Here is a 57,021-nt window from a genome sequence, read left to right as displayed (position 1 = left end):
CGATGATCGCCATCCGCGGCGAAGTCGACAAGGTGATCTCGGGCGAATTCGACCGCGAAGACAACCCGCTCAAGCACGCGCCGCACACCGCAGCCGTGGTGATGGCCGATGACTGGTCGCACAAGTACACGCGTGAGCAGGCCGCCTACCCGGTGGCATCGTTGCGCGCACGCAAGTACTGGCCGCCGGTTGGCCGCGCCGACAACGTCTACGGCGATCGCAACCTGTTCTGCGCCTGCGTGCCGATGAGCGAGTACGCGCAGGACTAAGCCGGCGACCCGGTGCGCGATTGCCATCGCGCTACGCCACAGGCGGCCGCCTCGCACCACGGGGCGGCCGTTTGCATCTGAACAACCCGTGCGCGGGCGGCCACAAGCCGACTCGCCCCTTTTGCAAAACGCCCCCGGAGCCTTACCCATGGCTGTTTCTGTTTTCGACCTCTTCAAGATCGGCATCGGTCCGTCCAGCTCGCACACCGTCGGGCCGATGCGCGCCGCGCTGATGTTCGCCTCCGGCCTCGAAGCCGATGGGCTGATGCCGCAAGTCGCCAGTGTCCGCGTCGAGCTGTACGGTTCGCTCGGCGCCACCGGCAAGGGCCACGGCACGGACCGCGGCGTCATCCTTGGCCTGATGGGCGAGGCGCCGGACACCATCGACCCCGACTCCATCGATGCCAAGCTGGCGGAGCTGCGCGCCTCGCAATCGCTGTCGCTGCTGGGCCGCCATGCGGTGCGCTTTACCGAGAAGGAGCACATCGCCTTCTATCGCCGCGAGGCGATGGCAGAGCACCCGAACGGCATGAAGTTCCACGCCTTCGATGCAGCAGGCGAGCGGCTGCGCGAGGCGCGCTACCTGTCGGTGGGCGGTGGCTTTGTCGTCACGGCCGGCGCACCGAACACGCAGGTGCTTGCCGCGCATGACCAGTTGCCGCACCCGTTCCGCAGCGGCAAGGAACTGCTGGCGATGTGCGAATCGACGGGCAAATCCATCGCCCGGCTGATGCTCGAAAACGAACTGACGTGGCGCAGCGAAGCCGAAGTGCGCGCCGGCCTGCTCAACATCTGGCACGTGATGCAGGCGTGCGTCGCGCGCGGCTGCCGCACGGAAGGCGAACTGCCGGGCCCGTTCCACGTGCGTCGCCGCGCAGCCGAGTTGTATTCAACGCTCACGGTGCAGGCCGAACGTACGCTGTCCGATCCGCTGTCGGTCATCGATTGGGTGAACCTGTATGCGATTGCAGTTAACGAAGAGAACGCCGCGGGCGGGCGCGTCGTCACGGCACCGACCAACGGCGCAGCCGGGATCATCCCGGCCGTGATGCATTACTACGACCGCTTCGTTCCCGGCGCGAACGACAACGGCATCGTGGATTTTCTGCTCACCGCTGGCGCGATCGGCATGCTTTACAAGATGAACGCGTCGATCTCGGGCGCGGAAGTCGGCTGCCAGGGCGAAGTCGGCGTGGCGTGTTCGATGGCTGCCGGAGCGCTGGCAGCGGTACTGGGCGGCACGCCTGCGCAGGTCGAGAACGCAGCGGAGATCGGCATGGAGCACAACCTGGGGCTGACATGCGACCCGGTTGGCGGGCTGGTGCAGATTCCGTGCATCGAGCGCAATGCGATGGCGTCTGTGAAGGCGGTGAATGCGGCGCGCATGGCGTTGCGGGGGGATGGCACGCATTATGTTTCGCTCGACTCCGTGATCAAGACGATGCGGGAGACGGGGGCGGATATGAAGACGAAGTACAAGGAGACGGCGCGGGGTGGGTTGGCGGTGAATATTGTGGAGTGTTGATTTTGGTTTTTGCGTTGGTGGTCCATCTCCCTTTCGTTCCCGGCAGGGGATGAAACAAGGGGTGCACCAAAAACAAAAAATCTAGAGGACACCCCAAAAAAATCCACCGCGCCCCCGCCCCCGTCCACTCCTATAATCCGCGCCACAAGAACCTTCTTTGGAGACCCGCAGGATGCAATCCCTCCATCCTCCCCAGCACATTCGGGCAGCGACCCTGCCAGAGCTGACGCTGCGCGGCATGATCCTTGGCGCGATCATCACCGTGATCTTTACCGCTTCAAACGTGTACCTGGGCCTGAAAGTCGGCCTGACGTTCTCATCGGCGATTCCCGCAGCGGTGATTTCGATGGCGGTGCTGCGCATGCTCGGCGGCACGAACATCCTCGAGAACAACATGGTGCAGACGCAGGCGTCTGCGGCCGGGACGCTGTCTTCGATCATCTTCATCCTGCCCGGCCTGGTGATGATCGGGCACTGGCAAGGCTTCCCGTTTTGGCAAACGTTTGGAGTCTGCATGGCGGGCGGCATGCTGGGCGTGGTGTTCACGATTCCGCTGCGCCACGCGATGGTGGTGCAGAGCGACCTGCCTTACCCCGAAGGCGTCGCAGCAGCAGAAATCCTGCGCGTGGGCAGCGGCCAGTCGGCGGACGGTGAAGATGCGGCCGATGGCGATGCGGTGCCCGCCGCCACCGGCATGCGCGATCTGGCCGCGGGCGGCGTCGTCGCGGCCATCGTGGCGTTTGCCACCAGCGGCCTGCGCCTGCTGGGCGAAGGCGCGAGCTGGTGGTTCGCAGCCGGTGCTGCGGTGGTGCGTTTGCCGCTGGGCTTTTCAACCGCGCTGCTGGGCGCGGGCTACCTGATTGGCCTGGTGGCCGGGCTGGCCATGCTGGTGGGCCTGGTGATCGCCTGGGGCATCGCCGTGCCGTATCTGACCTCCATCACGCCGATGCCGGCCGGCAAGGCGCTCTCTGCGTTCGGCACGGATGTGTGGCGCACGCAGGTGCGCTTTATCGGCGCAGGCGTGATTGCGGTGGCGGCCGTGTGGACGCTGGGCACGCTGATCGGCCCGGTGGTGCAAGGCGTGAAGCGCTCGTTTGGCAGCCTGCGCCCGAAGGCTGATGGCGCGCTGCGCACCGAGCAGGACATGGCGCCGCGCTGGATTCTGCTGGTCACGCTGGCCATGGTCGTGGTGCTGGTGATCACCTTTGCCGCATTCCTGGCGCCGACCATGCTGTCGGTCGGCTCGCGCTGGACGCTGATCACCTGCGCGGTGATCTTTGCAGTGGTGTTCGGCTTTCTGGTGGCGGCGGCGTGCGGCTACATGGCCGGGCTGATCGGTTCGTCGTCGAGCCCGATCTCGGGCATCGGCATCATCGCCATCACCTTGGTGTCGCTGCTGCTGTTGGCCATCGGCGCGGACAACGGCATCGTGGGTTCGCCCGAAGCGAGCAAGCTGGGCATTGCGCTGGCGATCTTCACAACGTCGGCCGTGGTGGCCGTGGCGACCATCTCCAACGACAACCTGCAGGATCTGAAGACCGGCTGGCTGGTCGGGGCTACGCCGTGGCGCCAGCAGGTGGCGCTGCTGATCGGCTGCGTGGCGGGCGCGGCAGTCATCTCGCCGGTGCTGGAGCTGCTGTACAACGCGTATGGCTTCCCGGGCGCGTTGCCGCGTGCCGGCATGGACGCCGCGCAGGCGCTGTCCGCACCGCAGGCCACGCTCATGACGGCCATCGCCACCGGCATCTTCACGCATCAGTTGGAATGGAACATGGTGATTGCAGGCGTCGTCATCGGCGTGTTGCTGATCGCTGTGGACTGGGCGCTCAAGCAGCGTGGCGGTGTCGCCCGGCTGCCCGTGCTGGCAGTCGGTATTGGCATCTACCTGCCGCCGACGATCAGCACGGTGCTGGTGGCCGGCGCGGTGCTGGCGTGGGTCATCGAGAAAATTCTTGCCAGGCGTGCACAGGCCGCCGGCGTGCCATATGCGCGCTATGCCGAGGTGCCGAACCGCCACGGCGTGCTGCTGGCGTCGGGCCTGATCGTGGGTGAAAGCCTGGTGGGTGTGCTGATGGCGGCAGTGATCGGCGCCACGGGCAAGGATGCGCCGCTGGCGATCGTGGGCGCGTCGTTTGAAGGCACGGCGCAATGGCTTGGGCTGATCGTGTTCGCCTTGGTATGCTGGGCCTTCGCGCGCCGCGTTCTCGCGGTGCGTCCGACTCACTGAACCCATCCCGCAACATGCTGCTCCGCGACGCAACGCAGGCCGACCTGCCGGCCATCCTCGCCATCTACAACGACGTGATCGCCACCTCCAATGCGATCTACACCGAAACACCCGTCACGCTGGAAGACCGCACCGCGTGGCTGGCCTTGCGTGCCACGCAGGGGTATCCGGTGCTGGTGGCCGACGATGACGGGCAGGTGGCAGGCGTTGCATCGTTTGGGGATTTCCGGCCCTACCCGGGCTTTCGCACCACCGTCGAGCACTCGGTGCACATTCACCGCGACTGGCGCGGCAAGGGGCTGGGCAGCCTGCTGGTCGAAGCGCTCTGCGAACGTGCCGCTGCCCTGGGCAAACACCTGATGGTGGGCGCCATCGACGGTGCCAATGCAGGCTCGATCCGCCTGCATGAAAAGCTCGGCTTCAAGGAAGTGGGCCGCATGCCCGAGGCCGCCATCAAGCATGGCCAGTGGCTCGACCTCGTGTTCATGCAGCGCTGGCTGGAAGCGCCGGGAACGGTCCGCAGCGCCTGACCGTTCTTCGATGCGTCAGGCGGGCTGCGTTGCCGCCTGTGTCCAGCGCCCGCAACCGCGTCGCACGGTCTCATGCAGGTTGCGGGTTTCACGTTGCGCCGCGCGGATCCATTCCGCATCGGCGTCGCGCGCCTCCACCACCTCCCGCACCATGTCGAGCGCGCCTTCGGACGACAGCGCCTCGGCATGCGCCGACAGCAGCTTGCTTGTTTCCAGGATGTGATCGGCGAGCGCGCCACGGTTGCCCGTGGCCGGGTCGACGTATTCGCCGGCCAGTCCAAAACGGCATGCCTGGAAGCGGTTGAAGGTGTAGACGAGGTAATCGTCTTCCACGGGCATGAACGGGCGATCGAGCAGCAGCCAGCGGCCCAGCGCCTGGATATAGGCGGCGATGGCGGCGGCGCGTTCAACGGTCAGCGGGGTGTCCATCACGCGGACTTCGATCGTGCCGAATTCAGGCTTGGGGCGGATGTCCCAATAGAAGTCTTTCATGCTTTCGATGACGCCGGTGGCGTGCATCTTATCGAAGTACGCGATGAAGGCGTCCCACGTCAGCACGAACGGCGCGCGGCCCGACATCGGGAAGGCGCTGACCGAGTTCATGCGCGCGGAAGCAAACCCCGTATCCACGCCCTGCACGAACGGCGACGACGCGGCCAGCGCAATGAAGTGCGGCACGTAGCGCGACATGGCGTGCAGCAGGTACAGCGCATCGTCCGGATTCGGGCAGCCAATATGCACGTGCTGCCCGAACACGGTGAACTGCTTGGCGAGGTAACCGTACAGATCCGAGATGTACTGATAGCGCGGCGATTGTGAAATCTGGCGCTGGCTCCACTGCTGGAACGGATGGGTGCCGCCGCCGCAGATGCCGATGTTCAGCGCCGTGGCGGCTTCAGCCATGCGGTCGCGCATCTCGCGCAACTGCCAGAGTGCCTCGTCATGGCTGTGGCAGATGCCGGTGGAGATTTCGATCATCGAATCGGTGATCTCCGGCTTGATGTCGCCGGGGTATTCCTTGCCCTTGAGCATGCGCAGCAGGTCGGGCGACGCCGAGGCAAGGTCGTAGTCATGACGATTGACGAGCTGCAATTCCAGCTCGACGCCAAACGTCAGGGCTTCGGATTTCGAGAATGGTTCGAGGGACATGGGGCTCAGTGCCTCCCTTCGTCTTGTCGCACCTCACCTGCCCAGCGCAGCGAACGCGCGGTCAGGATCGGCGCAGCAATCTGCTGGATCGCCAGCGTGCACAGGATGATGGCCGCCAGCGGACCACCGGTTTGCGGATACAAAGCCGCCGTATCGTGCATCAGCAACCATGACAGTCCGGACATGGGCCCAAGGGCCAGGCCCAGCGCGATGCTCTGCCGCATCGACAGGCCCGTGAACGAGCCCAGCGCCGTCGTGGCCGCCAGTTTGGCGATAAAGCGCGACAGCACCAACGCCACCGCCGCCACACCGCCAATCACCCAGTCCGACGCCTTGAGCGGCAAGCCGAGCGACACGATCATCACCACGATCAGGATGCTGCCCGCGCTACCGAAGTGCGACGGCCACACGCGCGGGTGATCGTCCTGATGCTTGAACACAACGCCTGCCAACAGCAGCGTGAGCGGTACCGACAGCTTGAGCAGCTTGGCCATCGCCAGTGCAAACAGCACCAGGCCGACGAGCACCAGGAATGCATAGTGATCGTCACCCGCCATGCGGTGATACAGCGCATGGCCCACCTTGCCGACCACCCAGGCCAGAAGCACGGAACCTGCCAGCAGGTAGAGCGGGTGGATCAGCGCCGCCGCCCAGTGGCCGTATTCACTGTGCAGCCAGCCGGCGGTCAGCGGCACCAGCACGCTTGCGTAGATGCTGTTGAGCGCGCCCAGCGAGAGCAATCGCTCCGTCACCTGGCCTTCGGCGCGCAGTTCGTTCTTGAGTTGCAGGAGCACCGTCGGGGACGTGGCCACCGCGATGGCGCCTGCGGCCACCGCCACCGACGCCGTCACGCCAAACAGCTGCAACACCCAGGTGACCAGGCCCCAAGTCAGCAGGCTCTCGAAGCCACTGGTGAGCAACAGCCAACGGTTGGCACGCAGCCACTCGAACGACAGCCGGTGCCCCAGCTCGAACAGCGCCAACGCCAGCGCCATCTCGATCAGGATGTGGGTCTGGTCGAGCATGTCGGTGTCGATGAGCGGGCGGCCGAGCACGCCGGCCACCAGCCCCGCCGCCGCATAGCCGACGATACGGGGCAGCTTGAGCGCCGCACGCGCAAACTCGCCACACAGCGCCGCGCCGACCAGCGCCAGGCCGATCCAGAAAAGACCGCCAGGCGCGGGCGGCCACGAAGGGAAGAGATCGTGAAGTCCTGTCATGGGCGACATGGTACCCGAAGCACCCCTTCGGGAAAGTCAGCCAAGCACTGACACGCGTTAGGCCCTTGTTACACGATATTTAATAATAGATCGATGATTTTGGATGCAGATGGCGACAACTCTATGTTCTGCGCCTCTGGCCGCCGGAAAAGAAAAACCGCCCCGGAGGGCGGTTTTCATACTGCGAATGGCTGAGAGCCGGTCGGATTACTTGCCGCCCACGCTCTCCAGCGGCGTCCACTTGCCGCCGGTGACCTTGTAGACGGTGATGCCGCCGTCCTTCAGGTCGCCCTTGTCGTCGTAGGCGTAGTGCTTGGCGGTCACGCCTTGCGTGTTGGTGGCAGCCAGGATCGGCAGGTACTTGGCCGGGTCGGACGAACCCGCAGCCACCATCGCCTTCATCAGGGCCATCGCGCCGTCGTAGGCGTACGGCGAGTACGTCTGCACCGGCGTGCCGAAACGCTTCTCATAGCGGGCCTTGTAGCCAGCGCCGCCCGGCATCTGCTCCAGCGGCAGACCGGCCAGCGATGCCACCATGCCTTCCGCCGCTTGCGGGCCGGCCAGCTTGATGAAGTCGTCGGTCTTGGACATTTCGCCCGACATGAGCGTGGACTTCATGCCCAGCTCGCGCATCTGCTTGAGCAGCGGCGCCGATTGGCCTTCGGCGCCGCCGTAGAACACGGCGTCCGGGTTCTTGCTCTTGATCTGCGTGAGGATGGCCTTGAAGTCGCTGGCCTTGTCGTTGGTGAATTCGCGACGCACGATGGTGGCGCCGGCAGCCTTGGCAGCCTTCTCGAACTCGTCGGCCAGACCCTGGCCGTAGGCCGTGCGGTCATCCACGATGGCGATGTTCTTGTAGCCCAGCTTCTTGACGGCGAACGTGCCGACCACCGAACCCTGCTGGGTATCGGAAGTCATCATGCGGAACGTCGTCTTGTAGCCTTGCTTGGTGTATTCCGGCGCGGTTGCCATGGCGATCTGCGCGATGCCGGCCTGGTTGTACACGCGCGACGCCGGGATGCTGGTACCCGAATTGAAGTGGCCGAGCATGCCCTTGATGCCGCTGTCCACCAGCTTCTGGGCGACTGCCGTACCGGTCTTCGGGTCAGCCTGGTCATCTTCCGCCATGAGCTGGAACTTGACGTCCTTGCCGGCGATCTTCGGCTTGGTGGCGTTGAACTCTTCAACGGCCAGCGTCGCGCCGTTCTTCATGTCCGTGCCGTATTGCGCTTGCGGACCCGACATCGGGGCAGCAAAGCCCAGCTTGATGACTTCCTGGGCCGATGCCGCCGTCATTGCACCACCCGCCAGCGTGCACAGTGCTGCCGCCAGACACAGTTGCTTCAATTTCATTTGTGCGTCTCCTAGTTCAAACGCAATTTGGATCAATAGCGCGACGGGATCACCGTCGCCCTCCTCCCGCTTCGCATCCCATCCGCACCCGTCGTGCGAATGGAACCGCGAATCCTGCTCGTGCTCCCCGTCAGCCGATGGTCATCAGGCTGGCGTTGCCACCCGCGGCGGCCGTATTGACCGACAGCGAACGCTCGATCAGCAGGCGCTCCAGCGCCAGCCCTTCCCCGCCGTGCGGCAGGCCTTGCACCCCCACGATCGGGCCGGCACGTCGTGCCAGTCCTTCGCAGATGGCGCGCAGATGGTCCGAATCGCCGTGATGCAGCACCGCATCAAACGCCGCTTCGTCGGTCGAGCCGACCACGCGGACGCGCGATTGTACTGCCGCCGGCAAGCCCCGAAGTACTGCTTCGATGGCAGGGTTTTCCTGCACAACGGCCACGCTGCCGACAGCCAGCACGGCCGCCAGTTGGCGCAGCCAATCCGCCGGATCGGCCGCCACGCACAGCACGGCTTCGCGCGGCAACAGCGTGTAGGTGTTGCGCTCGCCGGTCGGGCCGGGCAGCGTGGCGGTGGCGCCCGTGGCCGAGGCTGCAGCCAGGCGCTCGCACAGCGCCGCCAGTTCCGGCGATTGCTGGCGTGCCCATTCCGTCAGCGCATCGAACGGCGCCAGCAGCGCGCGGCGCGCGTCGGTATCGACCTCCGTACCGGCACCAGCGGTGAGTTGCATTGCGGTGCGCATGGCGTCCTGCGGGCAGGTCGACAGCAGACGCAGCAGATACAGCGGGCCGCCGGCCTTCGGGCCCGTACCCGACAGCCCTTCGCCGCCGAACGGCTGCACGCCCACCACGGCGCCGACGATATTGCGGTTCACATACAGGTTGCCGACGTGCGCGCGGTCGACCACGTGTGCGATGGTCTCGTCGATGCGCGTGTGGATGCCCAGCGTCAGGCCGTAGCCCGTGCCGTTGATCTGTTCGACCAGCTTGGTCAGGCCAGCGTTGTCCGCCGTACGCTTCCAGCGCACCACGTGCAGCACGGGGCCGAAGATCTCGCGCGTCAGGTCCGACAGGCTGTCGAGTTCGATCACCGTCGGCGGCACGAACGTGCCGTGCGCGCATGCGGCCGGCACCGGTGCCTGATGCACACGGCGGCCCTTGGCGCGCATCGCTTCGATGTGGCCGACGATGTTGTCGCGCGCTTCGGCGTCGATCACCGGGCCGACATCGGTGGCGAGACGATCCGGATTGCCCATCGCCAGCTCGGCCATGCCACCCTTGAGCATCGCGAGCACGCGGTCGGCGACGTCATCCTGCAGGCACAGCACGCGCAGCGCCGAACAACGCTGGCCTGCCGAATCAAACGCAGACGACAGCACATCGGCCACCACCTGCTCAGCCAGCGCCGACGAATCGACAATCATCGCGTTCTGACCGCCGGTCTCGGCAATCAGCGGAATCGGCGCGCCGTTGGCATCCAGGCGGCCGGCAAGCGTGCGCTGCAGGATGCGCGCGACTTCAGTCGAGCCGGTGAACATCACGCCCTTGGTGCGCCCGTCCTTCACCAGCGCCGCGCCGACAGTCTCACCGCGGCCCGGCAGCAGTTGCACGGCACCGGCCGGCACGCCGGCTTCGCGCAGGATGCGCACGGCTTGCGCCGCAATCAGCGGGGTCTGTTCAGCGGGCTTGGCCAGCACCGGGTTGCCCGCAGCCAGCGCGGCGCTGACCTGGCCGGTGAAGATCGCCAGCGGGAAGTTCCACGGGCTGATGCAGACCACCGGGCCCAGCGGACGGTGCGTGTCGTTGGAGAACCCACCGCGCACCTGCGCCGCGTAATAGCGCAGGAAGTCGACGGCTTCGCGCACCTCGGCGATGGCGTTGGACAGCGTCTTGCCGGCCTCGCGGATGATCAGGCCCATCAGGTGCTGCATCTCGCCTTCCATCAAGTCGGCGGCGCGATCGAGCAGCGCAGCGCGCGCTTCCGGCGGCGTGGCTTGCCAGATCGGGGCGGCGGCGGTGGCGGCCGACAGCGCGGCATCCACATCGGCTTCGGTGGCTTCCGTCACATGGCCGACGATGTCGCGCAGGTCCGCCGGATTGCGCACCGGCTGCGGCGCGCCACCCACGTACGATGCGTCGCCGATCGTCGGCTCGGCGGTCCAGACCGTGCTGGTGCCGGCAAGAAGGGCGGACGACAACGACGCCAGGCGCTGCTCGTTCGCCAGGTCGATGCCCGACGAGTTTGCGCGAACGTCACCGTAAAGGGCGCGCGGCAGCGGAATCTTCGGATGCGGCAGGCCGAGCGTCCCTTCATCGGCGTGCATCTTTTCCACCACCGCCACCGGGTCGGCGACGAGGTCGTCCAGCGGAATCGACTCGTCCGCAATGCGGTTCACGAACGAGGTGTTGGCGCCGTTTTCCAGCAGACGGCGCACCAGGTAGGCCAGCAGCGTTTCGTGCGTACCGACCGGCGCGTAGATGCGGCACGGGCGGTTCAGCTTGCCCGGCTTGTTGCCGACGACCTGCTCGTACAGCGGCTCGCCCATGCCGTGCAGGCACTGGAATTCGTATTGGCCGGGGTAATAGTTCTGGCCGGCCATGTGGTAAATGGCCGCCAGCGTGTGCGCGTTGTGCGTGGCGAACTGCGGGAAGATCGCCTCCGGCGCGGCCAGCAGCTTGCGCGCGCAGGCCAGGTACGACACGTCGGTGTAGACCTTGCGCGTGTAGACCGGGTAGCCCTCCAGGCCGTCGACCTGGGCGCGCTTGACCTCGCTGTCCCAGTACGCGCCCTTTACGAGGCGGATCATCAGGCGGTGCTTGCTGCGACGAGCCAGATCGATGATGTAGTCGAGCACGAACGGGCAGCGCTTCTGGTAGCCCTGCACCACGAAGCCGATGCCGTTCCAGCCGGCCAGCTCGGGCGCAAAGCACAGGCGCTCGAGCAGGTCGAGCGACAGTTCCAGGCGGTCGGCCTCTTCGGCGTCGATGTTGATGCCGATGTCGTATTCACGCGCCAGCATCGCCAGCGCCTTCACGCGCGGATACAGCTCGTTGATCGTGCGGTCGTACTGCGCGCGGCTGTAGCGCGGGTGCAGCGCCGACAGCTTGATCGAGATGCCCGGCCCTTCGTAGATGCCGCGCCCGCCCGAGGCCTGCCCGATCGCGCGGATGGCCTGCTCGTACGACGCGAGGTAGCGCTGCGCGTCTTCCTCCGTCATCGCGGCCTCGCCGAGCATGTCGTAGGAGTAGCGGAAGCCTTCGGCCTCGAACTTGCGCGCGTTGGCCAGCGCTTCGGAAATGGTTTCGCCGGTGACGAACTGCTCGCCCATCAGGCGCATCGCCATGTCCACACCCTTGCGGATCAGCGGTTCGCCGCTCTTGCCGATGATGCGCGTGAGCGCCTTCGACAGCCCTGCTTCGTTGTGCGTGGCCACCAGCTTGCCCGTGAGCAGCAGACCCCAGGTGGCGGCATTCACGAACAGCGACGGGCTCTGGCCGACATGCGAATACCAGTTGCCGTTGCTGATCTTGTCGCGGATGAGCGCGTCGCGCGTGGCCTTGTCCGGAATGCGCAGCAGCGCTTCGGCCAGGCACATCAGCGCCACGCCTTCCTGGCTCGACAGGGAGAATTCTTGAATGAGGCCCTGCACCAGCCCTTCACGGCCGGTGCCGACCTTTTGCGTACGCAGCTTGCCGGCCAGATCCCGCGCGAGCTGCTTGGCTTCCGAGGCGAGCGCGCCCGGCAGGCGGGCCTGCTCGAGCAGCATCGGAATGGCTTCGGTTTCAGGGCGGCGGTAGGCTGCGGTGATGGCCGCGCGCAGAACCGACTGCGGTTGCACGCTTTGCGCAAATTCGAGGAACGGTTGCACCGCGGCGTCATCGCCGTCATGCACGTCGGAGACGGCGGCGGCGGCGGACGGGAGGCCATCCGCCGCCGTGCCGTTTGCGTCATTTGGCAGCTGCCCCCGCTCCACTTGGTCCAGATACGTGAAGATCGCCTGCTTGATCAGCCAGTGCGGCGTGCGGTCAATGGACTGCGCAACGCGCTTGAGGCGTTCACGCGAAGCATCGTCCAGCTTGACCCCGAGGGTGGTTGTAGCCATGTGGGTTCCTATCCAGAGCTGCCATTGCCTAGCTTGTGGCCGGCAAATTGGGCGGATCATACGCCTGGCGATCTTGAAGGTGCAACCTAGTGAAACCCCTTGGTTCGAAATGGGTAGATGAGGGTGCAACCGCACATGGTGGGCCGAGCCTTGGGATGGCTTTACGGGTTGGGGGACGGGGGTTTTTGTTCTTGGTGCATCCCTTGTTTCATCCCCTGCCGGGACCGAAAGGGGGGCAGACCACCAGCGCTCAAATCCGCAAAGGATCAATCTCCAACTGCCACCGCACCCCCTTCACCGTCTTGCCGATCCCCGCAAACCCCTCAGTCCAGGCAGTCAAAAGCTTCTGCAAAGCCGCCCGAGAACCCGACTCCACCAGCAACTGCGCCCGCTCGCGGTTGGCCAGCCGCACCATTGTCATCGGCACCGGGTCATGCAAGAACACTGGCGCACCCAATTCAGCAGCCAAGGCTTCACCTGCCGAGCGCGCAGCACTCAAGAATTCAAGCGCCCGCGCGACTTCCTTGTGCTCGGCAGTGAGCAGCGCCTGATAGGCAAACGGCGGTAGCCCGGCCTGCTTGCGCTCCCGCAGCAATTGGCGCGCAAACCCATCGTAGTCGTGCCGAACCAGCGCCTGCAGCGCCGGAGCATCTGGATACCGCGTCTGAATCAGCACCTCGCCCGCCAACCCCGCCCGGCCCGCGCGCCCCGCCACCTGCATCAGCGATGCAAAGAGATGCTCGCCTGCGCGAAAGTCGTGCGAGAACAGCGAGGGGTCGGGCGCGACCACGCCCACCAGCGTCACGCGCTGGAAGTCATGCCCCTTGGCGACCATCTGCGTGCCGATCAGGATGTCGACGCTGCCTTCGTGCACGGTGTCGAACAGCGCTTCGGCGCTGCCCTTGCGGCGCGTGGAATCGGCGTCGATGCGGGCGACGCGGGCCTGCGGAAACAGCTCGCCGAGCGTCTCTTCGATGCGCTGGGTGCCGCGCCCGAGCGGCGCGATGTCGACGTTGCCGCAGTCTGGGCAGTGATGCGGAATGCGCGATTCGTACCCGCAGTGGTGACAGCGCAGGCGCCGCTCGGGCTTGTGCAGCACCAGGTACGCCGAGCAGCGCGGACAGCCCGACAGCCAGCCGCACGCGTCGCACGAGAGCACGGGCGCGTAGCCGCGGCGGTTGAGGAACAGCAAGCTCTGTTCGCCGCGCGCCAGACGATCGGCAATCGCATCGACAAGTGGCTTGGACAGCCCATCGCGAATCTGGCGCCCGGCGCGGCGCTCCAGATTCAGGTCGATCAGCGACACGCGCGGCAGCACTGCTTCGGCCTGCGCGCGCCGCGAGAGCGTCAGGCGCGTGGTGGGCGTCTGCTCCGCGCGCCACCAGGTCTCCAGCGACGGCGTGGCCGAGCCCAACACGACGGGGATGTTGCGCTGCTTGGCGCGCCATAGCGCCAGGTCGCGTGCGGAATAGCGCAGCCCCTCCTGCTGCTTGTACGAAGTGTCGTGTTCCTCGTCGACGAGGATGAGCGCGAGCTTGGGCAGCGACGCCAGCATCGCCAGCCGCGTGCCGAGCACGATGCGCGCCTCACCGCGATGGGCGGCCAGCCAGTTCAGCGCACGCGGCTGTTCGGCCAGACCACTGTGCAGCGCCGCCATGGGCACACTGGGAAAACGCGCCGCAATGCGCGCCTCCAGTTGTGGCGTCAGGTTGATCTCGGGCACCAGCATCAGGACCTGTGCGGCGGGCTCGCGCGCCAAGGCGTCGGCGATGGCGTGCAGGTAAACCTCGGTCTTGCCACTGCCGGTGACGCCGTACAACAGGAACGGGCTGAAGTTGCCGGCCGCCCCCGCCTGGGCAATGGCTGCCACGGCGGCGGTCTGTTCGTCGTTCAGTGCGGGCGCGATGGAAGGCAGTGGCAGTTCGAGCGGTTGCGGCAACAGCGCCTTCGGCCGCAGTTCTGCGCGCAGCCAGCCGACGGACGTCCAATCCCGCAGCTTGGCGACGGCTTGCCCGTGCAGTTCAACAGCAGCGCTGGTGGACAGCTCGCCATCGCCGGTCAGCGCTTCGGCCAATCGCATGGCGCCAGACGCACGTTTCGGAATGCTGTCCAGCAACGCTGCCCGGGCCGGTTCAAACATCACGTAGACGGTTTCGGTGGCCTGCCGGGCGAGACTGTCCCAACTGCCCGGGGTTCGCCACAGCGGCGGGAGCGCCGGTAACGTCACTTCGCCGAGCGCGCGGTGGTAGTAGCCGGCAGCAAATTCGGCCAGGGCCCGCCATTCGGCGTCGAGCGGCGGCACCCAGTCGAGCACCCGCTCGACATCGCGCAGCTTTTCTTGCGGCACATCGGTGGTCGCGGCGGTTTCGACGACTAACCCCGCCACACGCCGGTTGCCAAACGGCACCACAACCAATTGCCCCGGCAGCACGGGCTGCCCACACCGGTAATCGAACACCGCATCGAGCGGCGTATCAATCACCACGCGAGCAATGGAGGCCGACACCTTGGCATCAGAAAACGCGGCGTCGACTTGGGACGTGGTCATGCAAGGCGCAAACGGTTGAATTGCAAAGGGAATGTTGCGATGCAGCGGCGGATCCTGCACCTGGAAAATGCGTCTTGCCCATCTCACCTTGCCTTTACAGCCATTGCCGTGGCCGGTTCGATGTTCAAGTATTACTTGAGGTTTGTGGCTTGGCGCCATGATCGGCGACCGTTTTCCGGGCTATCCACATAGCCTGTGGATAACTTTGTTGAAAAGTCGCCTGCAGTCTCTGCAAAGGCCAATGGACTCACCGTTTTTCTAGCTTGCACGATTTACGCGCACGCGCCTTTCTTTCAGAAAAATCAAACACTTATGCGTTGGGTGCACACAGCCTTCCCTGTTGCGCCGCGGAAAGAACCAGCCGCGACAGCTTTGTGCATAAGTCAAGTCTTGACAGCCGGGTTACGCACCAGAAAGCACGAAATAAATCGCTTGACACCTCTTTCGGGCCAGATGGGGCCACCGGCACGCAAGTAGTCACTCACCCCTAATGCACCAAAGCGGCGAAGATTCAACTCGTGCCCCTGGCTTCACGCACGACTGCGGCACGATTCAAACGCTATCGCACCGCAGCATTGATCTCAACCGTGTGACCTCGCTTTCGTGCGCAGCGCGCGGCTGAAGCTGTGCACCTCGTCCACCAGCACCGACACCGCTTCGGGCGGTGTGAACTGCGAGATGCCGTGGCCGAGGTTGAAGATGTGGCCGTCGCTGCCGCCGCCGGCTGCGTAGTCTTCCAGCACGCGACGCACTTGGGCACGAATCGCGTCGGGTTCAGCAAACAGCACCGTCGGGTCCAGGTTGCCCTGCAGGGCAACGCGCCCTGCCGTTCGCTGGCGCGCAAGCTGCAGGTTGACGGTCCAGTCCACACCCAGCGCGTCGGCACCGGTCTCGGCCATGGCTTCGAGCCACAGGCCACCGCCCTTGGTGAAGAGGATGACCGGCACGCGCTGGCCGTCTGCCCCGGCGCGGATGCCTTCCACCACGCGCGCCATGTAGGCCAGCGAGAACTGCTGATAGATGCCATCGGCCAAGGCACCGCCCCAGGTATCAAACACCTGCACAGCTTGGGCACCGGCATCGATCTGCGCGTTGAGATAGTCGATCACGGCTTGCGCGTTGATCTCCAGGATGCGGTGCATCAGGTCCGGGCGCGCATAGAGCATCGACTTGACGGTGCGGAAGTCGTCCGAGCCGCCGCCTTCGACCATGTAACAGGCGAGCGTCCACGGGCTGCCCGAGAAGCCGATGAGCGGCACACGCTGGCGGCCGTCCTGCAGGAGCGCACGGCGGATTTCCGCCACGGCGTCGAACACGTATTGCAGAGACGACATGTCAGGCACCGACAGCGCAGCCACATCGGCTTCCGTGCGCACCGGCTTGGCAAAGCGCGGGCCCTCGCCCTGTGCAAACGACAGCCCCAGGCCCATGGCGTCGGGCACGGTCAGGATGTCGGAGAACAGGATTGCCGCGTCCAGCGCATAGCGATCCAGCGGCTGCAGCGTCACCTCGGTCGCATACGCCGGCGACTTGGCCAGGCCGAGGAAGCTGCCAGCCCGTGCGCGCGTGGCGTTGTACTCGGGCAGATAGCGGCCCGCCTGGCGCATCAGCCACAGCGGCGTGTAGTCGGTGGGCTGGCGGCGCAGGGCGCGCAGGAAGGTGTCGTTGGCGAGCGGTGCGGACATGGCGATGGACTCTTTAGGAGGGCGCCATTGTAAGGGATGGTGTTTTTATTCCGACCTGACCCAGGCCAACATGCCGAAGATCAGGGCGCAGATATCACGGCACCTTGTGTGTATCGCCGGCGCGCTGCGGCGGCAGCTTGATCGCCATCGATTTGAAATCCGTGCTGGTGGTCAGCGTTCCGTGCACCACGCCACGAGGGATCACGATCAGATCACCCGCCCGGACCTCGCGCGGCGCGTTGTCGAGCCAGACGGTGGCCGTGCCCGACATTACATACTGGATCTCGTCGGAGTACGTGTGCGTGTGCTTGGCCACGGTGCCGACCTGGACGCCCACCGTGCCATTGGCCGCCGTCACCAGCGTCTTGGTGCGCAGCGTACCCATCTCGGCGATGACTGGGCCGACCTCGTCCGGGGCCATACCGCCCATGTTGATGATCTGCGCCGAGAGCGGCGGTGCCGAGGGTGGAGCCGCTGCCGCAGCCGGTTGCGACGCTTGCGCAAACGCGCCGGCGCAGCCGGCAAAGATGGCGGCGGCAGAAACCGACCGGATCACGGTAACAGGACGATGGCGATGCATGATGGCTCCTCATGACGCGGTCGCCGCAAAGGCGCGGCGATCCGTGGCGCGTTGATTGGCTCATTCGTTTGGCGCGCTCGCGGCGATTGTCGCATCGGCACACAGAGCCATTGACCTAGGGCGATTCCCGAGAACGTGCCCCTCGTACGCAAACCGGCTCGCCTATAGTGGACGGCGCAAAGCCCGCCACAAACGCACATCACAGGAGACCGGCATGACACACAAAGGAAGCTGCCACTGCGGCAACGTCGCGTTCGAAGTTGAGGGGCATCCCGAAAACGCGATGGCATGCAACTGCTCGATCTGCCAGCGCAAGGGGTCGCTGCTGTGGTTCGTGGCCCGCGACAAGGTGCGATTGCTCACGCCGGAAGACAACGCCAGCACCTATCTCTTCCACAAGCATGTGATCAAGCACCGCTTCTGCCCGACCTGCGGCATCCATCCCTATGCAGAGGGCGCGATGCCCGACGGCACACCAATGATTGCCGTCAACGTCCGCTGCCTGGAAGACATCGATCTGACCAGCGTGCCGGTCACCCACTTTGACGGGCGGTCAATGTAGCGGCGCGTCAGACGTTGCGCAACTTGAACAGCCCAACCGTGCGAGCCAGGCCGTGCGCCTGTTCGTTGAGCATGGACGATGCAGCCGTCGACTGCTCCACCAGTGCCGCGTTCTGCTGCGTGGCCTGATCCATCTCGGCGACGCTGCGATCGATCTGGCTGATGCCAGTGCTCTGCTCGTGCATCGCGCCGTCGATCTCGCCGATGATGCGCGCCACACGTTCGATGCCCTGCACGATTTCCTGCATCGTTGCGCCGGCGGCCTGCACGCGTTGCGCGCCGGTCTTCACGCTGGCTTCCGATGCCTGGATCAGGTCTTTGATTTCGCGCGCGGCCGTAGCGCTGCGTTGTGCCAGCGTGCGCACCTCGCCGGCCACCACGGCAAAGCCGCGGCCGTTCTCGCCGGCGCGGGCCGCTTCCACTGCAGCGTTCAGCGCGAGGATGTTGGTCTGGAACGCAATGCTGTCGATCACGCCGATGATCTCGGTAATGCGCGCCGACGACTTGGCGATTTCGTCCATCGTGCTGACGGCGCTGGAAACCACCTCGCCGCCGCGCGTGGCGGCATCGCTTGCGTCGCTGGCCAGGCGCGTGGCCTGCACGGCCGCATCGGCAGAGTTCTTCACGCTGGTCGTCAGCTCCGTCAACGCGGCAGAGGTTTCCTGCAGGTTGCTGGCCGAAACCTCGGTCCGGTTGGAGAGATCGCGGTTGCCCGCTTCGATCTCGCCGGTGGCGGATTTCATGCTGTCGACGCTGGCGCGCACTTCCAGCAGCACTTCGCCAATCTTGTCGATGAAGGTGTTGAACGACGCGCTGATCTGCGCGACTTCATCGTTGCCGACCACGGGCAGGCGGTGCGTCAGGTCGCCGCCGCCGGAGCCGATGGTGTCCATCGCATCGCGCACCTGCGACAGGCGGCGGAACGATTGCGACGTGAAGAACGCGGCAATGCCCACAGCGGCCAGCGTCAGCAGCACCATGGCCACGGCCAGCGCCTTGACGACGTTACGCAAACCGGCGGTGGCTTCGGCCTTGTCCAGCGCGATTACAAGATACCAGTCGGTGCCCTGCACGGCCTGCGCCTTGAGCAGTTTCGGCGCGCCGGCCAGTTCAACCTCCAGCGGCGACGTCGCCTTGGCCAGGTTGGCGAGCGTATCGACGGTGAGCGACGGCGCAACGTCGGTGGCCGGCTTGAGCATCAGCTTTGCGTCAGGGTGAGCGATCACCTGGCCATCCTTGGCGACCACGAAGGCGAGGCTCGACGGTGTCGGGTGTACCGCCGCGACCACCTCGCGCACGCCGTCGAGCGGCACAGCCCCGGACAACGCACCGGTGGTTTCGCCATTCTTGACGAGCGGCGCAGCAAACGACACGTACGGCACGCCGGTCGACACGTCGCCGTAGGGCTTGGTGACGAGCAGTTGGCCCGCAGCGATTGCCTGCTTGTACCAGGGGCGGCCGGTCGGATCGTAGTCCTTGGGCGTGGTGGCGCTGGTGGAGATGAAGCTCTTGTCGGTCCAGCCGATCGTGATGATCGGGAAGCCGTTGGCATCGCCCATGTGCTTGCCGAAGCCTTGCGGGTCACCGTGCTCGATCACGCCGGCGGTGGCCTTCACGGCCTGTGCCTTTGCCCCGACCCACTTGTCGATGGCGAGCGTGTTGCCGCTGGCAACGGCGGCCAGGTTCTGGTCGATCGATTCCATCGTGTTGGAACGCACGATGGAATACGTTGCGGCCCCAGACAGCGCCAGGGCACCAACCACGGTGGCCGATGAGATGAAGAGAATGCGGGTGCGGAGGGAGGAGATCATGATTCTTCTAGGCGAAACGTTTTCCATGAATCTGACTGCGTACGGTATTGGCCGCAGCGCCCTCCAGAACCGACTGCTGACTGTCGGGGCCACTCAAGCTGCTACGGCACCGCACAGGCGAACTTGAGGCGGCAAAACCCGTTCCCACAAAAGGATGGCTGCGACAAAAGGCAACGCCTCGCATGATTGCCCAGGCAATTCACCCGGTTGAAACACAAGCCCATGCACGACGCCCTTCAAATCGACCCCGCCACCGGGGAACCGCAACAACACCTGGGCGCGTTGAACACGTTGTAAGACACCCCGGCGTCGGCCCCGATTGCCGCCCCCGCACCGTTTGCAGTACCGTCGCTGGCATTCCCAACGGAGCCCGGAGCCCAGCGTCATGGCCGTGCTGTTCACCATCCTGAAGATCGCCGTCGTGCTCGTGCTGGTGTCGTCGCTGGCCGAGGCGATCGTGCTGTCGCTGAGAAACGGGTGGGCCAGCTACGACTGGAAGGCCGCCGGCGTGTCGGTGGTCGATTTCCTGGTACGCGAGTACCCACTACGCTGGCTGCTGCCTCTGGCGTTCTGGACGCAGGGCCTCGAATGGGTCTACCAGCATCGTCTCTGGACGCTGCCGATGGACCACTGGACGGGCTGGGCCGCGTGCTTTCTCGGCCAGGAGTTCTGCTACTACTGGTACCACCGCGCCGCGCACCGCGTGCGCTGGTTCTGGTGCACGCATGCCATCCACCACTCGCCGAATGACCTGAACCTCTCGGCTGCCTACCGCTTCGGCTGGACGGGCCGGTTGACCGGCACGCTCGCCTTCTTTGCGCTGGCGCCGCTGCTGGGCATGCCGCCGCGCATCGTGCTGATGCTGCTGTCGCTCAACCTGCTGTACCAGTTCTGGATCCACGCCACGTGGATTCCCCGCCTGGGGCCCCTGGAATGGGTGCTGAACACGCCCTCGGCACACCGCGTGCACCACGCGTCCAACCTCGAATATCTGGATGGCAACTACGGCGGCGTGCTGATCGTGTTCGACCGGCTGTTCGGCACCTACATCCCCGAACGCAAAGACGTGCCGTGCCGCTACGGCCTCGTGCACCCGATGCGCACGTACAACCTGCTGGTGATCGAATTCGCGCACTGGCGGGCGCTGTGGCAAGACCTGAAGACCGCCCGCTCGGCCGGCGAGGTTTTTGGCTACCTGTTCCGCCCGCCGGGCTGGCGGCCCGATGGCCGTGGCGAGACAACGGAGGATCTGCGTCGCCGCGCCGCGCTCATTCCCGACGAGCCCGTCGTCGCCCCGGCCGTTGCTGCGAACTGAACTACGGCAGACGCAGCGTCTGCGCCAAGTGGCCATACACCACCGCGATCCGCCGCAGGTGGCGCGACTCCGGATGCGTCAGCAGCCATAGCTCCGATTGATTGGCGTCTTGCAGATCCCGCAGCGCCACCAGATCGCTGCGCGTCTGCGCCATCACCACGGGCAGGATCCCGACGCCCATGCCCATGCCGACCATCTCGGCCGCGATCTGCAAGCTGTTGACGAAGTACGTGGGCATGACCTTGGGGAAATGCCGTTTGCGCCAACTGACTGACGGGTGATCCGGAATTGCATCGTCAATGGCGAGCCACGGCGTGCGGCCAGCTTCGACATCGGCGTAGGTGATGCCGCTTGCGCGCCCCGCGTATAACCCCACGCGAATCGGCCCGATGTGTTTGCCCACCAGATGCTGCGGCGGACGGCGCGTGGCCCGCACGGCAATATCGGCATCGCGCCGGGTCAGGCTGGCCAGCTCGTTGCTCACACGCAGGTCGTAGTTGAGGTTCGGATGCTGGGCTTGCAGCGCCTTCAACGCGGGGGCGACCAGGCCGACCAGGATCGTGTCCGTGGTGGTGATGCGTACCGTGCCCGACACTTGGTCCGGCACGGCATGTACCGCCGATCGCGCGGCCTCCAGTGCCGACTCCACCTGCTCGGCCTGCTCCGCCAGCGCGTGCGCCAGGTCGCCCGCCAGATAGCCCGTGCGCGAGCGCGCAAACAGCGTGGCGCCCAGCCCGCGCTCGATGCGCTGCAACGACCGGAACACCGTGGACGCATCCACCCCAAGCCGTTCACCAGCCGCCGCCAACGTGCCCGTGCGCACCATCGCCAGCACGATCTCCAGGTCTGCCGCGCTCAATCGGTATTGCGTTTGCGCAAACATGATTTGCTGTTCTGCCTATTTCATTGGCACTGACGCAATCCTACAGTGTCGTCACCGCCGCCGTTGGCGGCTTTCCCAACCTGTTCACGAGACCCAGACCATGAAGCTCTATTACTCCGCCGGCGCCTGCTCGCTGGCCGTCCATATCGCCCTGCGCGAAGTGGGTGCGCAGTTTGACCTGACCGCCGTCGACCTGGCCAAGCACCTCACCGCTGATGGCACGGATTTCTACACGATCTCGCCGCGCGGTTACGTGCCGCTGCTGGAGCTGGCCGACGGCTCGCGCCACACCGAAGCTGCCGCGCTGCTGCAGTACGTGGCCGACCTCGACCCGACACAGGCGCTGATCGGCAAGCCCGGCAGCGCGCACCGCCTGGCCGTGATCGAATGGCTCACCTTTGTCAGCACCGAGCTGCACAAAGGCTTCGGCCCGCTCTGGTACAAGGACACACCCGAGGCCACGCGCCAGGGCGCCAAGGACAAGCTCGCCAAGCGCTTTGCCGAACTCGACGCCCGCCTCGCCAAACAGCCTTACCTGGCCGACACCTACAGCGTGGCCGACGCCTATGCGTTTGCGGTGCTGAACTGGACGAACTTCCTGGCGCTGCCGATGGGCGCGTATCCGCATGTGCAGGCGTATATGGCACGGGTGGGTGCGCGGCCGCAGGTGGTGGCAGCGTTGAAAGCCGAGGGCTTGATCAAGGCCGACGCGGCCAGCACCGTCGCCTGATCGGTAGCCGGGGAGCGGCGGGTCCTAAACAAAACCGCCGATCCCACCCCCTACTCCGCCCAACGTTTGCGGAACGTCTTACAACAGATCCCCATGTTGTAGATGGGCTCTATCAGGGCTACACGCCGTGCTGTCACATGCGCGTCGCTACAATCGCATGCTTTGCGTCTTCTGCAGCCCCGCAGGTCTTCTCATGTTCAAGCACGTTGTTCTCGCCCTGGCCGTTGCGGCTGCGGGCTTGCCGGTTCTCGCTCGCGCGGAGGTGCGCGGGGCAGGTTCGACCGCCGCTGCACCGGTCTATCGCGTCTGGGCGGCGGGGTATGCCGCGTCATCCGGCGTTACGCTCAGCTATGACGCGGTGGGCTCGGGAGAAGGCCTGAAGCGCATTCGCGCAGGCGCCGTGGATTTTGGTGCGTCCGACGTGCCGCTCTCCAGCGCGGAGGCTGCCAAGGCGGGCCTCGTCTGCGTGCCGTCGGTGGTGACGGGTGCGGTGCCGTTTGTGAACGTGCCAGGGGTACCGCGCGGTCAGCTCAAATTGACGGGCGAACTGCTGGCGCAGATCTTCCTTGGCAAGGTCGAGAGCTGGGATGCGCCGGAGTTGCGCGCGCTGAACCCGGGTGTGACGCTACCCAAGCTGAAGATCCATCCGGTCGTGCGCGCCGATGGTTCGGGCACGACGTACCACTTCACCGATTACCTGAGCGCCGTCAGCGCCGAATGGAAAAGCACGTACGGCACGAAGTCGACCATCAACTGGCCCGCAGGCTTCACAGCGGCCAAGGGCAGCGGCGATGTGGTCAAAGCCGTGCAGGCCACGTCCGGCGCCATCGGTTATGTCGATTACAACTACATCCTCGACAACGACCTGAGCGGCGTGCAACTGCGCAACGTCGCGGGCCGCTTCGTCAGCGCGCAGGTGAGCGGTTTCCGCGAAGCCGTCACGCAAAGCGCATGGAACCGCAAGGGCGATTTCACCGCGCCGCTGGTCAATCTGCCGGGCGCGGAAACGTGGCCGATCACTATGGGCACCTTCATCGTCGTGCCGGTGGTCAGCGCATCGGGCGCGCGCACGCTGGCCGCGCTGAAGTTCCTGACGTGGGGTTACTTCCACGGCGACGAACTGGCCGCGCGTGCGAAGTTCGTGCCGCTGCCCGAACGCGTGCAGGCCATTGCGTATCGTGAACTGGCCCGCGTGACGGACGTATCGGGCGCTGCCATCGGTCTGCAGAGCATGCCCGCGAACTGGGGGAAATGATCCTTGCCGGTGCAGTGTTTGCACCGGCAACAGCACCGGTTTGATGCCGCACAGGCTGCCCGCTGAAAGCTTTGCAACAAGGCTGGATTGTTCCGGCGCGTTTCCTATAGTGATCACTCGCCGCGCAAGTCAGCCCCGCGCGTCACTGCCAAAGCAACGACGGGAAGGACACATGGGCACCCCCATCGCAGACCAGGACGAGCAGATCCAGCAGATCGCACAGGACACCGGCGCACCGGCCGATCTCGTCCGCGAGCAGTACATGCAGACGATGCGCGCGTTGGCGGCAGATGCCAGCGTGCAGGACTATCTCTCGCTGTTTGTCACACGCCGCGTGCGTGCCGCGTTCCGCCAGCGCCGCACGCCGACGCGTTAGGCCCTGCCCCTCACTTATTCCCCGCTGATCATCCCGACGAATGCGTGCGCCGCGCGGCGCATCCATTCACGTGCACGCTCGGCCTCGAACTGGATGCGCGCAAAGGCGTGCGTCATGCCCGAGGCTTCGATGGTGATGACCTGCGCGCCGTGCTGCACGAGGTAGTCGGCGTATTGCAGGCCATCGTCGCGCAGCACGTCGTGCGCCGCCACGATGACGACGGTATCGGGCGGCGTAGTTGCCGGCGTGCGCGCCATCAGGAAGATGCGGGGGTCTTGCTCGGCGAGGGGCTTGGCGAGGGCGTCTGCACCGATGTATTTCTCCCAGTACCAGCGCATTTCATCGCGCGTGAGGCCGGGGCCTTGCGCAAACGCGTTGTAGCTCTCGCTGCCAAAAGCCGGCGTGGTGACGGGGTACAGCAGGAACTGCGCATTGACGAGGCCAGGGCGCGCACCCTGCGCGGCCTGCACCGCAAGATGGCCGCCGGCGCTGTCGCCACCCACAGCCAGGAAGTCCGGATCGAAGCCGAGGTGCACGCGCTGCTCGGCCAGGTACGCGAGCGCGTCGCGGGCATCATCGGCCGGCACGGGAAATGGATGCTCCGGCGCGAGGCGGTAGTCGACGCTCATCACGGCGCAGCCGGTGTCTTGCGCCATCAATGCGGCCAGCATGCGATGCGTTGTGCGCGGCGCGCCAACCACCCATCCGCCACCGTGAAACCACACCAGCAAACGCGGCGTTGCCACGCCTTTCGGACGAAAGACGATGGCGTCGAGCGTGCGGCCCGCAAGCGGCACGCTCAAGTCAGAAACTTCAACGCCGTCGGGATCGGGTCGGGCGGATACCGCAGCAATCGCCTCGAAGCGCGCGCGCTGCGCGGCTGCGTCCTCGGGCAGTGGCAGGGCGCCGAACTGTTCGGCAAGGCGTTGGTAGAACTGCAGGATTTGCGGATCGACGGCCATGACGTAAGCGGGATGCGACGACCGCCCGAGTGTAGCGCGTCGCGCTGGCTTGGACCTTCCGATACGTCAGGAAGCCGCACGGCGCGAGCGGCAGCGGAATGTCAGTCCGGGGCGCCGTCGCGTTCGTCGCACAGGGCGCCTTGGGGGCTGACATTTATTTTTGCTCGCCGATGCCGAGTCGCCAGTGTTCGATCTTCGTGCAGCGGTCTTGCACGGCCGGAATGCCAGCGTTGCGCGCCACGGCCATCGCCTCGTCATTCACGATGCCGAGCTGCACCCAGATGCCGCCCACGCCCAGCATCACGGCTTCCTGCACGACGGGCAGCACCTGCTCTGAGCGCCGGAAGATATCGACCAGATCGATGCGCTGGCCGGCGGCGGCAAGCGTCGTCGCAGCTTCGGTGAGCGTGGCGTAGCAGGGCTCGCCGAGCACGTCTTCGCCCGCGTGCTGCGGATTGACGGGCACGATGCGATAGCCGGCCTGCTGCAGATAGCGCGCCACGTCATAGCTGGGCCGCGTGGGACGCGGCGACAGCCCGACCACGGCGATGGTCTTGCCGGACAGCAGCCGGCGCATGGTGGCTTGCTCGTCAGCGTAGGAGGGATTGGCGGACAACATGGTTGACGATGCAGATGGAATCAGGTTGCGGGCCGCTTGCATGCGGCGCCCAGGTCATCGATGCGCACGGCAGCACGGAACGCGCCCGACGAATAGGGTCCGACCTCATACGGCCCGTAGTGCACGACGATGCGGTCACCTTGCAGCGTAAACGGAAACGCGGCGTTACGCAGGTCGCGCTCCTTGAGGGCGCCGCGCGGCGCATCGGGTGCGCCTTCGCGCTTGAGCGCATCGACAATCTGCGTATTGAAGCTCTGCAGGCAGGCGGATGTGGGGTTCAGCACATCGGCCAAGGCGATCGGCTGGAAGCCCTGCGCACCGCGTCGCCAGTTGCCGGCGGTGAAGCTGTAGTTGCCGTGCGCGCCGCCGCTGTAGGCCCAGACCATGCGCAAGAGGCTCACGGTGTCGCCCAAACCGATGGCGCTGATGCGGATGACGCATTCGTTGTCGAATTGATCGCACTTGCGCACGCGCAGCGATTGGATCAGCGCGTCGATGCCGGCATCGCCCGTCACCGGATAGCGCTCGGTCAGCTTGGCCTGGCCGGAAGCGCCCGTGGACTCCTGATAGCGCGCCACGCGCTTGAGCGTGAAGGGTTGACTGCGGCCACCATCGCTCCAGGTGCCGGTGGCGGTGGAGCCGTCGGCCGACAGCGCACCGGAGAGCGTGCCGCCCTCGCGCACGACGGGCTGGCCAGCCGCATCGAGTGCTTCTGCGCGCTCGCGCCACACGAAGCGGCGCTCGGGTACGTTGCGCCCTTCGATGGTCCAGAAGGTGCGGCCCTGGGGGCGGTCGTCGTAGGCATCGCCAGTCAGCGTGTCGGCCACCGGGTCCTTGTCCGCGTCCTGCCCTCTGGGTGGCGGGTCGTACACGTTCAGCCAGACGTTCCACCCTGGGCTGTCGGCGCCCTTTCCCACCGTGCCCTGCCAGAAACTACCCGCCAGGCGCTCGTGCTGCTCTTTCGTTTTTGCAAGGGCGACAGTTGGCGCAGAAGCAACAGGTGCCGAGGCGGGCGGCGCACTCGCGGGTGCTGCAGGCGCAGCGAAGACCGCTTCTGTTCCGGCCTGTGCGCTGCCCAACCCGCCAAGTGCCCCCATCAAGGTAACAAAAACGCCCGCCCTCACCGACTTCTGCAACACATCGTGCATCGCATGCCTGTGCATGCCTCCCTCCTATCAACCCGACACCCCAGACTAGGACACACACCGCTGGTTCGCCGTTTTCCAAGCCCCGTCTGCCTCAGCGGCAAAACGATGGGACTGTGCAGGTGCAGCAGGCGTTCCCCGAACCGGCCCTTCAGGCGCTTTCGGACTCACACAGGGCGGCTTTTACCGCGCTTGCATTCGATTGCAATCCGACACACTTTGTTACGCCTCGGGGCCACCCCGTCACCCACAATGCCTTCGCACCTCAGCGTTTGTGTCCAATTGTTGTGCGCCATATCAGGCGCCGGATGACCATCCCCGTCCAGGGCGACGACCACGGACGCAGACCCCGGTGCAAGGTTACCCCCTCCTTTCGAATTGACCCCTCGAAGGGATTTCCCGTCCGCGCGGCGCTCCCCGGCCCGCGCGCTTTTTTTTGTGTGCGCAATTCGCGCGCCTGCCCGACAGCTTCCCGCCTCTCGCAAGTGCCTTGGATCCAGCCGATACATCTGGGGGCTGCCTGCTACCGCGAAACACGCTCTTACAAAGGCAAGTCGACCCCTCGCCGCCTGCCGCGTTAAATGGAGACATCCACGCGGCACAGGCCGCTATAAAAACGAGGGCTCATCATGTCCAAAGTTTCCCGTCGTTCCCCCCTTTCCGGTGTACGGCTGCCGTATGTGTTGCGCGCGGTAGGTGTTGCCGCCGTGCTGCTGGTCTGCGGTGCGCAGGCCGCGATGGCAGCCGATCCGGCTTCACGGGTGGCGCGGCTGTCGGACTTTTCCGGCACGGTGAGCTTCGCGCCCGCCGGCTCCGATGATTGGGCCGGCGCCTCGCTCAACCGCCCGCTCACCACGGGTGACCGCCTGTGGTCCGACCAAGGCAGCCACAGTGAGCTCCACGTCGGCTCCACAGCGTTGCGCCTGGGCCAGAACACCGGCGCCACGCTCGTCGACCTGGACGACCGCAACACGCAGGTGAAGCTCACGCAAGGCGCGCTGTCGGTACGCGTGCGGTCGCTGCCGGCCGACCAGACCATCGAGATCGATACGCCCAACCTGGCGTTCACGCCGCAGGCACCGGGCGAATACCGTCTTGACGTCGCCCCCGATGGTTCGAGCACGACCGTCACCGTGTGGCACGGTCAGGGCACGGCCTACGGCGATGACCGCTCCACGCCGCTGGGCGCAGGTCAGCAAATCCGCTTCGGCGGCACGGACCTCGCCGAGGCCGGCGGCACCGACAACCCAGGTCGCGACGCCTTCGACCGCTGGGCCGAATCGCGCGATGCACGCGAAGACGCTTCGGTCTCCGCCCGCTACGTCGGCCGCGAAATGACCGGCTACGAGGCCCTCGACGACAACGGCACCTGGCGTGAAGAAGACGGCTATGGCGCCGTGTGGGTACCGCGCGCCGTGCCCGTCGGCTGGGCACCGTATCGCACGGGCCATTGGGCCTGGGTGGCGCCCTGGGGCTGGACGTGGGTGGACGACGCGCCGTGGGGCTTTGCGCCTTTCCACTACGGCCGTTGGGCGTACGTCGGCACGACGTGGTGCTGGGTGCCGGGACCGGTGGTACCGCGGCCGGTCTATGCGCCAGCGCTCGTCGGCTTCGTGGGCGGCGGAGGCGGCGGTGGAGTGAGCTGGGGGATCAACATCTCGATCGGCTCGCCGGGGGTGGCATGGTTCCCGCTGGCGCCGGGCGAGGCGTATCGCCCGGTGTATGCGGCCAGCCCGACCTACGTGACGAACATCAACCGCACGGTGGTGGTGAACAACGTCACGGTCAACAAGACCATCATCAACAACACCACCAACGTGACCAACGTTCGCAACGTGAACCGCGTCACCTATGTCAATGCCAACAACCCAGCCGCACTGACGGCGGTGCCAGCCAAGACCTTCGTCAACGGCCAGCCGGTCGGTCCCGCCATGACGCATCTGCGACCGGAACAATTGCGCGCGCAGATGGCGCATGCGCAGTTTGTGTCGACGCCGGCGCTGGCACCGGTGCGTGCCAGCCTGGTGGGTGCAGCGGCCAACGGCGGGCCGCACCAGTTGCCGCCGCAGCAGGCGTTTGCACGTCAGGCGATTGCAGTACGAGCACCCGCCGCGCCGGCAGGTGGACACGATGCATTGGCAGAACGGTTCCGCTCTCAAGGCGGTGCGCTCCCGGGCGCTGGCCCGGCATGGACGGGCGGCAACGTGAGCGCCCGCGTTGCGCCAGTGCGAGGCCACGCCGATACGGGAATGCCGACCGCGCCAGCCGCTGCGCAGGCAGCGGGTCTACGGTTGACCCGCGCCGCGCCGAGTGGGCCCAATGGACCAAATGGGCCCTCACGCGCCGGTAACGAGCTTGGCCGACCGGCGGAACAACGCGGTCCGAATGGGCCGCAAGGGTTGATGGGCTCCCCAAACCCGCAGAATGCGCAGACGGCCCATGGTGCCCAACCTGGATCAGCTCCACAGGGTCTGATGGCCCCGGGCGCGATCAACCGGCCACGCCCGCTGCCGGGTGCCGCCGCGCCGCAGGACCGCCCGGGACAACCGCAGACTACACAGGCGCCACAAGGCCCGGCGGGCATGACGACACGTCCACCGCTGCGCGACGGCGCGCCCGGTACACCGCGAGACGAGCGCCGCGCCTTCGAACCGCGTCCGCAACTGCCGCAAGCCGGCGCGCAAGCGCCACAACCTCAGCCGCAGCGCGGCGGCCAGGAGCCGAATCGCTTCAACGGTAACCCGGCACCGGCCATGCAGGAGCGCCAGCACAACGAACCGCCGCAGATGCGCGCACGCCCCGAGCCCGAACAACGCCGGCCGGAACCGCACATGGAAGCCCCGCGTCCCGCACCGCAACCGCACGTTGAGATGCGCCCGCCACAGCCGCAGCCTCAACCGCGTCCGCCTGAAGCTCGTGCGCCACAACCGCAGCAGCAGCAGGCACAACCACCTCGGCAGGAACACCACGAGGCCCAGCCGCATCCGCAAGGCAATCGCGGTGATGAGAAGCGCGAAGGTGAGCACCGCTGAGCAGGCACTGCGCCAGTTCTCAGGCAAAAAAAAAGCAGCCCTTTCGGGGCTGCTTTTTCCTCTGCGCCGGCCGATGACACCGGCCGGTACACACTTGCCCTAGCGTTTGCGACGCAGGCGCGCGATCGCTGCAAGCTGCGCAGCGGCCACGGCCAGTTCACTCTGCGCACGGGCCAGATCCAGGTCGCTGCCTTGATTCTGCAGCGCCTCTTCAGCCGCACGCTTGGCTTCGTTCGCCTTGGCTTCGTCCAGGTCGTGACCGCGGATTGCGGTATCGGCCAGCACGGTCACCCTCTTCGGCTGCACTTCGAGAATGCCACCGGCAACGAACACGAACTCTTCGCCGCCGTCTTCCTTCTCGATGCGCACGGCGCCCGGCTTGATGCGCGTGATCAGCGGCGTGTGGCCGGGCAGAATGCCCAGCTCGCCGGCTTCACCAGGCAGCGCCACGAACTTGGCATTGCCGGAGAAGATCTCGTGCTCAGCGCTGACGACGTCTACATGAATGGTTGCCATCTCGATTCCTTTGCTCAGAAAAGCGGCTTCCTGAAGGGGCTTCAGGAAGCCAGTACTGGCCCCGGCTCACGCGCGGTGCCAGACGTTGCTCTTACTGGAGCTTCTTGGCCTTCTCGAAGGCTTCGTCGATCGAGCCGACCATGTAGAACGCCTGTTCCGGCAGGTGATCGCACTCGCCGTCCACCAGCATCTTGAAGCCGCGGATGGTTTCCTTCAGCGGCACGTACTTGCCCGGCGAGCCCGTGAACACTTCTGCAACGTGGAACGGCTGCGACAGGAAACGCTGGATCTTACGGGCGCGGCCCACAGCCAGCTTGTCTTCCGGCGAGAGTTCGTCCATGCCCAGAATCGCGATGATGTCGCGCAGTTCCTTGTAGCGCTGCAGCGTCTTCTTCACGCGGTCGGCGACTTCGTAGTGCTCCTGGCCAACCACTTGCGGGTCGAGCTGGCGCGACGTCGAGTCGAGCGGATCCACTGCGGGGTAGATACCCAGTGCAGCGATGTCACGCGACAGCACGACGGTCGAGTCCAGGTGCAGGAAGGTCGTTGCCGGCGACGGGTCGGTCAAGTCATCGGCAGGCACGTACACGGCCTGGATCGACGTGATCGAGCCAGTCTTGGTCGACGTGATACGTTCCTGCAGCTTGCCCATTTCTTCAGCCAGCGTCGGCTGATAGCCCACGGCGGAAGGCATACGGCCCAGCAGTGCCGACACTTCGGTACCGGCCAGCGTGTAGCGGTAGATGTTATCGACGAAGAACAGGATGTCACGGCCTTCGTCACGGAAGCGCTCGGCCATCGTCAGGCCGGTCAGCGCCACGCGCAGACGGTTGCCCGGCGGCTCGTTCATCTGGCCGAACACCATGGCCACCTTGTCGAGCACGTTGGAGTCCTTCATTTCGTGGTAGAAGTCGTTGCCCTCACGGGTACGCTCGCCCACGCCAGCAAACACCGACAAGCCCGAGTGCTGCTTGGCGATGTTGTTGATCAGCTCCATCATGTTCACGGTCTTGCCGACGCCGGCGCCACCAAACAGACCCACCTTACCGCCCTTGGCGAACGGGCAGACCAGGTCGATCACCTTGATGCCGGTTTCCAGCAGGTCCACCGACGGCGACAGCTCGTCGAACTTCGGGGCCTTCTGGTGAATCGCGCGCTTTTCGTCGCAGGCGATCGGGCCGGCTTCGTCAATCGGACGACCCAGCACGTCCATGATGCGGCCCAGCGTGCCGTGACCGACCGGCACCGAGATCGGCGCACCGGTGGTCGCCACGCGCATGCCGCGACGCAGACCGTCGGACGAACCCAGCGCAATGGTACGCACCACGCCGTCGCCCAGCTGTTGTTGCACTTCGAAGGTCAGGCCCTTCTCGGCGAACGAAGCGTCGTTGCTGTCGTCCAGCACCAGCGCGTCGTAGACCTTCGGCATCGCGTCGCGCGGGAACTGAATGTCCACCACGGCGCCGATGCACTGCACGATATTTCCGTTTGCGATACTCATTTGTATCTCCAATAACTTGATTCTTTGCCGTGGCTATCAGACTGCAGCTGCGCCGCTGACGATCTCGGACAGTTCCTTCGTGATCGCTGCCTGACGGGTCTTGTTGTAGACCAGTTGCAGTTCGCCGATCACGTTCTTCGCGTTGTCCGAAGCCGCCTTCATCGCCACCATCCGGGCCGATTGCTCGGAGGCCATGTTCTCGGCCACCGCCTGGTACACCAGCGCCTCGACATAGCGGATCAGCAGCTCGTCGACCACCGTTTGCGCGTCCGGCTCGTAGATGTAATCCCACGAGTAGGCCTGCTTCTCGGCATCGCTCTGCGCGAGCTTGTCGGCGGTCAGCGGCAGTAGCTGCTCGACCACCGGCTCCTGCTTCATCGTGTTGATGAAGCGGGTGTACGCCAGGTACACGGCATCGATCTGGCCAGCGTTGAACGCGTCCAGCTGCACCTTGATTGCACCGATCAGCTTTTCCAGATGCGGCGTGTCGCCCAGATGCACGACATTCGAGACCACCTTTGCACCGACGCGGCCAAGGAACTGCATGCCCTTGGTACCGATGGCGGTGGTTTGCGTCTCAACGCCCTTGTTCTGCAGATCGCGCAGTTGGGTGGTGACGGCACGCAGCACGTTGGTGTTCAAGCCACCGCACAGGCCCTTGTCCGTCGTCACGACGATCAGGCCGGCACGCTTGATGTCGCGCGCAACCATGAACGGGTGCTTGTACTCCGGATTGGCCAGCGCCATGTGCGCAGCCACGTTGCGGATCTTCTCGGCGTACGGGCGGGCAGCACGCATCCGTTCCTGCGCCTTGCGCATCTTGGATGCGGCGACCATTTCCATCGCCTTGGTGATCTTGCGCGTGTTCTGCACGCTCTTGATCTTGGTGCGGATTTCTTTTGTTCCGGCCATTTCACTCTCTCCGTTCCGACCTGGCCACGCAGGCTAAGCGTGACCAGTTCAGGGAATGACGCGGTTAGAACGCGGCGGACTTCTTGAAATCCTCGATCGCGGCACGCAGGGCGGCCTCATCGTCCTTCGACAGATCCTTCGTATCTTCGATGCGGTTGATGAGGTCGGCGTACTTCGTCTTCAGCGTGTCGTGCAGGCCCTTTTCAAACGCCAGGATGTCCTTCACGTCCACGTTGTCGAGGAAGCCGTTGTTGGCTGCGTAGAGCGACGCGGCCAGCTGCCACACCTGCAGCGGCTGGTATTGCGGCTGCTTGAGCAGTTCGGTCACGCGGCGGCCGCGCTCGAGCTGCTTGCGGGTCGCTTCGTCCAGGTCGGAAGCAAACTGCGCGAACGCAGCCAGTTCACGGTACTGGGCCAGGTCGGTACGGATACCGCCGGACAGCTTCTTGATGACCTTGGTCTGGGCAGCACCACCCACACGCGACACCGAAATACCGGCGTTGATTGCGGGGCGTACACCTGCGTTGAACAGGTCGGTTTCCAGGAAGATCTGGCCGTCGGTAATCGAGATCACGTTGGTCGGCACGAACGCGGACACGTCGCCGGCCTGCGTTTCGATCACGGGCAGTGCGGTCAGCGAACCGGTCTTGCCCTTGACTTCACCGTTGGTGATCTTCTCGATATGCTCGGCGTTCACACGCGCAGCACGCTCCAGCAGACGCGAGTGCAGGTAGAACACGTCGCCCGGGTAAGCCTCACGGCCAGGCGGACGGCGCAGCAGCAGCGAAACCTGACGGTACGCCCAAGCTTGCTTGGTCAGATCGTCATACACGATCAGCGCGTCTTCGCCGCGGTCGCGGAAGTACTCGCCCATCGTGCAGCCGGCGTAGGCCGACAGGTACTGCATGGCAGCCGAATCGGAAGCGGCGGCAGCCACCACGATCGTGTATTCCAGCGCGCCGTGCTCTTCGAGCTTGCGCACCACGTTGGCGATCGTCGAAGCCTTCTGGCCGATTGCCACGTACACGCAGAAGATGCCCTTGCCCTTCTGGTTGATGATGGCGTCGACTGCCACGGCGGTCTTGCCGGTCTGGCGGTCGCCAATGATCAGCTCACGCTGCCCACGGCCGATCGGCACCATTGCGTCGATCGACTTCAGACCGGTCTGCACCGGCTGGCTCACCGACTGACGCGCGATCACGCCCGGAGCGACCTTTTCGATCACGTCCGTCTTCTTGGCGTTGATCGGGCCCTTGCCGTCGATCGGCTGGCCCAGTGCGTTGACCACGCGGCCCAGCAGTTCCGGGCCAACCGGCACTTCCAGAATGCGGCCCGTGCACTTGACTTCGTCGCCTTCGGAAATGTGCTCGTACTCACCCAGCACCACAGCGCCGACAGAGTCGCGCTCGAGGTTCAGCGCGAGGCCGAACGTGTTGCCCGGGAATTCCAGCATTTCGCCTTGCATCACGCCCGACAGGCCATGAATGCGGCAGATACCGTCCGTCACGGAGATGACCGTGCCGGTGTTCTTTGCGTCAGCGCCAGCCTTCAAGCCCTCGATACGGGTCTTGATCAGGTCGCTGATCTCGGAGGGGTTCAGTTGCATCGAATGCTCCTAATTCTTCAATCTGTCTGCGGGCGCGATATCGTCGATTGCATCGGCGCCTCGCGAAACAGCATTACGCGGCGGTCAGCGCAGACTGCATCTGCGTCAGGCGCGCGCGCACCGAGGTGTCGAGCACTTCGTCGCCAATCTGCACACGCACGCCGCCGATCAACGAAGGATCGACGCTCACGTGAGCCTGCAGCTTCTTGCCGAACTTGCGTTCGAGCGTGGCGACCAGTTCGGTCAGGGGCGCGCCCTCAAGCGGGAACGCACTGGTGATCTCGACGTCGGCGGCGCCTTCGCTGGCATTCCGCAGCACATGGAATTGCGCGGCAATTTCCGGCAACAGCGTCAGGCGCTTGTTGGCCACCAGCAGGCCAACCAGTTCCTTCGCCTCATGCGATACCGGAGATTTCAGCGCCGACAGGAAGATCCCCGCCACATCGGCTTTGGAGAGCTTCGGATCATCGGCGACTGCCTTCATGTCGGGCACGGCGGCAATTTGCCCCATTTCCGACACGAGCTCAGACCATGCACCCAGATTGCCGGCCTTCGCCACGCGGAACAGCGCCTCTGCGTACGGACGGGCAACGGTTGCGAGTTCTGCCATGATTACAGCTCAGCCTTGAGTTGATTGAGCAGATCGGCGTGGACCTGCGCATTGACTTCACGCTTGAGGATCTGCTCGGCACCCTTGACGGCCAGAACAGCAACCTGGTCACGCAGCGATTCACGCGCGCGCACGGTTTGCTGCTCGGCTTCGGCCTTGGCTTGCGCGATGATGCGCGCGGCTTCGGCTTGGGCGTTTTGCTTGATCTCATCGGCGGTCATCTGGGCGCGCTTTTCAGCGTCCGCGATGCGTTGCGCGCCTTCATTGCGCGCCTCGGTCAGTGCTTGGTCGACCCGCTTGTTGGCCAGCTCCAGCTCAGCCTTGCCCTTATCGGCAGCGGCCAGGCCATCGGCGATTTTCTTCGCGCGTTCGTCGAGCGCCTTCACCAGGGGCGGCCAAATGAATTTGGCAACAACCCACCACAGGATGAAGAACACGACCATCTGCGCGACGAGTGTGGCGTTCAGGTTCATGGTGTGTTCCTTTCGGTATTGAGACTACGGATCAATGCACGAAGCGGCGAGGGTCACGCGGTGCGTTCACCCTAGCCGCCTCCGGCATCATGCAGACCGAAAAGAATTACTTGATGACCGACAGCAGCGGGTTGGCGAACGCGAACAGCATGGCCACACCAACACCGATCAGGAATGCCGCGTCGATCAGGCCAGCCAGCAGGAACATCTTCGTTTGCAGCGGGTTCATCAGTTCAGGCTGACGTGCGCAGGCTTCGATGTACTTACCGCCCATCAGTGCGATGCCGAGGCAGGCGCCGATAGCACCCAGGCCAATGATGATGCCGATACCGATGGCGGTCAGACCTTGGATGTTGGCGAGAAATGCTTGCATGATGACTCCCTTTTACGTGAAAGACTAAGAACTTGAGAACTTGGAAAAATCAAACGGAACCGGAGAACCTGAACCGCAACTACTTAGTGGTGTTCATGTGCCTGGCCGATATACACCAGCGTCAGCATCATGAAGATGAAGGCTTGCAGCAGCACGATCAGGATGTGGAAGATCGCCCACACTGCGCCAGCCACCACGTGACCCACGAAACCCAGTGCCGACGTATCAGCACCGAACGTCCAGACCGAGCCAAGCAGCGCGATCAGCAGGAACACCAGTTCGCCCGCGTACATGTTGCCGAACAACCGCATGCCCAGCGACACAGCCTTGGCGAGGAATTCAATGATGTTGAGGATCAGGTTGAATGGCGCGAGGTACCACTTGGCGCCGAACGGTGCCGACAGCAGCTCGTGTGCAAAGCCGCCGGCGCCCTTGATCTTGAAGCTGTAGTAGATCATCAGGATCAGCACAGCGAACGACATGCCGAACGTACCGTTCAGGTCAGCCGTGGCCACCGCGCGGTGGTGCGGGACGTGCACGCCGAAGGTACCGAGCAGGTGGTTGACGCCCGTGACCCAGTCCACCGGGATCAGGTCGACCGCGTTCATCAGCGTAACCCACACGAAGACCATCAGCGCCAGCGGAGCGATCCAGGAACGATCGCCGTGGATGATGCCCTTGGCCTGATCGTCGACCATCTCGACAACGAGTTCAACGAAAGCCTGGAAGCGACCCGGAACGCCGGCGGTGACGCGGCGTGCGGCAATGCCCAGGACGATGATGCCGATCAGGCCCATCAACACGGACCAGAACATCGTGTCCCAGTTGATGACGGAGAAGTCGACGACGGAGGCCTGCTTGCCACCGATGCTGTTGAAATTCTGCAAATGCTCCGCGATATACGCGGAAGGCGTAAGAGCGTGCTCGGCGGCGTGGCCGGCGGCTTCTGCGACTTCAGTTGCCATGATGATTCAGTCCAATATTGCGAAACATTCTTCGTGACCCGTTCCGACTCGCGCCCGATGCAACCAGGTTTCCCCTGGAGATCGCGGACTGCACGCGGCTGAAACACGCCACCTTATTCTTGCGGAGTGTCAGCGCAATGAACCTGGCTTCTCCTGCATCAGGTCCTTGCCGTGTACCAACACGTCCAGTGTGCCCGCCATGTCGTGGTGGGCTGGAGCCGATTCAACGCACTATCGCAGCGCGAGACCGACCCAATACATCTTGAGCGCCAGGATCAGGGTGATCAGCAAGGGCGGCCAATGCAGGCCCTTGAACACCACCACCACGATCACCAGCAGCGCGACCGTGCCAAGCACCTTGATCGCTTCGCCCACTACCAGACGGGCGATGGATTCGAACCCCTTGGCCGTCGACAGCCGCATCGCGAACCATGCCGAAGGCACCACGCATACGCCACCGCCCAGCAGCGCCGACAATCCAGCCTCGGCGGCTGACGCAGCGCCCGCTCCCGCGAACCAAGTGCCGACATACCAACCGAGCGCACACAACAGTGTGATGGCCACCTGGCCGAGCACGATGGAAAAGGGCGTGATACGCGAGGCCTGCAGAGCCTGCTCGCCGAACAGGGCGACCGCTTCGTCATGCGAGAGCACATGCACCGGCGGCTCCGCCTGCTCCTCATCGTCCCAACCGTCGCGCTTCGGATCCTGCGCCGACGTGGGTCGGGCGGCTTTCAACGAAGCGTAAGAATCGGGCCGTTGCCGGTCGGTTGGCTGCATGGAAGAATGCGCTTTCATCATGCCGCACCGCTTTGGGTCAGGCGGATTTAAAACCGCACGATTTTACGGGACATGGCGTTCGCCAGTCAACGCGCAAGCGAATGCTCGTGCGGGCGCCTTCGACAGCACTCCGTGCGGCCGCGTTCCATACGGCGAGCGCAATACGGTGCTGTCGCCGGGGCACCGAATCCGCCTGATGGTGCTGCACCCCGTTGATTCCATGATGGTGCTGGCGAAGCGCGGCGTCGATGACGCGCGAGGTAATTGCACCAATTCCGTGCCAAAGGGTGCCCGTACACGGCGCCACGACGACGGCTCCAATACGTGCGTCAAACTGTCGCAGGGAAACTCAGGCCGCCTCTTCGTTGCCGTCCGGTCGCAGGCGCGCGAGCAAGCCGTCGAACTCGTCAAGACTGCTGAACTGCACGGTCAACTGACCACGGCCCTTGGCCGCCAGCTTGATCTGCACACCCAGGCCCAGTTGATCGGCCAACTCCTCTTCCAGGCGCGCGACGTCACGACCACCTTGGTGACCGCCCTTTTGCTTGAGTGACTTCAGCTCGAATGGCTTGAGCGTCAACGCGACCAGTTTTTCCGTCTCGCGCACCGACAGGCGCTTGTTGACGATCTGGTTGGCCAATGTGATCTGCGTAGCGCCATCGACGGCGAGCAGCGCGCGGGCGTGGCCCATGTCGAGGTCGCCGGCCATCAGCATGGTCTGCACGGGCTGAGCGAGATTGAGCAGGCGCAACAGGTTCGACACCGCGCTGCGCGAACGCCCTACCGATTCCGCCGCCTGCTCGTGCGTGAACTGGAATTCACGCACCAGGCGCGCAATGCCCTGCGCCTCTTCCAGCGGGTTGAGATCTTCGCGCTGGATGTTCTCGATCAGCGCCATGGCAGCGGCTGATTCATCCGGCACGTCCTTCACGAGGACGGGCACTTCGGTCAGGCCGGCGAGGCGCGAAGCGCGGAAGCGGCGTTCACCCGCGATGATTTCGTACTTCGGCTTCGCGCCGTCTGACTCGACCTTGCGCACCAGAATCGGCTGCATCAGGCCTTGTGCGCGGATGCTGGCGGCGAGCTCCTGCAGCGCGCCTTCGTCCATGCGCGTGCGCGGCTGATATTTGCCGGGCTGCATCTGTTCCAGCTTCAGGACCGTCGGGGCGCCCTCCTGCTTGGCGGCTTCGACAATCTCGGCTGGACTGCCGAGCAGCGCTTCGAGGCCGCGGCCCAGTCCCTTTTTTTTCATCGTGCTCATGTTGTTCCTCTTACCGCTCAGGCCGGCGTGTCGGCCATCTGCCGCACGCGCGCGATCATCTCGGCACCGAAATCCAGATAGGCCTTGGCCCCCTTCGATGCCACGTCAAACGCCACGCCCGGCATGCCGTACGACGGCGCTTCGGCCAGACGCACATTGCGCGGGATGACCGTCTTGAACACCTTGTCGCCGAAGTGCGATTCGAGTTGCGCCGAGACCTGCTGCTGCAACGTCACGCGCGGGTCAAACATCACGCGCAACAGACCGATCACCTTGAGATCGCGGTTCAGGTTGGCGTGCACCTGCTTGATGGTGTTGACCAGATCCGACAGGCCTTCGAGCGCGAAGTACTCGCACTGCATTGGCACGACCACGCCATGCGCGGCGCACAGGCCGTTGAGCGTGAGCAGCGAGAGCGACGGCGGACAATCGATGAGGACAAAGTCGTAGTCGGCTTCCACCTCGGCGAGCGCAAGCTTGAGGCGGTTCTCGCGATGTTCCAGATCGACCAGTTCGACTTCGGCGCCGGCCAGGTCGCGGTTGGCGGGCAGCACGTCATAGCGCCCTGCCTCCGAGCGCTGGCGCGCCTGCGGAATCGTCGCCAGCCCGACAAGCACCTGGTAGACGCTGAATTCCAGCGTGTGCTTGTCGATGCCGGAGCCCATCGAAGCATTGCCCTGAGGGTCGAGGTCGACCAGCAGCACGCGTTGCCCTTGCGCGGCCAGTCCGGCCGCGAGATTCACCGTGGTGGTGGTCTTGCCGACCCCGCCCTTCTGGTTGGCGATCACGAAAATATTCGACATGACTCCTCTGCGGTGAATGGCTCGCTACAACGTTCGCTCACGCCGACGGCGCGAGGATGACCAGGTGACGCTCAGCCGGCAGCCCCGGCACGGTCAGGCGCTCGATGGCTTCGACGGTCCAGCCGGCGGGCAGGCGTTCGATTTCGGCATCCGGGCGCACGCCCTTCATGGCGACCATGCGGCCGCCGGGCGCCAGCAGGTGCCCGGCCAGATTCACGAAATCGACCAACTCGGCAAACGCGCGTGACGTGATGACGCCGTAGCCGGTGGCATCGGCCAGTTTTTCTACATGGCCCCAATGCGATTGGGCATTGGCCAAGCCAAGCTCGGCGCGGCACTGCGTCAGGAAGGCGGTCTTCTTCTGCACGATGTCGACCATCGTGACGCTTACATCTGGGAAAGCGATGGCCAGCGGAATGCCCGGCAGCCCACCACCCGAACCGACGTCCAGCACGCGCGGTGCGTCGGGTTGGGCACGGCGGGCCAAACCGGCGATGCGCGACACGGCCGAGAGCGAATCCAGCAGGTGATGCGTCAGCATGTCGCCGGCATCACGAATGGCGGTCAGGTTATAGACGCGGTTCCATTTGGCCAGCAGCCCTTGATACGCCAGCAGGCGATCGACCTGCGCGTCGTCCAGCGACAAGCCAAGCGCACGGGCGCCGGCTTCCAACTCTGCCCGGGCGTCTGTCAGTGCATTCGCCATCAAGCGGCCTCGCCTTCTGAACTGGCGCGCGGGCCAACTTGGCCACGCAGCACGCCCTTCTTGAGGTGCACGAGCAGCAGCGACACGGCGGCCGGCGTGATGCCGGAGATACGTGAAGCCTGTCCGATGGTCTCGGGCTTGTGCTTAGCGAGCTTCTGCTGGACCTCGATCGACAGACCGCGCACTTGCGAATAATCGAAATCGGCCGGCAGACGGGTGTTCTCGTTCGCACCGAGGCGCTCCACTTCATCGGCTTGCCGGGCGATATAGCCGTGGTATTTGATGCCGATCTCGACCTGCTCGCGGATCTGCTCGGCCAGCAACGGGTCTTCAGCCAACGGCGATTCGAGCGCGTACTTGCCGCCCTGCATGCCCATAAGGGTTTCGTACGTCACGTTAGGCCGGCGCAGCAAGTCGGCCAAGGCGTACTCGCGCTCAATGCCTTTGCCCAGGACCGGCTCAGCGTCTTCCAACGGAAGCGTGGCCGGATTCACCCAAGTCGACTTGAGGCGCTCTGTTTCACGTGAAACAGCGTCACGCTTCCGGTTGAAGGCATCCCAGCGAGCGTCGTCGACCACGCCCAGCGTGCGGCCGACTTCGGTCAAGCGCATGTCGGCGTTGTCTTCCCGCAGGCTGAGGCGGAACTCGGCCCGGCTGGTGAACATGCGATACGGCTCGGTCACGCCCCGGGTGATGAGGTCGTCGACGAGCACGCCCAGATAAGCCTGGTCGCGGCGCGGCGTCCAGGCATCCTTGCCCTGCACTTGCAGGCCGGCGTTGATGCCCGCCAGCAGGCCTTGCGCCGCGGCCTCTTCGTAACCGGTCGTCCCGTTGATCTGGCCAGCGAAGAACAGGCCGGAAATCGCCTTCGACTCCAGCGAGGCCTTGAGGCCGCGCGGGTCGAAGTAGTCGTACTCGATGGCGTAACCGGGACGCAGGATGTGGGCATTCTCCAGCCCGCGCATTGAGTGGATCAGGTCGAGCTGCACATCAAACGGCAGGCTGGTCGACACGCCGTTCGGGTAAAACTCGTTGGTCGCCAAGCCCTCCGGTTCCAGGAAGATCTGGTGGCTGTCCTTGCTGGCGAAGCGATGGATCTTGTCTTCAATGCTAGGGCAGTAGCGTGGCCCCACCCCTTCGATCACGCCCGTGTACATGGGGGAGCGGTCCAGCCCGGCGCGGATGATGTCGTGCGTGCGCTCGTTGGTGTGCGTTACCCAGCACGGCACTTGACGCGGATGCATGTCCGCGCGGCCCATGAACGAGAACACCGGCACCGGATCGAGATCACCCGGCTGCTCTTCGAGCACCGAAAAATCGATGGAGCGGCCGTCAATGCGCGGCGGCGTGCCGGTTTTGAGGCGGCCTTGCGGCAGCTTCAATTCCTTCAGACGCGCCGACAGCGATACCGCAGCCGGGTCGCCCGCGCGACCGCCGGTGTAGTTGTTTAGCCCGACGTGGATCTTGCCGTCGAGGAACGTGCCGGCCGTCAGTACCACAGCACGTGCACGGAACTGCACGCCAACCTGCGTCACCGCCCCGATTACGCGATCGCCTTCTACCACCAGGTCTTCCACAGCCTGCTGGAACAGCATCAGGTTCGGCTGGTTTTCCAGGCGATGACGGATCGCCGCCTTGTACAGCACGCGGTCTGCCTGCGCGCGAGTCGCCCTCACGGCCGGGCCCTTGCTGGAATTGAGGATACGGAACTGGATCCCGCCCTCGTCCGTCGCAATGGCCATGGCGCCGCCGAGCGCATCCACTTCCTTGACCAGGTGACCCTTGCCGATGCCGCCGATGGACGGATTGCAGCTCATCTGCCCCAAGGTCTCGATGTTGTGCGTCAGCAGCAGGGTCTGGCAGCCCATGCGCGCCGCCGCCAGGGCGGCCTCGGTGCCGGCGTGTCCGCCGCCCACCACGATCACATCGAATTCAATTGGATACAGCATGGCTTCCTCCTCGCATGGAGGCATTGAAAATTTGGAGAAGCGGAATTATAAGTCGCGCAGCTACACCACAGTTCGACGATGCGGTAATCGAGACGAAATTCCCCCGCTTTTCGTGTTTCACGTGAAACATGCACCGCTTGTCGGGCAGGCTTGTGTTTCACGTGAAACACACCGAGGGTTGGCCTTCAGGCATCGTGACCCGAGTGCGTCCGCAGAAAGTCGATGAAGACGCGCAGCTTGCCCGGCATCCGAGGCGTGCCTGGGAAATAGAGATGAAAGCGATACATCGGCGGACACCACGGCTCGAGCACTCGAACCAGGCGGCCAGCCGCCACATGCTCGGTAACGAGGTCTTCCAACACGTGCGCCAAGCCCATGCCCTGCTTCGCCGCCTCGACCATCGCCAGCACATCATTGGCGATGAAGCCCCCGTCACATCGGCCGACTGAATGGCACCACCGCGGGGTTCGACAAACGCCCAGTCATACAAGGCGCCGCTACTCGGAAAGCGATATCGGATGCACCGATGCCCGCGCAGTGCGTCCAGCGATTCAGGAGTGCCATACGCTTGCAAATAGCCTGCGCTGCCCACCACCGCGATACGGCGCGCCGGTCCAATCGGCACGCCGACCATGTCGCGGCGCTGCCCACAACCGCGGCATCGCCAGTACCGAAAAGCCTCGCCAGCACTTGAGCCCCAAAAGCAAAACGCACGGCGCGAACCGTGCGTTTTGCTTTGGGCAATGACGTGGGCTACGTCATTAATTCTGCAGCTTCCACTTCCCGTCCTTGATCTCCACCATCACCCGCGCCCGCTGATCCAGCCCGAGGTGATCCTTCGCATTCATATTCATCACGCCGTGCGAGATGGCCAGGTTGGTCGTCGTCTCCATCGCATCGCGCAGCCCCTTGCGGAACGCCGGCGTGCCGGGTTGCCCCTTCTTCAGCGCTTCGGGCATCGCCTGCGTGAACAACAAACCGGCATCCCACATGTGGCCACCGAAGGTGGAAACCTGCCCGCCGTAGGCCTTCTCATATGCAGTCTTGTACGCCAGCGCCGGCTTCTTTACCAGATTGCTGTCCGGCAGTTGCTCGGCAACCAGGATCGGGCCCGCGGGCAGGTACGTGCCTTCGCAGTCCTTGCCACACACACGCAGGAAGTCGGCGTTCGCCACGCCGTGCGTCTGATACAGCTTGCCCTTGTAGCCGCGCTCCTTGAGCGCCCGTTCCGGCAACGCGGCCGGCGTACCCGAGCCTGCGATCAGCACCGCATCCGGATTGGCTGACATGATCTTCAGCACCTGCCCCGTCACCGACGTATCGGTCCGAGCAAAGCGCTCATTGGCGACGACCTTCAGCTTGCGCAATGCAGCCACCTTGTCGAACTCCTGCGCCCACGAATCGCCATAGGCATCGGCAAAACCGATCAGCGCGACCGTCTTCACGCCGTGGTTGGCCATGTGCTCGGCAATGGCGGTCGCCATGTGGGAATCGTTTTGCGGCGTCTTGAAGACCCACGCCCGCTTGGCGTCCATCGGCTCGATGATCCGCGCTGATGCGGCCAAGGTGATCATTGGCGTTTCGTTCTCGGCCACCACATCCACCATCGCCAGCGAGTTCGGCGTGACGGTCGAACCGATCACCAGGTCGACCTTGTCTTCGGTGATCAACTTGCGCGTGTTCTTGACGGCCGTGGTCGTGTCAGACGCATCGTCGAGCACGATGTACTCGATTTTCTTGCCGGCGATTTCCTTGGGGAGCAGCGCGACGGTGTTCTTTTCCGGAATGCCTAGGGAAGCGGCCGGCCCCGTGGCAGACACCGTGATGCCGACCTTCACCTGGGCGAACGCCGTACCTGCCAACAGTGCCGTCGCGGCGAGTGCAATGCGGGATGCGCGCGAAACCTTCATGCCGTCCGTCTCCTGAGATATGCGAAGCGGGTCTGCGCCCGCCCTGGATCTGCGATTTGGCCGACCGCTGGGTCGGGGATGAACGAGTCTAGAAGGAGTCACGCCACGCGAGCAAGGGGGGAGATACCCCAAACCTTAACGTGTTCACGATCTGGGCAGATTCAGCCTACGCGATACACCCGGCCGCTCTGCACGCCCTCCACGCTGCGTCGGTACGCCAGCGCCGCACGCGCTGCCGGCACAGGCTAGAAGCCCGGAAAGAACGCGCCATACGCCTCCATCGATTCGGTCAGCACCGTCGGGCTCACCGCGTTCATGCGGATGCCGCGCGGCAGTTCGCACGCGGCGGCGCGCACAAAACCCTCCACGCCCGCGTTGACGGCGCTCGCGTTGGCGCCTTGTGCAACAGGCTCCTGCCCCACGATACCGGTCGTCAGCGTGATCGAGCCGCCGTCGTTCAGATAATGCTGGCCGACGAGCGCCAGGCGCACCTGACCGAGCAGCTTGTCCTGCAGGCCAACGGTGAAATCCGCGGCCGTCATCTTTGTCAGCGGCCCGAAGAACAGGTTGCCGGCGGTGGAGACGATCGCATCAACGCGGCCAACCTTGTCGAACAGTGCGGCCACGCTGTCGGCATTGGTGATGTCGACCTGATGCTCACCCTGCGTGCGGCCGACGCGGATGATTTCGTGCGCACCGCCCTGCTCCAGTTCCGCCACCACGGCGCGGCCCAGCGTGCCGCTGGCACCAATCACGACGATCTTCCTGTCTTGCTCCCTCGCAAATCCGGTTGGAATGGCGCCTACGACGGCCATGGCTTGCGCGCGGCAGCGCTGACCGGTGCCGGCCTGCTGCTGCAGCCCGAAGTGCTCGTCGCCGAAGACCTGGCAAGCGGCCGACTCGTACGCGTGCTGCAAGCGTATGCGCCCGGGCCGCGGCCGATTCATGTCGTGTATCGGCAGGACCGGCGGCCGCTACCGAAGCTCTCCGGTTTTGTGGAGCATTTGCTGGCGCAGGTGCCCACGTTCGTCCCCGCATCGGCGGCACAATAGCGCCCATGAACCCCGAAGACCTCCACCGCCTCGTCACCACGCAGATGCCCTTTGGCAAATACAAGGGCCGCCTGATTGCCGACCTGCCGGGTCATTACCTCAACTGGTTTGCACGCGAAGGGTTTCCGCCGGGGCAGATCGGCCGACTGCTGGCGCTGATGCAGGAGCTGGATCACAACGGCCTGAAGGGCCTGCTCGACCCACTGCGCCAGGGCCGCTGACAACGCGATCGATCAATCGCCGTTGATGTAACGCAGCAGCCCCGTCGCCAGCGCATCAAACACCACGCGGCAGCGCGGGCTGTCACGCAGGTCTTCGTGCATGGCGAGCCAGGTGTCGAGCGTGATGGAAATCTGATCGCCGAACAGCCGAACCAGATCTGCGTTGTTCCGCACCAGCCCGATCTGGCAGAAGCCGATGCCAAAGCCCGCACGCAGCGCGGCAATCGCAGCCAGGTCACTGTCGGTGCGCAGTGCGAAGCGGTTGCGTTGAACCCACGGCAGTTGCGCTCGCATGCTGCGCAGGAACGCGTTCTCTTTGTCGTAGCCGATCAAGGTGTGGGCCGCGAGTTCTTCCACCGTGCTTGGCGTGCCGCGCTGCGCCAGATAGCGCCGGTGGGCAAATATCCCCAGCTCGATCGCGCCGATGTGCCGCGCGACGAGCACGCCCTGGCTCGGTGGCTGCATGCGCACGGCGATATCCGCCTCGCGGCGCAGCAGGTCTTCCATCCGGTTGGAGGGCACCAGTTCGAGCGTCAGCTCCGGATAGGCGGCGTGCAGGTCGGCGAGGATGGGCGGCAACACTTCCACCGCCACCACCTCGCTGGCAGTGATGCGCACGGTGCCGCGCACGCCCTCGCCCTGGCTGGAAGCGGCGCGCAGCAAGGCGGCGCTCGTGGCTTCGAGCGATTCCGCAAACGGCCGCAGCGATAGCGCCGCTTCTGTGGGGCTCAGCCCTTGCTGCGTTCGGAGGAAGAGCGACATGCCCAGCGCCCGTTCGAGCGCATCGACATGTCGCCCCACGGTCGGCTGCGTCAGCCCCAACGCGCGGGCGGCGCCCGACAGCGATCCTTCTCGCACGACGGCAAGAAACGTCCGATACAACTCCCAACCCGGTTCTGATCCGCTCATACAAATTTGTATAGCTGTACGCTTGATATCAACAATTCCATTGAAGCATAGCTGCGCCCAGAATGCCTCCATCGCAACGCTCTCTCTCACATCAGGAGCACGATCATGGAACAGGTAAAACGCATCGCATTGGTACTGGGCGCCACTGGCGGCATTGGCGGCGAAGTGGCACGTCGGCTGGTGGCACGTGGCTGGCATGTGCGGGCGCTGCAGCGCAATCCGGTCGCGCTGACGAACCGCAACACCGCATTCGAGTGGATTCGCGGCGACGCGATGGTGCGCGAAGACGTGGTCGGCGCGGCGCAAGGCGCGGAGCTGATCATCCACGCCGTCAACCCGCCGGGCTACCAGAACTGGGCCGGCCTGGTGCTGCCGATGATCGACAACACCATCGCCGCCGCCCGCGCCTCGGGTGCGCGCATCGTGCTGCCGGGCACGGTGTACAACTTCGCGCCGGACACGTTTCCCGTGCTGCGCGAAACCACCCCGCAGGCACCGCTCACGCGCAAGGGCAAGATCCGCGCGGAGCTGGAGCGCCGCATGCAGGCCGCCAGCGCCGACGGTGTGCGCAGCCTGATCGTGCGCGCCGGCGATTTCTTCGGGCCGCAAACCAGCAACACCTGGTTTGCCGGCGCGCTGGTCAAGCCGGGCAAGCCTGTCCGCACCGTTACGCATCCGGGCGCCGCCGGCATCGGTCATCAATGGGCGTATTTGCCCGATGTGGCCGAAACGATGTTGCGTCTTGTCGAGCAAGGCGACCGTCTGCCGGACTTCGCCGTCTATCACATGCGCGGCCACTGGGATGCCGATGGCACGCAGATGGTCGCATCGATTGGCCGCGCGGTGGGCCACCCCGTCAAGACGCGCGCATTCCCGTGGTGGCTGATGCCCGCGCTGACACCGTTCTCGGAGATGCTGCGCGAGATGCGCGAGATGCGTTATCTGTGGCAGCACCCGGTGCGCATGGACAATGCCAAGCTCGTGCAGGCACTCGGCGCCGAACCGCACACGCCGTGGGACGAAGCCGTGGGCGCGACGTTACGCAGTCTAGGCTGCCGCTGAAACCCGCGCGGCCATCGCCAGGAAGTGCGCAAGGTCAGGCGTGCGCTGCCCCGCCACCTTGGCAAGGTCATCCCACTGGCGCAATTGCAGCGCATCGGCAGCGTATGGACGCTGCATGAAGGCCTCGGCCTCGTGTGTCGAAAACACGCCGCCCTGCAGCGCCAGGCTGCGTACCGAATCCGCTGATAGGCGTGCGTAGTAATGCGCGTCCATCGCGCACAGGCAGCGCTTGGCATCCACGTGCAGGCGGATCGGCTCCAGCACGGCGTCCGGAAACGTGGCGCGCAGAAATGGCAGCGCAACGTACTGGTGCTGATCGTCGATGCCGTGCGCGGTGGGGGTCTCACCTTGCAGGTTCAGCAAATGACCGAGGTCATGCAGCAACGCCGCCGTGATCAGCGCATCCGACGCGCCGGCCGCCTCCGCCAGCGCCGCCGTCTGCAACGCATGTTCGAGTTGGGTGACGGGCTCGCCACTGTAGGCAATGCTGCCGTGGCGATCGAACAGCGTGCGGATGTCGTCAAGACTCAGGGCCATGATGCTGCGCAGTAAAAGCGGAACTTTGCAGCCTAGCCAGCCCGTGCGGCAACACGGTGACAACGCACCGCGCATTAGCCCGCGTGATCGGCGCGATTAGAAAGTTTGGTTGGGAATGCGCGGCGGGCGCCCGTATCTTCAGTGCCTTCCCACCCATCGGAGCGCACCATGCTCGCAGGACACGCCGTACAGGTCACGCACGCGCTGGAACAGGTCACGGACTATTGGTCGCCGCGCATTGTCGGCCAAGTCAACGACCAATACATCAAGGTCGCCAAGCTCAAGGGCGAATTCGTCTGGCACGACCACCCGAATGAAGACGAACTGTTTTTCGTGGTCTATGGCCACCTGAAAATCGCCTTCGAGGACCGCGCCGATGTGCATCTCGGCCCCGGTGACTTCTGCGTCGTACCGCGTGGCGTGCGGCATTTTCCGGTTGCCGACGAGGAATGCGGAATCATGCTGATCGAAACCGTGACCACGCAGCACACGGGCGATGTCATTACCGAGCGCAGCGTGACGCTCGAGAAGCAACTCAACGGATGAACGCGTCGTAAGCCGTCTTCAAAATCAACGCCAGCACCACCACGATGAACACCTTGCGCACGAAGCGGCTGCCGTGCCGCAACGCGAGGTGGCTGCCGACCTGATTGCCGGCCACGTTGGCGACTGCCATCACCACGCCAAGCTGCCACCACACGTGGCCCTTGGCGGCCAACAGTAACAGGGCCGCCACGTTGGTCGCCAGATTCACGATCTTGGTGGACGCCGACGCGTGCAGAAAGTCGTACCCAAACACGCGCACAAACACGATCATCAGAAAGCTGCCGGTGCCCGGGCCGAAGACGCCGTCGTAGAAACCGATGGCGGCGCCAGCCAGCAACGCCGTCGCCCGCTCGCGCCAGCCCTGGAGGCTCGGGGCGTGATCGGCGCCCAGATTCTTCTTGGCCACCGTGTAGACGAGCAGCACCGCCAGCACGAACGGCAGCGCACGGCGCAGCGGTTCGGCGGGAATATGCATGAGCGCCCACGCGCCCAGTAGCGAAAACATAAACGCGGTGACCACCGCCGGTGCCGTCGCGCCCCAATAGATGCGCACCGTGCGGCCGTAGCGCACCGCCGCCGTCGCGGTGCCCGACATCGACGCGACCTTGTTCGTACCGATGAGCGTAGCGGGCGCGATGTTCGGATACGCAGAGAACAGGGCGGGAATCTGCACTAGGCCGCCGCCACCGGCTACGGCATCGATCAGGCCGGCCAGAAAGCCGGCCACGGCGAGCAAAGCGAATTCCATCAGGAGAAACGAAACACGAAGGATTAGCCCAGCGACTTGGGCGACGGGCGTGCGCTGCGCCGCCAGCAGCCCGACGCGTCGGGCACAAAGCCGAGCGCTGCGGCGTCTTCAGCCGAAAGCGCCGCGGGCGGCAGCAGGACGTGGAGTATGCCGTGTGCCCTGGCGTACTCATTGACGGCCGCCAAGGCGGCCTCACGCGTGGCCATGTCACCGGTAAATAGCATCACGCCAGCCGGCAACCACGCCACCAGACCGCCCAGCATCAGATGCGGCACGAGCGTGATCGGCACCACGCCGGCCAACACCTCACCCGTCTCCACCAGGAAGCATGGATGCACGCTCGGATGAGCGAGCAGCGTATCGACGGCATGCGCCAGCTGCAGCGGCGAGGCGGTCGACGCGACGGCGGTCAGCAGGTGCGCGCGGTCTTCAGGCGTGGCAAGGCGGGTGGACAGGATCATGGGCGGCTCTGGCGAAGGCGCCATTGTCATGCAGCGCGCGCATAGGCGTCGACGCCTAATGCATTTCTCTTGTGAATCTGCACGAACCAGAATGGATGCGTCGCCCCACGGAGCCCGCCATGGCAGACCCGACCCGCGCCCTCACCCTGCAATTGCTGCAGTCGCTGGCCGAGCGGCCCCGGCCCTACGCCGAAGTGCTGGAAACGTGGCGGACGTCGTGCCCGCGCTTGTCGATCTGGGAGGATGCCTGTATCGACGGGCTGGTCGACTGCGCGCCCGAATCCCCGCCTGAGCTGCAGCTAGTGACGGTCAGCGCCCGGGGGCGGGCACTGCTGGCCGGCGCTCTCGCGGAAGGAGACCGCACAAACTAAAAGGCCCTGCCGGGGATCGCCTGGCAGGGCCTTTATCTATTTTGCATCTCCACCGTACATGCGGTGTGTGCTGTCGTCTCCTCGCTCCCGCCTCATTTATCTCGTGCGAAAACCGTAACGAGACTGTAAAAGATGCACCGCAATGCAGCAACTAGAGCAAACCCTTACGGTGCATGAGGCACCAAGTGCAGCCGTTCGGGTGAAATTTACCGGCATCTTCGCGCATTGTGGCGTCAACGTCGCAGCCAGGGCACACGCGCCGCAATTTCGCCCATGATGCCGCGCCGGAACGTCAGCACACAGATCACGAAGATCGCGCCCGTGACCGTGGTGACTGATTCGCCAAGGATATTGAAGCCGTCGATGCCAGTGGCGCCAGCGAGGAAACTGCCGATGTCGCCGAGCTTGTTTTCCAGCGCGATCACGAGCGCCGCACCCAGCAGCGGGCCAGACAGGATACCCAGGCCGCCTACCAGCGTCATCAGGATGACCGAGCCGGACATCGACCAGTGCACGTCGGTGAGCGTCTCGAAGCCGAGCACCAGCGTCTTGAGCGAACCGGCCAGGCCCGTCAGCGCCGCCGACAGCACGAAGGCCAGCAGCTTGAAACGATCGGTGTCGTAGCCGAGGGACGTGGCGCGCGGCTCGTTCTCCTTGATGGCCTTGAGGATCTGCCCGAACGGCGAGTGGATCGTGCGCACGATCAGCAGGAACGCCAGCACCACGATAGCGAGCACGACGTAATACAGCGTGAGGTCGGACGACAGATCCAGCACGCCGAACAGCTTGCCGCGCGGCACGCCCTGCAGGCCGTCTTCGCCGCCGGTGAATGGCACCTGAAGGCAGAAGAAATACAGCATCTGTGCCAGCGCCAGTGTGATCATCGCGAAGTAGATCCCCTGACGACGGATGGCGAGCAGGCCGACGATCAAACCGATGAACGCGCCCGCTGCAGTGCCCGCCAGCAGGCCAAGCTCCGGCGTGACATGCAGGTCGCGCATCATGTAGCCGGCCACGTAGCCCGCGCCGCCAAAGAACGCCGCATGCCCGAACGATAGCAGCCCTGTGTAACCCAGCAGCAGGTTGAAGGCGGAGGCAAACAGCGCAAAGCACAGCAGCTTGGCGACGAACACCGGATACGCGCCCACCAGCGGCGCGGCAATCAGCGCCACCAGAAGCAGCCCGTACAGCACGTATTTGAGGGAAGAAGAGTTGGTCATGTTGGCCGCGCCGCTCATTTCTCTTTACCGAACAGGCCCGCCGGACGCACCAGCAGCACCAGCACCATGATCACGAACACCACGGTCGCCGACGCCTGTGGATAAAACACCTTGGTCAGCCCCTCGATCACGCCCAGGCCCAGCCCGGTGACGATCGAACCGAGAATCGACCCCATGCCGCCAATCACCACCACCGCAAACACGGTGATGATCATGCTCTGCCCCATCAGCGGCGAGATCTGGATGACCGGCGCCGCCAGCACACCAGCAAACGCCGCCAGCGCCACGCCAAAGCCGTAGGTAAGCGTGACCATCAGCGGCACGTTCACGCCAAAGGCTTCGACCAGCTTGGGGTTCTCCGTGCCGGCGCGCAGGTAAGCGCCCAGCTTCGTCTTCTCGATCATGAACCACGTGGCAAAGCACACCGCCAGCGACGCCACCACCACCCACGCGCGATAGTTGGGCAGCATCATGAAGCCGAGGTCGGTGGCACCCTGCAGCAGTTGGGGCGTGTCATATGGCAGGCCAGACACACCGTAGATGGCGCGGAACACGCCTTCGATGACGAGCGTCACGCCCAACGTGAGCAGCAGGCCATAGAGGTGATCGAGCTTGTAGATGAACCGCAGCAGCGTGCGTTCGATCACCACGCCCAGCAAGCCGATCGCCAGCGGCGAGAGCGCGAGCATCGCCCAATAAGGCACGCCCAGGTACGAGAAGCCCATCCACGTGAGCACCGCGCCCAGCATGAACAGCGCGCCGTGCGCAAAATTGATGACGTTGAGCAGCCCGAAGATGACCGCAAGGCCCAGGCTCAACATCGCATAGAAGGAACCGTTGACCAGACCCAGCAGCAGCTGGCTGAGCATGGCCGGTAGCGGAACGCCGAAGATTTCCATCGCGGTCAGGGGAAGAACACCAACACAACGTTGATGGCGCCGCCCTCCACACGGACGGCGGCGCCGGATTGCCTACGCTTTTACTTCTTCATCAGCGAGCACTTGGACTCGGCCGGCGTGGTGAAAGCCTGCTCGCCCGGGATCGTCGCGACAACCTTCAGGTAATCCCACGGCTTCTTCGATTCGGCCGGCGTCTTCACCTGCAGCAGGTACATGTCGTGGATGGCACGGCCGTCCTGGCGGATATAGCCCTTCGTGTAGAAGTCGTCGATCTTGGTCTTCTTGAGCTGGGCGATGACCTTGTCCGGATCATCCGTGCCAGCAGCGGCCACGGCCTTGATGTAGTTCGACACCGCCGAGTAATCCGCTGCCTGCAGGCTGCTCGGCATCTTCTTCATCTTCATGAAGTAGCGGTTGGCGAACTTGCGCGACGCGTCGGTCATGTCCCAGTACCAGCTGTCGGTCATCAGCAGGCCTTCGGCCGTCTGCAGACCCAGGCTGTGCACGTCGTTGATGAACATCAGCAGGCCTGCGATCTTCATCGTCTTGGTGATGCCGAATTCCTTGGCTGCCTTGATCGAGTTGATCGTGTCGCCGCCGGCGTTGGCCAGGCCCAGGATCTGTGCCTTGGACGACTGCGCCTGCAGCAGGTACGACGAGAAGTCCGATGCCGACAGCGGGTGCTTGACCGAACCGACCACCGTGCCGCCGTTGGCCTTCACCACAGCCGTGGTGTCGTTCTCCAGCGAGTGACCGAACGCGTAATCGGCGGTCAGGAAGAACCACGACTTGCCGCCCTGCTTGACCACCGCGCTGCCCGTGCCCTTGGCCAGTGCCACGGTGTCGTACGCATAGTGGATCGTGTACGGCGTGCACTCTTCGTTGGTCAGGCGCGCCGTGCCGGCACCGATGTCGATAAACACGCGCTTCTTCTCGGAAGCCACCTTGTTCATGGCCAGGCCCGTGGCAGAGTTCGTGCCGCCCAGCAGCATGTCCAGGCCTTGCTGGTCCATCCATTCACGCGCCTTCGATGCGGCAATGTCGGCCTTGTTCTGGTGGTCCGCCGTCACGAGTTCGATCGGCTTGCCGAGCACCTTGCCGCCCGCATCCTCGATCGCCATCTTCACCGCCTCGACACCGCCCTGCCCGTCGATGTCGGCATACAGCCCCGAAAGATCGGTGATGTAGCCGATCTTCACCTTGTCGCCGCTCACCTGCGCATGCGCGCCGAATGCGGCCGCCCCCAGCCCTACCGCCATCAATGCACCAGCCAGCTTCTTGAGTGTCATGGTCTTGTCTCCTGTGTCGTGCGCGCCGCGGATCACGCTGGCGCATGGGTCTTGCAAGTCGATCGGGAAAACCTCTTAAACGCCGAGCAGCTCGTGCAGCACCGGCATCTTGTCCTGCAACTGCGCCGCCTCGAAACGCTCGACGATGCGGCCGTGTTCCATCACATAAAACCGGTCTGCCAGCGGCGCGGCAAAGCGGAAGTTCTGCTCCACCATCACCACCGTGTAGCCGCGCTTCTTGAGCATCAGGATCATGCGGGCCAGCGCCTGCACGATCACCGGCGCCAGTCCTTCGGAAATCTCGTCGAGCAGCAACAGGTTCGCGCCGGTGCGCAGGATGCGCCCGACCGCCAGCATCTGCTGCTCGCCGCCCGACAGGCGCGTGCCCTGGCTTTGGCGGCGCTCGGCCAGGTTGGGGAACATCTCGTAGATCTCGTCGATGCTCATACCGGCATTGCCGGTCTTGGCCACCTGGCCCTTCAGCACCGGCGGCAGCATCAGGTTCTCTTCGCACGACAGGCTCGAGAAAATGCCGCGCTCCTCGGGGCAGTACCCGATGCCGCAGTGGGCGATCTTGTGCGTGGGCAGGTCGATCGTTTCCACACCCTGGCCGCCAGCGTCATGCACGACGATGGAGCCTTTGCGCGTGCCCACCAGGCCCATGATGGCGCGCAGCGTGGTGGTACGGCCCGCACCGTTGCGGCCGAGCAGCGTGACCACCTCGCCGCGGTTCACGGTCAGGTCGACACCATGCAGGATGTGCGATTCGCCGTACCAGGCGTGCAGGTCCTTGATCTGGAGCGCGGGCGTGCTCATGCAGTGTTCTCGTGTGTTCGGGTCTAGCGTTCGCTTACGTTTGATGCGCGGCGTGTGGCCGCGTCGCGTGATCGATCAGCGTCGATCAGTGGCCTCAATGGCCTTCCAGCGCCGCATCGGCGGTGCCCATATAGGCTTCCATCACCTGCGGGTTCTTCGAGACGTCTTCGTACGGGCCTTCGGCCAGGATCTGGCCGCGCTGCAGCACCGTGATCTTGTCGGCGATGGACGAGACCACGTTCATGTTGTGTTCGACCATCAGGATCGTGCGGCCCTGTGCGACGCGCTTGATCAGCTCCGTCACGCGGTCCACGTCTTCGTGGCCCATGCCCTGCGTGGGCTCGTCGAGCAGCATCAGCTCGGGCTCCATCGCCAGCGTGGTGGCAATCTCCAGCGCGCGCTTGCGGCCGTAGGGCAGCTCCACCGTCACGGTGTGCGCAAACTCGGTCAGGCCCACCTGTTCGAGCAACTCCATCGCCCGCGCATTCAGCGTGTTGAGCGACTGCTCGCTGCGCCAGAACGCGTACGCCGTGCCGAGCTGCCGCTGCAGTCCAACGCGAACGTTTTCCATCACCGTCAGATGCGGAAACACGGCGGAGATCTGGAACGAGCGGATGACGCCGCGGCGCGCGATCTGTGCCGGCTTCTCCGACGTGATATCGACGCCGTTGAACAGGATCGTGCCGCGCGTGGGCACCAGGAATTTGGTCAGCAGGTTGAAACAGGTCGTCTTGCCGGCACCGTTCGGGCCGATGAGCGCATGGATGGACCCACGCTGCACGCGCAGGTTGACGTCGGACACGGCGGTAAAGCCCTTGAAGCCCTTGGTCAGTCCGCGCGTTTCGAGAATGATGTCCTGCGCCATGATTCCCTCTGGTCTCCCGCCCTTTTTATGGTGCGGATGATTGTCAACGGCTGTTGCGTTGCAAAACATCGGGGTTTTTACCGAGACGATTACACCCTGCTTACCCCCCGGAAACCCGCACCGGTATTGGATTTCCGACTCACGCCCGGGGGTTACGTAGAGTTACCTATCGGGGCAATGCGGATTGCGCATCCAGTGGACACGGGCGGTGTGTCATGCCCGTGTCATCGGCACGCGAGCTGGTGTCAGGCCGGGACGGCCTCACCGCGGGCTCGGGCCTTGCGCGCGGCACGGATCATCTCGCTCGCCTTCTCCGCAATCATGATCGTCGGCGAGTTGGTATTGCCCGACGTAATCGTCGGCATGACGGACGCGTCGACCACCCGCAGGCCTTCGATCCCGCGCACGCGCAGCTGCGCGTCGACCACCGCGTTTGCATCATCGGCGCGCCCCATGCGGCACGTGCCGACCGGGTGGAAGATGGTCGTGCCGATCTCGCCGGCGGCGCGGGCAAGTTCCTCGTCGGTTTGAAACGCCGCGCCGGGCAGGTACTCCTCGGGCCTGTATTGCGCCAAGGCTGGCTGCGCGACGATGCGGCGTGTGAGGCGCAGCGAATCGGCCGCGACCTTGCGGTCTTCCTCTGTGGACAAGTAGTTCGGCGCGATGGTCGGCGCGGCAAACGGGTCGGCGGACGTGACATGCACCGTGCCGCGCGAGGTCGGCCGCAGATTGCACACGCTCGCGGTAAACGCATTGAACGCGTGCAGCGGATCGCCAAACTTGTCGAGCGAGAGCGGCTGCACGTGGTACTCCACATCGGGCCGCGACACGTGCGGGTTCGAGCGCGCGAACACGCCCAGCTGCGACGGCGCCATGCTCATCGGCCCGCTCTGGTTGAACGCGTATTGCATGCCGATGAGCGCCTTGCCCCACCAGTTTGAGGCGCGCGTGTTGAGCGTGGGCACGCCGTTCACCTTGACCACGCTGCGCAGTTGCAGGTGGTCCTGCAGGTTTTCTCCGACACCCGGCAGCGCCTGGCGCACCGGAATGCCGAGCGCCTGCAGACGTTCCGGCTGACCAATGCCGGCCAGCTCCAGCAATTGCGGCGAGTTGATCGCGCCCGCCGACAGGATCACCTCTTCGCGCGCGGCCACCGTGTAGTCCTGCCCGGCCCCGCGATACGTCACGCCAGTGCAGCGCTTGCCGTCAAACGTCAGCGCCCGGACTTGCGCACCCGTCACGATGGTCAGGTTCGGACGCTGCGAGGCCGGGCGCAGAAAGCCCTTGGCCGTGTTCCAGCGGATGCCGCGCTTCTGGTTGACCTCGAAGTAGCCAACGCCAAAGTTGTCGCCGCGGTTGAAGTCACTCGTGCGCGGGATGCCCGCCTGCACGGCCGCCTCGATGAAGGTCTCCAGCACCTGCCAGTGCAGGCGTTGCGGCTCGACGCGCCATTCGCCGTTTGCGCCGTGCCATGCGTTCGCGCCGCCGTGATAGTTCTCGCTGGCCTTGAACAGCGGCAGCACGGCGTCCCACCTCCAGGAATCATCACCGGTGATGGCGGCCCAGCCGTCGTAGTCTTCACGCTGACCACGCATGTAGATCATGCCGTTGATCGACGAGCACCCACCCAGCACGCGGCCGCGCGGGTAGCCGAGCGAGCGGCCGTTCAAGCCGGGTTCTTCGCGGGTGCGATAGAGCCAGTCGGTGCGCGGGTTGCCGATGCAGTACAGATAGCCGACGGGGATGTGGATCCAGTGGTAATCGTCCTTGCCGCCGGCTTCCA

The 57,021-nt window shown here is 64.8% G+C and carries 52 protein-coding genes and 1 pseudogene (2 of these 53 cut by a window edge); 15 read left to right on the top strand and 38 right to left on the bottom strand.

Going from position 1 to position 57,021, the window contains the following annotated elements:
• The 4 genes from gcvP to ACUXH0_RS07540 form a co-directional block, all read left to right on the top strand.
• Positions 1-269: the 3' portion of an aminomethyl-transferring glycine dehydrogenase gene (gcvP, locus tag ACUXH0_RS07555; RefSeq protein ID WP_004628678.1), read on the top strand. Its footprint begins 2,671 nt before the window's first position; only the last 269 of its 2,940 coding nucleotides appear in the window; its start codon lies beyond the left edge, outside the window; it ends in the stop codon at positions 267-269.
• A gap of 148 nt (positions 270-417) precedes the next feature.
• A complete protein-coding gene (locus ACUXH0_RS07550; RefSeq protein ID WP_012436713.1) occupies positions 418-1,794 on the top strand; it encodes an L-serine ammonia-lyase in 1,377 nt (458 codons plus the stop codon).
• A gap of 172 nt (positions 1,795-1,966) precedes the next feature.
• Positions 1,967-4,021 carry an OPT family oligopeptide transporter gene (locus tag ACUXH0_RS07545; RefSeq protein WP_012436714.1) on the top strand — a complete coding sequence of 685 codons (2,055 nt, stop codon included), beginning with the start codon at positions 1,967-1,969 and terminating at the stop codon, positions 4,019-4,021.
• 14 nt (positions 4,022-4,035) lie between these two features.
• Positions 4,036-4,551, top strand: a complete 516-nt coding sequence (locus ACUXH0_RS07540; protein WP_182593854.1) for a GNAT family N-acetyltransferase — start codon at positions 4,036-4,038, stop codon at positions 4,549-4,551.
• Between the two features lie 15 nt (positions 4,552-4,566).
• Here the strand turns inward: ACUXH0_RS07540 and ACUXH0_RS07535 are convergent, their stop codons facing one another.
• From ACUXH0_RS07535 to ACUXH0_RS07505, 7 genes are all read right to left on the bottom strand, one after another.
• The gene (locus ACUXH0_RS07535) at positions 4,567-5,700 is read right to left on the bottom strand and encodes a YbdK family carboxylate-amine ligase (protein WP_004628670.1); all 1,134 of its coding nucleotides are present in this window, start codon (positions 5,698-5,700) and stop codon (positions 4,567-4,569) included.
• A gap of 5 nt (positions 5,701-5,705) precedes the next feature.
• Positions 5,706-6,929: a cation:proton antiporter gene (locus ACUXH0_RS07530; RefSeq protein ID WP_012436716.1), complete on the bottom strand. Its 1,224-nt coding sequence runs from the start codon at positions 6,927-6,929 to the stop codon at positions 5,706-5,708.
• A gap of 198 nt (positions 6,930-7,127) precedes the next feature.
• The gene (locus ACUXH0_RS07525; RefSeq protein ID WP_004628665.1) at positions 7,128-8,273 is read right to left on the bottom strand and encodes a branched-chain amino acid ABC transporter substrate-binding protein; all 1,146 of its coding nucleotides are present in this window, start codon (positions 8,271-8,273) and stop codon (positions 7,128-7,130) included.
• Between the two features lie 130 nt (positions 8,274-8,403).
• A complete protein-coding gene (gene putA, locus ACUXH0_RS07520; RefSeq protein ID WP_012436717.1) occupies positions 8,404-12,375 on the bottom strand; it encodes a trifunctional transcriptional regulator/proline dehydrogenase/L-glutamate gamma-semialdehyde dehydrogenase in 3,972 nt (1,323 codons plus the stop codon).
• Between the two features lie 250 nt (positions 12,376-12,625).
• Entirely contained in the window at positions 12,626-14,923 is a 2,298-nt protein-coding gene (locus ACUXH0_RS07515; RefSeq protein ID WP_012436718.1) for a primosomal protein N', read from the bottom strand.
• A gap of 581 nt (positions 14,924-15,504) precedes the next feature.
• Positions 15,505-16,608 (bottom strand): uroporphyrinogen decarboxylase, encoded by a 1,104-nt coding sequence (gene hemE, locus ACUXH0_RS07510; RefSeq protein WP_182593853.1) that lies wholly within the window; start codon positions 16,606-16,608, stop codon positions 15,505-15,507.
• A gap of 94 nt (positions 16,609-16,702) precedes the next feature.
• On the bottom strand, positions 16,703-17,188 hold the full coding sequence (locus ACUXH0_RS07505; protein WP_012436720.1) for a cupin domain-containing protein: 486 nt from the start codon (positions 17,186-17,188) through the stop codon (positions 16,703-16,705).
• A gap of 214 nt (positions 17,189-17,402) precedes the next feature.
• Between ACUXH0_RS07505 and ACUXH0_RS07500 the strand changes: the two genes are divergently transcribed.
• Positions 17,403-17,750 carry a GFA family protein gene (locus tag ACUXH0_RS07500; protein WP_012436721.1) on the top strand — a complete coding sequence of 116 codons (348 nt, stop codon included), beginning with the start codon at positions 17,403-17,405 and terminating at the stop codon, positions 17,748-17,750.
• Between the two features lie 7 nt (positions 17,751-17,757).
• On the opposite strand, the gene ACUXH0_RS07495 is transcribed toward ACUXH0_RS07500, so the two are convergent.
• Entirely contained in the window at positions 17,758-19,560 is a 1,803-nt protein-coding gene (locus ACUXH0_RS07495; protein WP_012436722.1) for a methyl-accepting chemotaxis protein, read from the bottom strand.
• A gap of 385 nt (positions 19,561-19,945) precedes the next feature.
• Here ACUXH0_RS07495 and ACUXH0_RS07490 point away from each other — a divergent pair, with 385 nt between their 5' ends.
• Complete coding sequence (locus ACUXH0_RS07490; RefSeq protein ID WP_012436723.1) at positions 19,946-20,875, top strand: sterol desaturase family protein; 930 nt, start codon at positions 19,946-19,948, stop codon at positions 20,873-20,875.
• Between the two features lies 1 nt (position 20,876).
• Here the strand turns inward: ACUXH0_RS07490 and ACUXH0_RS07485 are convergent, their stop codons facing one another.
• Positions 20,877-21,758 (bottom strand): LysR family transcriptional regulator, encoded by an 882-nt coding sequence (locus ACUXH0_RS07485; RefSeq protein WP_182593852.1) that lies wholly within the window; start codon positions 21,756-21,758, stop codon positions 20,877-20,879.
• A 100-nt stretch (positions 21,759-21,858) separates the two neighbouring features.
• Here ACUXH0_RS07485 and gstA point away from each other — a divergent pair, with 100 nt between their 5' ends.
• From gstA to ACUXH0_RS07470, 3 genes are all read left to right on the top strand, one after another.
• On the top strand, positions 21,859-22,488 hold the full coding sequence (gstA, locus tag ACUXH0_RS07480) for a glutathione transferase GstA (RefSeq protein ID WP_012436725.1): 630 nt from the start codon (positions 21,859-21,861) through the stop codon (positions 22,486-22,488).
• A 193-nt stretch (positions 22,489-22,681) separates the two neighbouring features.
• Complete coding sequence (pstS, locus tag ACUXH0_RS07475; RefSeq protein WP_004628651.1) at positions 22,682-23,743, top strand: phosphate ABC transporter substrate-binding protein PstS; 1,062 nt, start codon at positions 22,682-22,684, stop codon at positions 23,741-23,743.
• A 172-nt stretch (positions 23,744-23,915) separates the two neighbouring features.
• A complete protein-coding gene (locus ACUXH0_RS07470; protein ID WP_004628649.1) occupies positions 23,916-24,119 on the top strand; it encodes a DUF3562 domain-containing protein in 204 nt (67 codons plus the stop codon).
• A gap of 14 nt (positions 24,120-24,133) precedes the next feature.
• Here the strand turns inward: ACUXH0_RS07470 and ACUXH0_RS07465 are convergent, their stop codons facing one another.
• The 3 genes from ACUXH0_RS07465 to ACUXH0_RS07455 all read right to left on the bottom strand — a co-directional run bounded on the left by ACUXH0_RS07465 (position 24,134) and on the right by ACUXH0_RS07455 (position 26,863).
• Complete coding sequence (locus ACUXH0_RS07465) at positions 24,134-25,081, bottom strand: alpha/beta hydrolase (protein ID WP_012436726.1); 948 nt, start codon at positions 25,079-25,081, stop codon at positions 24,134-24,136.
• 154 nt (positions 25,082-25,235) lie between these two features.
• Positions 25,236-25,697 carry a CoA-binding protein gene (locus ACUXH0_RS07460; protein WP_024542534.1) on the bottom strand — a complete coding sequence of 154 codons (462 nt, stop codon included), beginning with the start codon at positions 25,695-25,697 and terminating at the stop codon, positions 25,236-25,238.
• A gap of 23 nt (positions 25,698-25,720) precedes the next feature.
• On the bottom strand, positions 25,721-26,863 hold the full coding sequence (locus ACUXH0_RS07455) for an RsiV family protein (RefSeq protein WP_182593851.1): 1,143 nt from the start codon (positions 26,861-26,863) through the stop codon (positions 25,721-25,723).
• A gap of 611 nt (positions 26,864-27,474) precedes the next feature.
• On the opposite strand from ACUXH0_RS07455, the gene ACUXH0_RS07450 reads away from it, so the two are divergent.
• On the top strand, positions 27,475-29,877 hold the full coding sequence (locus ACUXH0_RS07450; RefSeq protein ID WP_182593850.1) for a DUF6600 domain-containing protein: 2,403 nt from the start codon (positions 27,475-27,477) through the stop codon (positions 29,875-29,877).
• A 99-nt stretch (positions 29,878-29,976) separates the two neighbouring features.
• On the opposite strand, the gene ACUXH0_RS07445 is transcribed toward ACUXH0_RS07450, so the two are convergent.
• From ACUXH0_RS07445 to ACUXH0_RS07370, 16 genes and pseudogenes are all read right to left on the bottom strand, one after another.
• A complete protein-coding gene (locus ACUXH0_RS07445; protein WP_004628639.1) occupies positions 29,977-30,393 on the bottom strand; it encodes a F0F1 ATP synthase subunit epsilon in 417 nt (138 codons plus the stop codon).
• Between the two features lie 91 nt (positions 30,394-30,484).
• Positions 30,485-31,888, bottom strand: coding sequence for a F0F1 ATP synthase subunit beta (atpD, locus tag ACUXH0_RS07440; protein WP_024542535.1), 1,404 nt, complete (start codon positions 31,886-31,888; stop codon positions 30,485-30,487).
• A gap of 42 nt (positions 31,889-31,930) precedes the next feature.
• The gene (gene atpG / locus ACUXH0_RS07435; protein ID WP_004628636.1) at positions 31,931-32,806 is read right to left on the bottom strand and encodes a F0F1 ATP synthase subunit gamma; all 876 of its coding nucleotides are present in this window, start codon (positions 32,804-32,806) and stop codon (positions 31,931-31,933) included.
• Between the two features lie 64 nt (positions 32,807-32,870).
• A complete protein-coding gene (gene atpA / locus ACUXH0_RS07430) occupies positions 32,871-34,412 on the bottom strand; it encodes a F0F1 ATP synthase subunit alpha (protein ID WP_004628633.1) in 1,542 nt (513 codons plus the stop codon).
• Positions 34,413-34,485: 73 nt separating this feature from the next.
• On the bottom strand, positions 34,486-35,022 hold the full coding sequence (locus tag ACUXH0_RS07425; RefSeq protein ID WP_004628631.1) for a F0F1 ATP synthase subunit delta: 537 nt from the start codon (positions 35,020-35,022) through the stop codon (positions 34,486-34,488).
• A gap of 2 nt (positions 35,023-35,024) precedes the next feature.
• Complete coding sequence (locus ACUXH0_RS07420) at positions 35,025-35,495, bottom strand: F0F1 ATP synthase subunit B (RefSeq protein ID WP_004628630.1); 471 nt, start codon at positions 35,493-35,495, stop codon at positions 35,025-35,027.
• Between the two features lie 106 nt (positions 35,496-35,601).
• Positions 35,602-35,868 (bottom strand): F0F1 ATP synthase subunit C, encoded by a 267-nt coding sequence (gene atpE, locus ACUXH0_RS07415; RefSeq protein WP_003262709.1) that lies wholly within the window; start codon positions 35,866-35,868, stop codon positions 35,602-35,604.
• A gap of 83 nt (positions 35,869-35,951) precedes the next feature.
• Positions 35,952-36,833: a F0F1 ATP synthase subunit A gene (atpB, locus tag ACUXH0_RS07410; RefSeq protein ID WP_004628622.1), complete on the bottom strand. Its 882-nt coding sequence runs from the start codon at positions 36,831-36,833 to the stop codon at positions 35,952-35,954.
• A gap of 231 nt (positions 36,834-37,064) precedes the next feature.
• Positions 37,065-37,613 (bottom strand): ATP synthase subunit I, encoded by a 549-nt coding sequence (locus tag ACUXH0_RS07405; protein ID WP_012436729.1) that lies wholly within the window; start codon positions 37,611-37,613, stop codon positions 37,065-37,067.
• A gap of 349 nt (positions 37,614-37,962) precedes the next feature.
• On the bottom strand, positions 37,963-38,874 hold the full coding sequence (locus ACUXH0_RS07400) for a ParB/RepB/Spo0J family partition protein (protein WP_004628618.1): 912 nt from the start codon (positions 38,872-38,874) through the stop codon (positions 37,963-37,965).
• A gap of 17 nt (positions 38,875-38,891) precedes the next feature.
• Complete coding sequence (locus ACUXH0_RS07395; RefSeq protein ID WP_004628617.1) at positions 38,892-39,677, bottom strand: ParA family protein; 786 nt, start codon at positions 39,675-39,677, stop codon at positions 38,892-38,894.
• Between the two features lie 37 nt (positions 39,678-39,714).
• Positions 39,715-40,383 (bottom strand): 16S rRNA (guanine(527)-N(7))-methyltransferase RsmG, encoded by a 669-nt coding sequence (gene rsmG, locus ACUXH0_RS07390; RefSeq protein ID WP_012436730.1) that lies wholly within the window; start codon positions 40,381-40,383, stop codon positions 39,715-39,717.
• A complete protein-coding gene (gene mnmG / locus ACUXH0_RS07385) occupies positions 40,383-42,332 on the bottom strand; it encodes a tRNA uridine-5-carboxymethylaminomethyl(34) synthesis enzyme MnmG (protein WP_182593849.1) in 1,950 nt (649 codons plus the stop codon). The genes rsmG and mnmG overlap by 1 nt, the downstream gene beginning before the upstream one ends.
• A gap of 185 nt (positions 42,333-42,517) precedes the next feature.
• Entirely contained in the window at positions 42,518-42,814 is a 297-nt protein-coding gene (locus ACUXH0_RS07380; RefSeq protein ID WP_137910993.1) for a LysR substrate-binding domain-containing protein, read from the bottom strand.
• 279 nt (positions 42,815-43,093) lie between these two features.
• Entirely contained in the window at positions 43,094-44,242 is a 1,149-nt protein-coding gene (locus ACUXH0_RS07375; RefSeq protein WP_012436732.1) for an ABC transporter substrate-binding protein, read from the bottom strand.
• Between the two features lie 161 nt (positions 44,243-44,403).
• Positions 44,404-45,057, bottom strand: a pseudogene (locus ACUXH0_RS07370) (short chain dehydrogenase).
• On the opposite strand from ACUXH0_RS07370, the gene ACUXH0_RS07365 reads away from it, so the two are divergent.
• Both ACUXH0_RS07365 and ACUXH0_RS07360 read left to right on the top strand, forming a co-directional pair.
• Entirely contained in the window at positions 45,013-45,294 is a 282-nt protein-coding gene (locus ACUXH0_RS07365) for a LysR substrate-binding domain-containing protein (RefSeq protein ID WP_404944687.1), read from the top strand. The pseudogene ACUXH0_RS07370 and the gene ACUXH0_RS07365 overlap by 45 nt on opposite strands.
• A gap of 5 nt (positions 45,295-45,299) precedes the next feature.
• Positions 45,300-45,515, top strand: a complete 216-nt coding sequence (locus ACUXH0_RS07360) for a DUF3820 family protein (RefSeq protein ID WP_004628605.1) — start codon at positions 45,300-45,302, stop codon at positions 45,513-45,515.
• A gap of 12 nt (positions 45,516-45,527) precedes the next feature.
• On the opposite strand, the gene ACUXH0_RS07355 is transcribed toward ACUXH0_RS07360, so the two are convergent.
• Positions 45,528-46,424: a LysR family transcriptional regulator gene (locus ACUXH0_RS07355; protein WP_012436734.1), complete on the bottom strand. Its 897-nt coding sequence runs from the start codon at positions 46,422-46,424 to the stop codon at positions 45,528-45,530.
• 105 nt (positions 46,425-46,529) lie between these two features.
• On the opposite strand from ACUXH0_RS07355, the gene ACUXH0_RS07350 reads away from it, so the two are divergent.
• Positions 46,530-47,486 (top strand): SDR family oxidoreductase, encoded by a 957-nt coding sequence (locus ACUXH0_RS07350; protein WP_012436735.1) that lies wholly within the window; start codon positions 46,530-46,532, stop codon positions 47,484-47,486.
• Here the strand turns inward: ACUXH0_RS07350 and ACUXH0_RS07345 are convergent.
• The gene (locus tag ACUXH0_RS07345; protein ID WP_012436736.1) at positions 47,472-48,023 is read right to left on the bottom strand and encodes a phosphonate degradation HD-domain oxygenase; all 552 of its coding nucleotides are present in this window, start codon (positions 48,021-48,023) and stop codon (positions 47,472-47,474) included. The genes ACUXH0_RS07350 and ACUXH0_RS07345 overlap by 15 nt on opposite strands.
• A gap of 168 nt (positions 48,024-48,191) precedes the next feature.
• Between ACUXH0_RS07345 and ACUXH0_RS07340 the strand changes: the two genes are divergently transcribed.
• Entirely contained in the window at positions 48,192-48,569 is a 378-nt protein-coding gene (locus tag ACUXH0_RS07340; RefSeq protein WP_012436737.1) for a cupin domain-containing protein, read from the top strand.
• On the opposite strand, the gene ACUXH0_RS07335 is transcribed toward ACUXH0_RS07340, so the two are convergent.
• Positions 48,559-49,317, bottom strand: coding sequence for a sulfite exporter TauE/SafE family protein (locus ACUXH0_RS07335; protein ID WP_004628594.1), 759 nt, complete (start codon positions 49,315-49,317; stop codon positions 48,559-48,561). The two genes, ACUXH0_RS07340 and ACUXH0_RS07335, sit on opposite strands and share 11 nt — an antisense overlap.
• Positions 49,318-49,340: 23 nt before the next feature.
• Entirely contained in the window at positions 49,341-49,778 is a 438-nt protein-coding gene (locus ACUXH0_RS07330) for a hypothetical protein (RefSeq protein ID WP_012436738.1), read from the bottom strand.
• A 119-nt stretch (positions 49,779-49,897) separates the two neighbouring features.
• Here ACUXH0_RS07330 and ACUXH0_RS07325 point away from each other — a divergent pair, with 119 nt between their 5' ends.
• Positions 49,898-50,149 (top strand): hypothetical protein, encoded by a 252-nt coding sequence (locus tag ACUXH0_RS07325; RefSeq protein WP_012436739.1) that lies wholly within the window; start codon positions 49,898-49,900, stop codon positions 50,147-50,149.
• Between the two features lie 233 nt (positions 50,150-50,382).
• Here ACUXH0_RS07325 and ACUXH0_RS07320 read toward each other — a convergent pair whose 3' ends face one another.
• The 6 genes from ACUXH0_RS07320 to ACUXH0_RS07295 form a co-directional block, all read right to left on the bottom strand.
• Positions 50,383-51,369 carry a branched-chain amino acid ABC transporter permease gene (locus ACUXH0_RS07320; RefSeq protein WP_024542449.1) on the bottom strand — a complete coding sequence of 329 codons (987 nt, stop codon included), beginning with the start codon at positions 51,367-51,369 and terminating at the stop codon, positions 50,383-50,385.
• 14 nt (positions 51,370-51,383) lie between these two features.
• Positions 51,384-52,268, bottom strand: a complete 885-nt coding sequence (locus ACUXH0_RS07315) for a branched-chain amino acid ABC transporter permease (protein ID WP_004628588.1) — start codon at positions 52,266-52,268, stop codon at positions 51,384-51,386.
• Between the two features lie 80 nt (positions 52,269-52,348).
• Positions 52,349-53,557 carry an ABC transporter substrate-binding protein gene (locus ACUXH0_RS07310; RefSeq protein WP_012436740.1) on the bottom strand — a complete coding sequence of 403 codons (1,209 nt, stop codon included), beginning with the start codon at positions 53,555-53,557 and terminating at the stop codon, positions 52,349-52,351.
• Positions 53,558-53,632: 75 nt separating this feature from the next.
• The gene (locus ACUXH0_RS07305; RefSeq protein ID WP_004628584.1) at positions 53,633-54,373 is read right to left on the bottom strand and encodes an ABC transporter ATP-binding protein; all 741 of its coding nucleotides are present in this window, start codon (positions 54,371-54,373) and stop codon (positions 53,633-53,635) included.
• Between the two features lie 94 nt (positions 54,374-54,467).
• Positions 54,468-55,238 carry an ABC transporter ATP-binding protein gene (locus ACUXH0_RS07300; RefSeq protein WP_009239534.1) on the bottom strand — a complete coding sequence of 257 codons (771 nt, stop codon included), beginning with the start codon at positions 55,236-55,238 and terminating at the stop codon, positions 54,468-54,470.
• Between the two features lie 245 nt (positions 55,239-55,483).
• Positions 55,484-57,021 carry the 3' portion of a GMC family oxidoreductase gene (locus tag ACUXH0_RS07295; protein ID WP_004628580.1) on the bottom strand. Its footprint extends 97 nt past the window's final position, so only the last 1,538 of its 1,635 coding nucleotides appear in the window; its start codon lies off the right edge, out of view; its stop codon occupies positions 55,484-55,486.

It is taken from the genome of Ralstonia sp. 110700041-2, assembly GCF_056280165.1.
This window is presented reverse-complemented; position numbering and strand designations above follow the sequence as displayed.

Bases quoted from the DNA above. Each gene is read 5' to 3' on its own strand.
- ACUXH0_RS07550 (WP_012436713.1), top strand. From the start codon at position 418: ATGGCTGTTTCTGTTTTCGACCTCTTCAAGATCGGCATCGGTCCGTCC.
- ACUXH0_RS07545 (WP_012436714.1), top strand. From the start codon at position 1,967: ATGCAATCCCTCCATCCTCCCCAGCACATTCGGGCAGCGACCCTGCCA.
- ACUXH0_RS07540 (WP_182593854.1), top strand. From the start codon at position 4,036: ATGCTGCTCCGCGACGCAACGCAGGCCGACCTGCCGGCCATCCTCGCC.
- ACUXH0_RS07535 (WP_004628670.1), bottom strand. From the start codon at position 5,700: ATGTCCCTCGAACCATTCTCGAAATCCGAAGCCCTGACGTTTGGCGTC.
- ACUXH0_RS07530 (WP_012436716.1), bottom strand. From the start codon at position 6,929: ATGTCGCCCATGACAGGACTTCACGATCTCTTCCCTTCGTGGCCGCCC.
- ACUXH0_RS07525 (WP_004628665.1), bottom strand. From the start codon at position 8,273: ATGAAATTGAAGCAACTGTGTCTGGCGGCAGCACTGTGCACGCTGGCG.
- putA (WP_012436717.1), bottom strand. From the start codon at position 12,375: ATGGCTACAACCACCCTCGGGGTCAAGCTGGACGATGCTTCGCGTGAA.
- ACUXH0_RS07515 (WP_012436718.1), bottom strand. From the start codon at position 14,923: ATGACCACGTCCCAAGTCGACGCCGCGTTTTCTGATGCCAAGGTGTCG.
- hemE (WP_182593853.1), bottom strand. From the start codon at position 16,608: ATGTCCGCACCGCTCGCCAACGACACCTTCCTGCGCGCCCTGCGCCGC.
- ACUXH0_RS07505 (WP_012436720.1), bottom strand. From the start codon at position 17,188: ATGCATCGCCATCGTCCTGTTACCGTGATCCGGTCGGTTTCTGCCGCC.
- ACUXH0_RS07500 (WP_012436721.1), top strand. From the start codon at position 17,403: ATGACACACAAAGGAAGCTGCCACTGCGGCAACGTCGCGTTCGAAGTT.
- ACUXH0_RS07495 (WP_012436722.1), bottom strand. From the start codon at position 19,560: ATGATCTCCTCCCTCCGCACCCGCATTCTCTTCATCTCATCGGCCACC.
- ACUXH0_RS07490 (WP_012436723.1), top strand. From the start codon at position 19,946: ATGGCCGTGCTGTTCACCATCCTGAAGATCGCCGTCGTGCTCGTGCTG.
- ACUXH0_RS07485 (WP_182593852.1), bottom strand. From the start codon at position 21,758: ATGTTTGCGCAAACGCAATACCGATTGAGCGCGGCAGACCTGGAGATC.
- gstA (WP_012436725.1), top strand. From the start codon at position 21,859: ATGAAGCTCTATTACTCCGCCGGCGCCTGCTCGCTGGCCGTCCATATC.
- pstS (WP_004628651.1), top strand. From the start codon at position 22,682: ATGTTCAAGCACGTTGTTCTCGCCCTGGCCGTTGCGGCTGCGGGCTTG.
- ACUXH0_RS07470 (WP_004628649.1), top strand. From the start codon at position 23,916: ATGGGCACCCCCATCGCAGACCAGGACGAGCAGATCCAGCAGATCGCA.
- ACUXH0_RS07465 (WP_012436726.1), bottom strand. From the start codon at position 25,081: ATGGCCGTCGATCCGCAAATCCTGCAGTTCTACCAACGCCTTGCCGAA.
- ACUXH0_RS07455 (WP_182593851.1), bottom strand. From the start codon at position 26,863: ATGCACAGGCATGCGATGCACGATGTGTTGCAGAAGTCGGTGAGGGCG.
- ACUXH0_RS07450 (WP_182593850.1), top strand. From the start codon at position 27,475: ATGTCCAAAGTTTCCCGTCGTTCCCCCCTTTCCGGTGTACGGCTGCCG.
- ACUXH0_RS07445 (WP_004628639.1), bottom strand. From the start codon at position 30,393: ATGGCAACCATTCATGTAGACGTCGTCAGCGCTGAGCACGAGATCTTC.
- atpG (WP_004628636.1), bottom strand. From the start codon at position 32,806: ATGGCCGGAACAAAAGAAATCCGCACCAAGATCAAGAGCGTGCAGAAC.
- atpA (WP_004628633.1), bottom strand. From the start codon at position 34,412: ATGCAACTGAACCCCTCCGAGATCAGCGACCTGATCAAGACCCGTATC.
- ACUXH0_RS07425 (WP_004628631.1), bottom strand. From the start codon at position 35,022: ATGGCAGAACTCGCAACCGTTGCCCGTCCGTACGCAGAGGCGCTGTTC.
- ACUXH0_RS07420 (WP_004628630.1), bottom strand. From the start codon at position 35,495: ATGAACCTGAACGCCACACTCGTCGCGCAGATGGTCGTGTTCTTCATC.
- atpE (WP_003262709.1), bottom strand. From the start codon at position 35,868: ATGCAAGCATTTCTCGCCAACATCCAAGGTCTGACCGCCATCGGTATC.
- atpB (WP_004628622.1), bottom strand. From the start codon at position 36,833: ATGGCAACTGAAGTCGCAGAAGCCGCCGGCCACGCCGCCGAGCACGCT.
- ACUXH0_RS07405 (WP_012436729.1), bottom strand. From the start codon at position 37,613: ATGCAGCCAACCGACCGGCAACGGCCCGATTCTTACGCTTCGTTGAAA.
- ACUXH0_RS07400 (WP_004628618.1), bottom strand. From the start codon at position 38,874: ATGAGCACGATGAAAAAAAAGGGACTGGGCCGCGGCCTCGAAGCGCTG.
- ACUXH0_RS07395 (WP_004628617.1), bottom strand. From the start codon at position 39,677: ATGTCGAATATTTTCGTGATCGCCAACCAGAAGGGCGGGGTCGGCAAG.
- rsmG (WP_012436730.1), bottom strand. From the start codon at position 40,383: ATGGCGAATGCACTGACAGACGCCCGGGCAGAGTTGGAAGCCGGCGCC.
- mnmG (WP_182593849.1), bottom strand. From the start codon at position 42,332: ATGCTGTATCCAATTGAATTCGATGTGATCGTGGTGGGCGGCGGACAC.
- ACUXH0_RS07375 (WP_012436732.1), bottom strand. From the start codon at position 44,242: ATGAAGGTTTCGCGCGCATCCCGCATTGCACTCGCCGCGACGGCACTG.
- ACUXH0_RS07360 (WP_004628605.1), top strand. From the start codon at position 45,300: ATGAACCCCGAAGACCTCCACCGCCTCGTCACCACGCAGATGCCCTTT.
- ACUXH0_RS07355 (WP_012436734.1), bottom strand. From the start codon at position 46,424: ATGAGCGGATCAGAACCGGGTTGGGAGTTGTATCGGACGTTTCTTGCC.
- ACUXH0_RS07350 (WP_012436735.1), top strand. From the start codon at position 46,530: ATGGAACAGGTAAAACGCATCGCATTGGTACTGGGCGCCACTGGCGGC.
- ACUXH0_RS07345 (WP_012436736.1), bottom strand. From the start codon at position 48,023: ATGGCCCTGAGTCTTGACGACATCCGCACGCTGTTCGATCGCCACGGC.
- ACUXH0_RS07340 (WP_012436737.1), top strand. From the start codon at position 48,192: ATGCTCGCAGGACACGCCGTACAGGTCACGCACGCGCTGGAACAGGTC.
- ACUXH0_RS07335 (WP_004628594.1), bottom strand. From the start codon at position 49,317: ATGGAATTCGCTTTGCTCGCCGTGGCCGGCTTTCTGGCCGGCCTGATC.
- ACUXH0_RS07330 (WP_012436738.1), bottom strand. From the start codon at position 49,778: ATGATCCTGTCCACCCGCCTTGCCACGCCTGAAGACCGCGCGCACCTG.
- ACUXH0_RS07325 (WP_012436739.1), top strand. From the start codon at position 49,898: ATGGCAGACCCGACCCGCGCCCTCACCCTGCAATTGCTGCAGTCGCTG.
- ACUXH0_RS07320 (WP_024542449.1), bottom strand. From the start codon at position 51,369: ATGACCAACTCTTCTTCCCTCAAATACGTGCTGTACGGGCTGCTTCTG.
- ACUXH0_RS07315 (WP_004628588.1), bottom strand. From the start codon at position 52,268: ATGGAAATCTTCGGCGTTCCGCTACCGGCCATGCTCAGCCAGCTGCTG.
- ACUXH0_RS07310 (WP_012436740.1), bottom strand. From the start codon at position 53,557: ATGACACTCAAGAAGCTGGCTGGTGCATTGATGGCGGTAGGGCTGGGG.
- ACUXH0_RS07305 (WP_004628584.1), bottom strand. From the start codon at position 54,373: ATGAGCACGCCCGCGCTCCAGATCAAGGACCTGCACGCCTGGTACGGC.
- ACUXH0_RS07300 (WP_009239534.1), bottom strand. From the start codon at position 55,238: ATGGCGCAGGACATCATTCTCGAAACGCGCGGACTGACCAAGGGCTTC.